This window comes from Ruegeria sp. CDSA221, from assembly GCF_059611825.1.
Window position 1 is genome coordinate 114788 of record NZ_JBXWPK010000003.1, and the last position, 57671, is coordinate 172458.

Below are 57671 nucleotides of genomic sequence, written 5' to 3' on the forward strand. Positions count from 1 at the left end.
AACAGGCTGAGGACATCCTCACCCGACTTCCCCTCGGACAGCATCTGAATCCGGCGGTTGATCGCCTCTTCGCGGTTTTCGCCACGCCGCATAAACTGACGCAGCCCTTCAAAAGCAATCAGCGCACCCAGGAAAACCGCAAGCGCCAGAACAAACCTGACATCGAACCCGGCAACTTCCATTTCCGGGCCGATCAGGTTGTTGATGTTCAGATTGGCCAGATATGACCTGATTTTCTCGAACATCCCGGACCTCCTTAGTTGAACTTGACGGTGGACAGGTCGACCCCGGCAGCCGCCAGTGCATCACTGGATTTTGGCCGAATTCCCGTAGGCATGAACCGGCCCAGAACCTTGCCGTTTTCATCCTTGCCTTCACGCTTGAAGACAAAGATGTCCTGCATGGTGATGATATCGCCTTCCATTCCAGTCACTTCCGAGATCGAAGTAACCCGGCGCGTCCCGTCTGACAGTCGGTTCAACTGAAGCACAAAGTGGATGGCCGAAGCGATGGTGGCCCGGATCGCCGAATGCGGCAGCTCCATCCCGCCCATCTGTACCATCTGCTCGACTCGAGACAGCGCATCGCGTGGACTGTTGGCATGAACGGTCGTCATCGAACCGTCATGGCCGGTATTCATCGCCTGCAGCATGTCGAAGGCCTCTGATCCGCGCACCTCGCCGACCACAATACGGTCAGGGCGCATCCGCAGCGCATTGCGGACAAGATCACGCTGGGCCACAGCGCCGGTCCCGTCCAAACCGGCTGGGCGGGTCTCCATGCGGAGAACATGTTCCTGCTGCAGTTGCAGTTCAGCAGCGTCTTCGATGGTCACGACCCGTTCGTTGCCGCCGATATAGGAAGACAAGGCATTCAGCATCGTCGTTTTACCTGATCCGGTTCCTCCGGAAATCAGGACATTCATCTTTGCCTCGACCAGACCGCGCAACAACGCCGCGGCACTGTCATTCAATGCATCGTTCTTAACCAACCGCTCCATCGTCAGCGGTACGCGCGCGAATTTACGGATCGACAAGGCTGGCCCGTCCAGCGCGCAGGGCCGAATGATCGCGTTTACACGGCTGCCATCCTCAAGCCGCGCATCCACCCAGGGCTGGCGTTCATCGATACGACGGCCAACACGGCTGACAATCTTGTCGATGATCCGCAGCAGATGGCGTTCATCCCGAAAACGCGCCGAGGTTTTTTCCAGAATACCTGAACGTTCGACGAAAATCTGCTTGTGACCGTTCACCAGAATATCGTTGATCGAAGGGTCGGCCAGTAAAGGCTCCAGTGGCCCAAGCCCAAGCACCTCGTGCATCAGTTCTTCGACCAAAAGCTTGATTTCCTCGGACCGCATGGCCCGGCCCTCGGACCGCAACAGATCAGTTGCGTGTTTGCCGATTTCGCCCCGCAATGTGTCTTCTTCGACCTTGTCGATCACAGCCAGATTCAGCTTATCAAGCAGCGAGTTGTGCATCCGGGCCTTGAGGTCAATACGGTCCATCTCGCGCTCTCGCTCCATGGCACGGCGCTCGGCGTTCTTGACCTCGATATCAGCAACATTTCCGTTCGGCTGTTTCGTGTCCAACGGCACAACTTTTGGGGATTGGGATGTTGTGCGACCCGTTCTGTCAAATTCACGAAACATTCTGCTTTACCTTTTACTTAACTAATCTTCACATCTTCGGACTTCGATTTACTGTTTGCCCACGCGTGGCGGCAGAGAAACTGTGGTTTCCTGCGCGATGCGACGGATGGCCCGTGTCAGAGGCGCCCGATTTGAGACCTCTTGCAGAGGTACGCCCCGGTCCACGCATTCACGAACGGTTCGCTCATCCTTGGGAACCCAGTGGGCGAAATCCTGTTCCAACAACTTTGCCGCTGCGCGGTGGTGCGCGGCCGGGATCAGGGGTTTCTTTTCCAGGCTCGCAACCAGCTGAATTTCCAAGGCCGGGTTTTCGGCGTGATAGAAATCCATCAATTTCCGCGCTGACCGGATCGAAGGCACTGCGACATCCGTTACCAAAAGCAGCCGGTCGGCTTGGGACAAAACCGGCGTGATCCACTCGACCAGAGCTCGCGGCAGATCAATAATCACATAATCATGGCTGCGTTTAAGGCTGTCCAAAATGGCCGAGATCTGTTCTTCATTAATGGCACTAAGGGGACCAAAGCGCGACGGTGCAGCCAGAACATCAACCCCACAGGGGGACTTGGTCATGGCCTGTTCCAGAAAGGCGCCATCGGGAATGCTCTCATCCATCGCCATCCGCCACATGGCGTCACTTTCCTCAACATCCATCAGGGCGGCAATAGATCCGAACTGAAAATCCAAATCGACAACCGCGACTTCGTTGGCGGCTTTCTTCTTGAAGAACCCTTCCTTGGCCTGTAGCTCGTTGGCCAGATTGGCAGCGACGATAGACGATCCAACCCCACCACGGGATTTCGCCACGGCGATCACTTTGCCCAGGGTTGCCTGACCGCCCCACACGGCCGGCAACTGCGCCTGACGGCGGGCCCGGATTGCGTCCACCTGCGGCACAATTTCCTCGTCGATCCACTTTCTCGGAAGAACGTCGTCGACACCAAGCTTTTTCAGCTGGCGCGCCTTTTCCAAGGGCAGATCCTCGTGGGCCAACGCAATGATGATCGCATTTGGCATACGGGCATCACAGATTTTCCGTGCGGTTTGCAGTAGGTCCCCGGAATTCTCATCCACATCGAACAGAACAACATCATGCTCTGCAGTCAGCGAGATCGCAGAGCCGTTTACCCCCGCAACGGTGTCCTGACGACCGGTGAACCGGCAGTTCGCCTGCCCCCGCAACGAGCCTTCGATGGCCGAGTAAATCTGCTCGTCCGGTGAAATCAACAATACTGAAATCTGCTTGGCACTCATTATGTTTCTCCTTACTCACTCGCCCCGGCCGCCAGATCTTCGGCGGGAACCGATGTGCTCATCGCGGGAAGAGAAATACTGTTGGGGGTATTTGACGCAGGTGTTGTGCCGTTCGACGCAAGAGCGGCCAGACCGGCGATTGGCATCATGAAGTTAAAGTTTACGTTAACAAGTTCGGCGGTAACGACCGGCGTATATGGCCCCCCTAAAAATCCAAGGCGCGCGTCATGCGAATATCCGATCTGTACGTTGGCGGCAGTCGTTCCCGGTGGCAGCAACATGCGGATATCATTCCAGACACGTGCGCCGTAATCCGTCGCGGTATTCAAAGGGCAAGGCGCAGGCAGGGCAGGCACGGCACAGACATTGCCACTGCGGCAGAGCACCCCAAATTTCGTACTTGTAGGAGCGCCGCTTGCCAGCGTGTGCTCGGTCGGCAACGCGCCGCAAAGCGGAGGCCCAAGAGTTGCCAGCCTGGATGCTTTTTGCATCGCCTTCTGCGCCATGGTAGTCGACCAGAACAACCGGCCATAATCCACAATGCCGAACATCAGCAACAGGAACAGTGGAATGACCATCCCCAATTCGACCAGGGCAGCGCCACGCTCCTGACTCCGGAAGGTCCGCAGGATATGCGACAACCGGGTCATACGCCGAACACCCGGCTCTGATCCGAAATCACCGTGTCAAGCGTGCTAACAGCCCCGCCGAACAGGCCCAGAACATTGCCCAGGATAAAATCAATCTGGATTTTCGCGGTCACTTCGACCACTGAGGTCGGGTCAATACGATAGCTGCCAGACCGCGATATGCAGGTCGGGGTTACATCCACCAGCGTTGTTCCGACCGGCAAATGCGCCCCACCGCCCAGTCGGTTGGCGACAATATCTGTGGCCATTGCATCATAGCTTGCGACGCCGCCCGCGCTGCATAGATCCAGCGGTGCGATGCGAGCGATCATGCGTGACGCATCCCGTACGCCGGCAGATGTCGCCTGATGTATCCAGGTGATCCGGCTGCCCTCGATGATCACAACAAAGAACAGCAAGATAACCGGCAGAACCATGGCGAACTCGACCATCGGCGCGCCAGACTCGCAGCGCTGAAAGCGTGAGAGGAAGCGACCCAGCGGCTTCATCGGTACAGCCTCACGACATCGCGGAAAATGCCATCAACGGCACTGCCACCAACTCCGCCGCCAACCTGTTTGACCACCTCGACGAAGATGTCGAAATCTGAGCCTGTGGATTCTTCAAGTGGCTGAAACAGAAAGACTTTTACGAATTCTTTCACCGGCACATCGGTGGCCCGCCCGGAAACCGGATTCGCGGTGCAGTCAATCGCTGCGGCGATGAACGTACGCCGCTCGGGATCGGTGCTGGGTTGGCCTGAACATTGGGCGCGGCCGGTCTCGTCCCGTCCGGTGACGATATCGCCTGACCCGGCCCGGCTGACCTCATCCAGATATACCTGATACCGGGTGTTTCCTGTCGGTGCACCCTGCGCATGCGGTGTCAGCGTACCGTCCGGTCCAACTCCATAATTCATAAGATTGTAAGCCGCTTGCCCTGACGTCCAGTTACCATCGCCAAAACGGCTGCCATTGCAAAGACCACTCACCGGGTCAAAGCAATCATCCGGCGGCATGGGAATAGTATTGGTCGACGGGTCCGGGTTGTTTTTCACACAGCCCCCGCCAGAATGGTCCCAGCCTGAAATCACATTTGGACCCGGCGCATAGTCTGGATCGTTCTTCAGTTGGTTCATGGTCGCCTGGAACATATCGAACCGCGAATTGTAGATCGCGCTGCCAATCCCGTTACGCTGACCGGGTTCGGTGTCGACACCGCGCTGAGACACGCATTTAGTCAGGTTCCCATTCGCAGCAATGAGGCAGATATACAGCTTTGAGCCGGTTAGACCGGCGCATGGCCCGTTTGGATTGATCCCGATATCCGTTGGATCCAGAAATCCGAAATTCCCCGGCCCCCAGGCCGAGTTGTTGCCGCCAGTACGCAATTTGATGGAAGCGCCGATATTGGCGCTGGAGGTCCAGCCCGACGGGATGCAGAACATCAACGGCGTTACGTCACAGGCGTATGCTGAATACCCAGCGATCGAGACTGAATTCACCTCTCCGGACGGGCCGGCGACACCCAGCAAGCTGGCCAGCGATCGGCCAAAAGGCAGGAAAACAGTCCGTGGTGTCGCGGTCACCTCGACCAAGACGGCACGCGCCGGGTCTGTCGTCACAAAGGGCGTAACCGAGTCGTTATCGTCTGGGTCTGCCGCCGGAGTCGGCAATCCGGTCAGAAAGCGAAGCGAAAAATCCGCCGAAGTTCCAAGGCTTTGGCTGCCATCCGCGAAAAACTGTTCGTCGTCGATCATGCCGGATGCCGCAGCTGTTGCACGTGTAATGGCGTCAGCATTGCCATCCAGCTCTCCTGCGGCGGCAAGCGCCACGTGGTCGGTATAGGCTTGCATGTCAGTTTGGGTAGAGGCGATACGCCCCAGATCAAAAGTCAGTGCAGCCATTCCGATCATGACGACCATGAACATGCCGACGAAAACCAGAATTGTGCCGTCTTCTTTGTCCCTGATTTTGCGTAGCGAAGTCATATCAACCTCCCTCGAAAGACCAACCTGACCTCAGTTCACCGGCTCAGTTGTTGCACTGGTGTTCCCAAAGACCTGAATTTCCTGAACGTCGGTTGCCCCACGGCGAACTTTCACAATCGGCCTGGGCGTGCCCTCTTCTAGCGGTGATTTTTCAAGGAGGATGTCGCTGAGGCGAACCGCTTCCAGCGGCTTATCCTCTTCTGTTTGCAGAGACCGCAGAGACAGGCTGAGCTGCCCGGCCTTCTGCGCCAGAGCCAACTTCTGACCTTCATCCGGGGTGACCTCGATCGTAACCGTGCGGGCAATGCCGGGTTGGTCAAGCTCTTCATCCGCGGTTTGGTCCACGCCGATGACCCGGATATTCTGCAGGATCGTCACTGCACGCAGTGTATCATTGGTGCCGCGGGTCAGAACAATGTCGACAAAGTCGCCAGGCGTAACAAATCCGCCTACCCCTGTCTGCGCGTCGACATTGATCGCCATCGCGCGGTTATTCTCGCCAATCGTCTGAACGATTGTCACTTTCTCACCAAAATCGGAAACTTTCGAGGTCAAAAGAATTTCGCCCTGCGCCAAAGCGCGCTTGGCCCGGCGAGGTTCTATGCCTGCGGCGGGCAGGACATCATCAAAGCTTGTAAAAACACCTGCAGGCACAGATGCAGTAGGCCAATCAATGGTCGTCAGCTTGTGCCCTTCGATCGGCGTTCCGAACGCGATATCTTCGGCCACGGCCACAACACGAACTATGGTTGGTTCACCCGCTGACTGATTCCGTCGGATCTGATCCTGTGCCAGAATGACTGCGCCACCCGCCAAACCTATTCCCAGGAAAGTCATCAAAAATGATTTAATACGCATGGTATCCTCCAATTCCCGGGAAAACTCAGGATAATTACTTAATTGGGCCTGACTGGCCAAACAGACCGCTTATGCAAATCAAAGGTGGTCTGGTAGGAAACTGACGCCCCACGCTTGCGAGTGGGAAGTCAGATTTTTAATGCTAGAAAAATCGGCCCGCCGTTTAAGGGGTTGTTGTCCGCTTGGCTGACGAGTTTGCATCACTAAAGTTGCTACTGGTCGTGGCAGCCAAATTGGTTAGAATTGTCCCGCCGACGACAATCGCAACAAACAGCGCGATGCCATATTCAACAAGGGTCGCGCCGCGCTCGTCTTTGCGTAGCTTCAGAAATACTTTGCGAATTCCATTCAACATTACTTGAACTCCAGACTGTTTTACCAAAGTGCGAAATCCCGCACTGACACGAGGAACACACCCCCGTTAACTAAATCGTTACTGATGAGGCGGTGCCGAAACCTCCCCACAAACGAAAAGAAATTCCCGCTTAGGGCGAATTTTCGATCATTTTGGGCGGAAATGTGTCAAATCGCGGACCGATTTACGGTGCGCGGCAGCAGATTTACCTGATCTCCCGTCAGAAAGAATCGATTGGTGAGAAGCTGCTCGGGGTCAATAAACCGGGCCCCGCGTCAAACGAGCAATCATTTGCAACCGATTGCAGCCACCAGACTAACTGGCTTAGTATCACGACATGAAAATGTCTGTCATCCCACCTTTCTTCTGCAGGTACGAAACATGAGCGTCACCCTAAAAGACGTCGCAGCTCTGGCCGGGGTGTCGCGCTCTGCCGTGTCGCGCACCTTTACCGAGGGTGCCTCGGTTTCGGCAAAAACCCGAAGCAAGGTGGAAAAGGCGGCTGCTGAACTGGGCTACAGCCCGAACGCCCTGGCCTCGTCCCTGACCACGGGACGGACAAAGCTGATCGGGCTGATCTCGAACAACTTTCACAACCCGATTTTCCTTGAAGTCTTCGATCAGTTCACGCGCGCTTTGCAGGAACGCGGTCTGCGCCCCCTGATCGTGAACCTGACCGATGAGACCGAGCCTGCCAATTCCGTTCGGATGCTGCGCCAGTATTCTGTTGACGCTGCCATCGTGGCCTCTTCGACCCTGCCGCCAAGTTTCGCCAAGGCGTTTCACGATGCCGGTGTTCCGGTTGTGCATACGTTCGGGCGCTCGGCGACCTCACCAGAGGTACATGTCGTCGGGATCGACAATGTCGAATGTGGTCGCATGGCAGCCCGCGAGCTAAAGGCGCGGGGTTATCGGCGCGTTGGATATCTCGGCGGGCCAAAAGATGCGACCTCGGCCATGGATCGATATCAGGGCTTTATGGAAGAGGCCGAAAAGCACCCTGATCTTGAGGTCACATACTCTTTCGCCGGGGCCTATTCATTTGAGGCGGGGCGCGCGGAAATGCTGGATTTGCTAAAGGGTCAACCAGCCGAAAGCTATTTCTGCGGCGATGACATTCTGTCCGTCGGTGCGCTGTCCGCCCTGTCGGATCACGGGCTGAAACCGGGCAAGGATATCGGGATCATCGGCTTGAATGACATGGAGATGTCGCGTTGGGAAAGCGTAAATCTGACAACCATCCACCAACCGATCAAGCAAATCATCACCTCGTCTGTGGATCTGGTGGAAGAGATGCTGAAAGACCCCGAGCGTTATCCCGAGGCCCGCATTTTCCCCTGCCGCGTAGTCGAAAGGGGCACGCTGCGCCCCCGCACCTAGTCAGCGGAACATAGGGGGGCGCGCATCCTTCCAGGCTCCGTCTTCATTGCCCGACGCAACGGCAGCATGGACCGCTGCGATAGACCGCACCCCATCCGCTGCGCCTGGCAACCCGTCGCGGGTTTCGCCACGAATGGCATCGGCCAGATCGCAATAGATGTTGGCCACAGCCAAGGGAAACCCTTCAGGATGTGCGATGGCCACCCGCGACAGGCGCTGGGCGTCCTCGTACAAGCCACCTTCGCCCTTTTCAATGATCTGTGTGCGGCCGCCGACCGGTGTATAGAGCAACTGGTTGGGCTGTTCCGAGGTCCAGCGCAGACCGCCGGTTTCACCGAAGACCTGAATGTCGAACCCATGTTGGCGCCCGATCGCAACGGACGAAGTCCACAAGCGCCCGACGGTGCCACGCTCTGTCCGGAAGTTGACCATGGCATCATCCTCCAGCACGCGGCTTGAGATGGTCGAGGCCATGTCGGCGGACAGCGACGTGACCTCATCATCGCAAATGAAGCTGGCCATATGCAGCGCGTGTATACCGCAATCCGCGAACTGCCCCGAGACACCGGCCATCGCCGGATCATACCGCCAGCGCACGCGTGGATTGTCGGCGTCAGTGGCATCCCCGTGGTGGCCGTGGCTGAAATTCGTCACGACCAGACGCACCTTGCCGATATCCCCGACCCTCACCATTGCACGTGCCTGGCGCACCATCGGATAAGCCGAATAGCAATAATTCACGGCGCATAGCTTGCCCGATGCTTCGGCGATGCGCACGATCTCTTCGCCTTCGTCCACGGTCATCGTCATCGGCTTTTCGCACAGAACGTTAAAACCCGCCTCGAGATAGGCCTTGGCAATTTCAAAATGGGTCGAGTTCGGTGTCGCGATGGTAACCAGATCGATGCGGTCGCTACGGTCTTTTTCACCGGCTAGCATCTCTTGCCAGTTGCCATAGGCGCGATCAGTTGCAACGCCCAAACGCTGTGCATATTCACGTCCCACGTCGGGGCGGTGGTCCAACGCTCCGGCAGCGAACTCAAACAGCCCATCGGCCTGTGCGCCAAGGCGGTGCGCAGGGCCAATCTGGCTGCCTTCACCGCCACCGATCATGCCCCATTTCAGCTTAGTCATGGTCTTAGTCTCTCTTTGGAAATTGGGTGGTGAGCTTTCAGAAATCGCTGATATCTGTCCATTGCCGCCCGTCTGACGATGCCAATGCAGCCGCCAGAACGCGGTTCACCTCGTGCCCATCGCGGAAGGTGGGCCAGATATTCTGCCCAGAATGGATGGCCTGCAGGAAATCCTTGGCCTCGATAATGATCTGATCCTGATATCCTGTGCCGTGCCCCGGACCCTGGCAAAAAGGTTCGTAATCCGGGTGCGCAGGGCCTGTCAGGATCTTGGTAAAACCGCGTGCAGCTTCGGGACCTTCGCGGCGATACAGCCACAAGGCATTCTGGTCCTCCTGATCGAACCGGATCGCACCTTTGGTACCCGAGACTTCATAGGCGTAGCCCATCTTGCGACCCGTTGCGACACGGCTGAAATAGAGGTTGCCCATGACCCCGCTTTCAAAACGGCACATCATCTGCGCGTGATCATCATTGGTAACTTCGCCGCCGGGGCGATGCCGGTGCACCGTCTCCACATCGGCCATAACCTGAGTGATCGGCCCGATCAGCGCCAACGCACCATTCACCATATGCGGAGCAAGATCGCCGATGGTTCCATTGGCCATTCCCGTTGTGCGCCAGGTTGCTGGGGCCTCGGGGTCGGCATAGAAATCCTCGGTATGTTCGCCACGGAACCATGTGACCTGACCGATTTCCCCTTCAGCAATAAGCTGACGCGCATATTGGCTAGCGGGCGTACGGATATAGTTGAACCCGACCATGTTGATTGCACCTGTGGCCTCGGCTGCCGACACCATCGCGCGGCTGTCGTCCAAGGACGCCCCCAAGGGTTTTTCGCACAGCACCGGTTTACCAAGGGCAAACGCCGCCTCAGCGATTTGACGGTGTGTCGATTGAGGTGAGGCGATCACAATGGCCTCGACCTTTGGATCCTCGACCAGCATGCGCCAGTCATCGGTGGCGCGCTGGAACCCGTAGGCGGCGCGATAGACTTCCGCGCTTGCAGATGTCGAGGCACAGATCACCTCAAGCCGCGGGCGCAGCGCGGTGTCGAACACCGCACCTACCGCTGACATCGCGACGGAGTGGGCCTTGCCCATATAGCCGCCGCCAACAATTCCAATTCCAATTTCAGGCATCTGCCGCGGCCTCGCACATATCATTTGCAACCGGTTGCAAAATCAGTATCGTGTGAATCGATTCAACGCAAGGATCAACACACCTTGCCGACCCTTTTCGCCGGAGGAAATGACGTGACCGCTTTGATGGACGGTATCAAAGGAAACCGCTTTGGCGTCTTGGGTCGTGCGGGCATGGACCTGTTTGCCGATCCCATCGGCGAGAAAAGTGAGGATGCCGACGCGTTCCGGGCCGATCTGGGCGGTTCATCGGCAAATATATGTGTGGGTCTGGTCAAGCTTGGCAGTCAAGCGTCGCTGATCACCTCGGTATCTGACGACGCGGTCGCGCGGTTCTGCCTGAACCGGCTGGCGCATTACGGCGTCGATACGTCCAACATACGGGTTGTAAGGGGCGAATACCGCATGTCGCTGGCAATCTACGAAAGCCGGACAGAAGATTTCCAGAATGTCATATACCGCAATGGCGCAGTCGATTTCCAAGTCACCGAAGAGGATATGGACCAGGTCGATTTCAGCTCCTTCTCTGCTGTGATCTCGGCCGGAACCGTCTTTGCGGCCGAGCCTTCGCGCAGCGCCACATTCCGGGCCATCGATACGGCCCGCAAGGCCGGTGTGCCCGTAATATTTGACATAGACTATCGCCCTTACAGTTGGCCCTCACCCGAAGTCGCGTCCGAGGTCCTGTCCCGCGCCGGTGACGCCAGTGATCTGATCGTAGGCAATGACGAAGAATTCGGTTTCATGGCGGGCGGGATAAACAAAGGGTTTGCCAAGGCGCAGGAACTGGCGGCCAAACCAGGCCGCGTGGTGATCTATAAAATGGGTGAAAAAGGCGCCATCACGCTGATGGACGGGCAGGAATTTCAGACAGGCATCTATCCGGTGACTGCCGTCAAGCCGAATGGCGCAGGTGACAGTTTCATGGCCGGGTTACTGGCCTCGGTTGCAGCGGGGTACTCGCTGAAGGACGCGGTGATGCGCGGTTCGGCCTGCGCCTCGATCGTCGTGTCTCAACCCGGCTGTGCGCCCGCTATGCCGACTACCGAACAGCTAGACACGTTTCTGGCCACCCATCCCGGCCCCACGGCATAGGAGATCCCAATGCATATCGCCCCCTATGAGAACCAGAACAAACCCATCGTGGATGCCGATGACCCAATGGTGCCCCTGAACTATTTCAACATCGTCAAACTGAAACAGGGCGAGGCGTTCGAATATCAAGTGCCGGGGTATGAGACCTGCATCGTCCCGGCCACAGGTACGGTCGATGTGGATGTCGAAGGCGTGCAATTTGCCAAGCTGGGCAACCGAGGAGAGGATGTCTGGGATGGAGAGCCAGAGGGCGTTTATGCACCCGTTGGCGCCAAGGTGCAGATCGTCTGCGCCTCGGACCACACCGAAGTCTTCATCGCGGGCGCCAGATACGACAAGGTGCTGGACCCGTTCGATGTCCGCCAGCACGATCTGGTGCAGTACGGCAGCGACGACACCAAAACCCACCGCAAGATCAAGCACATCCTGGGCCAGAAACAGCATGACAAGGTGGGCCGTCTGCTGGTGAGTGAGTTGTTCACCGTGGGTCAGGGGGGATGGTCGGGATTTCCCAGCCACAAACACGATACCAACCGCCTGCCGGATGAGACCCGCCATGACGAGACCTATAATTTCCGTTTCAAACCCAACTGGGGCTCTGGCCTACAGATGCTGCAGCGCGAGGATAACGAACCGGGCGACGCCTATCATATCATGGACGGATCGACCGTCTGTATCGACAAGGGTTATCACCCCTGCTGCGTCCTGCCGGGGTATGAGATGTATTATTTCACGATCCTCGGCGGCCTGACCCAACGCTCGCTAGTCCAGTATTTCCAACCCACCCATGCCTATCAGATCGAAACCATACCGGGCATCAAAGACATGATTGCAAAATTCAAATGACCCTCGCCACACTGAAAGACGTTCTGCAACCGGCTTATGAACAAGGCTATGCCGTGGGCGGCCTGGTCACGTTAGGATGGGAGGATATGCGCGCCTATGTGGCCGCAGCCGAAGCCGAAAACGCGCCTCTGATTCTGCAGGCCGGACCCAGTTGCCGCGAGCACACCCCCCTGCCCGTTCTGGGCAAGATGTTCCGCTATCTGGCCGAAAACGCCTCTGTCCCCGTCGTCGCCCACCTGGACCATGGGTACACCTTCGAGGACTGCAAAATCGCGTTGGACAGCGGCTTTACCTCGCTGATGTTCGACGGGTCGCGTAAGCCATTGCAGCAAAACATCGATGAGACCGCGGCCATTGCCGAAATGGCCCATGCGGCAGGGATTTCATGCGAGGGAGAGATCGGCTTTGTGGGGTATTCCGGCGGCGAAGGCTCAAATGGTACCGACCCCGAGGAAGCCGCGAAGTTTGCACGCGAAAGCGGCGTCGACGCGATGGCGATTTCGGTTGGCAATGTTCACTTGCAGCAAAACAAAGAAGGTGGCCTGGATGAGGCGCGTATCGCCGAAATCGATGCCGTGACCGAAGTGCCTTTGGTCATTCATGGCGGGTCCGGTGTGCCGGTAGAGCAGCGTATGAAGCTGGCGCGCGAGACCTCGATCTGCAAGTTCAACATAGGAACCGAGCTGCGTATGGCATTCGGAAATGCCATGCGTGAAGCCGTCAATCGTGATCCTGAACGGTTTGACCGCGTCACGATCCTGAAGGAAACGCACGACCCGGTTGAGGCAGCTGCCCGCACCGTGATCCGTGCCTTTGGCGCCCCGCCGCAGCATTAGGGCGTCAAGTTACCAGTCGACCGGAAGCGCATCGCCAAGCGGCATCACCTCAGATCGAGCCGCCTTCGACCATGAAGTTCCCCGCGCTGCACATGGCCGCGTCGTCCGAGGCCAGAAACAGGACCATGCGCGCCACATAGACCGGCTCAATCGGGTCCGGCAGACATTGACGATCCACCTGCTTGGCCAGCGCCTCGGGTGTCACCCATAACTCTTTTTGCCTCTCCGTCATGATCCAGCCCGGAACTACCGTGTTCACCCTGATGCGATGGTCGCCCAACTCGCGCGCCATGGTACGGGTCAGGCCATGAACGGCAGATTTGGCGGTGGCATAGGCCGGGAATCCTGCCCCGCATTCCCACCAGGAATTCGATCCCAGATTGATGATGGCCCCCTTGCCCTTGGCAATCATGCCTGGGGCAACCGATTGGATGGCAAAGAACATATGGCGGATATTGGTGGCCATTCGGTCATCCCAATATCCCGGCGTCACTTCGCGCCAGTCGTGGCGTTCGTCATGTGCGGCGTTGTTAACCAGAATATCCGCTTCGCCCAGCGCGGCGACCAGCCGCCCGAATGCCTCTTGCAGCGCATCTATGTCGCGCAAATCGCATTGGGCAAAGGCATGCTGCCCGTCCAGCTCCGCCAGCAGCGCTTGGCCCGCATCTGCGTTCAGATCCACAAACCCGACCCTGGCCCCCTGGGCGGCAAAGGCGCGAACCGTTTCGGCGCCGATCCCACCGGCCCCGCCGGTGATAAAAACTGTTCTTCCCGCAAGACCGGGGTAATTCGCAAAATTCGCGCTCATGCGTCACGCTCCATGATCCATTCTACTTCGGGGGCGGCTACAAAGCGCCATTTCCGCAATGGGCCGGCCATGACGTTCAGGTAGTACATCTCAAACCCATAGGGCGCACCGCAGGGATGATGCCCGCGCGGGACGATCACGACATCGCCATCAGATACAGCCATAGCCTCGTCCAGATCGCCATCATCGGTATAGACCCGCTGAATGCCGAACCCGTTCGAGGGGTTCAGACGGTGGTAATAGGTCTCTTCCAGATAGGTTATGCGAGGAAAGTCATCTTCATCATGGCGATGGCTGGGGTAGGAGGACCAGTGGCCGTTGGGCGTGAAGACCTCGGTCACCAGCAGGCTGTCAGCGACGTCTTCGGCCTCCATCGCGATATTGTTGATATAGCGGGTATTCACACCCTTCCCGCGTTCGGTCAGTGTGATGCCACCCGGCCCGATCCGTCGCGCCGGATGGCCACCTTTGCCGGGGGCCGAACACACGGCCACAACACAATCGGTTTCCGCCACAGCCTGCCAATCGGTTCCGTTGGGCAGGTACAGACAATGCGGCGGCGTCTTTTCAAAGACATCCATGCGGTCACCCAGCACACCCCAATCCTGCCCGGCCCCGGTGATATGCGCCTTGCCCTCGACCATGACCAAGATGACCTCATTGTCACCGGTTTCTTCGGTCGCCTTGTCACCTGCGCGTAGTTGGTAAAGACCGAACCCGACATAGCGCCATCCCGCAGAGGCAGGGGTGATGTCATGCACCTTGCCATCGGGGCCGCGTGGTTTCCTGAGCAGGTTGGCCATTGGGGCCTCCTTTCTGGGCACGACGGCCCGGTTCGTAAGGTCAGGCGGATTGTCGGGTCTTCAACGCCGAAAGTGCCGAGGTCAGTTGCTCTGGCGTCCATTCTTCGGCGACCGCACGCAGCAAGATATCCGCCTGGCTTTCCGGAGCATTACCACCAATCGGGGGATCTGTATCCAGATTTGTCGGAAACGGATAGCCTTCGGCCGTCGCCGCGATGGCCGCGTCCAGCTCGGAGCCAGTCAGCTCGCCGCTTTGCTTCAGGGCCACCAGTGACGGCAGCACGGCCTGCGCCATGGACCGGCGGTCGATGGCCTCCATCGCACGACCAAAAGCGGATGAGATCTGCAACAAGTTCGCCATACGGTCGATATCCGTGCTGCGGTTCTCGCCGGCCGAGTGGAACAGCGCGGGGTTGAAGAATACCGCGTCGCCTTTGTTCAACGGCACCTGAAGATAGCTCTTCTCAAAGTGGTCCCTGTGCGCGGGGTCGTGAAAGCCAATATATCCGGCTGGATATAGCTGTGAAAACGGCAACAGTTTGGTGGGCCCGCTTTCCACCGGCATGTCACAATGTGCCACTGCCCCCTGCAAGGTCAGCGCCGCCGTCAGCAGATGTGCATGCACAGGGTACCGGGCAGCGCTTTCAGCGGTCTGAAAGCCCAGATGGTAGTCCCTATGCGCCTGCTGTGCCTTGCCGCTGGGGCGGACCTGATTGACCTGAGCCGTGACCTGATAGTTCGGCCCCAGCCATGCCTCGCAGGCGGTGGCAACAGCAGCGTTGCCGAAGTATTTTGAGAAACCTTCCGGATCGCGCAGGCAGTGCTTTTGCAGCGCATTCCAGATCCGGTCATTCGCACCCGAGGCGGCAAAATGATCACCCTCGCCTTCGCCGCTTTGGCGTTCCTCGTCGATGATCTGCCGAAAAACCTCGGTCGCCCGGTCGATCACCGACAGATCCTGATAGGCCCCTTTCAGCGCGATCACCCCGGCGGATTGGTTCAGCACATGGCCCCATTCCGCCATCAAAGCGCGCCGTTGCCCTGTATCTTCCAGCGCGGGACGCAGGGCATTCATGTCATAGACGGGGACGTTCTTTTCGATCATCGCGGCCTGCGGAACCATGTCCGAGGTCAGTTTCCGAGAGGTCAACACCTTGAATTCGTCCAGATCACAGGATTCCCGGTCAAAATACCCGACATATCCAATTCTTTGACTTACCATGATTTTCTCCTTCTTCATGGCCTTGGTGTTGCCCCTTGGGACGGTTTGTTAGTTGGTGATCTCCAATCTTGCCTGAGCGCAGACATCGACAATGTGGTCGTAGCCCATCTTGGAATACTCTTGGGGTGGGGCCTTGGCGGGGTCCTGTTCGGCCTCGACCACGATCCAGCCGCTATAACCCATAGATTTCAACGCATTCGCCACGGCTTGAAAATCAATGCAACCATCGCCAGGCACAGTGAACGCTCCCGCGACGACAGCATCCAGGAAGCTGCGGTTGTTTTCGCGCACATCCTGTACGACCGCCGGACGGATATCCTTGAAATGGACGTGATGCACCCGGTCACCCCACCGATTGAGGGTCGCCATCACGTTGCCGCCACCAAACAGCAAGTGGCCGGTATCAAAGCACAAGCCGACCTCGGGGCCCGACCCTTCCATCAACCAGTTCACATCCTCTTCGCTTTCGATAATCGTGCCCATGTGGTGGTGATAGGCCATCGGCATGCCCTGATCAGCCATCCATTTGGCCAGCTCGGTGATTTTGGCGGCATAGGCCAACACCTCATCCCGGGACAGTTTCACCCGGTCATTAACCGCGACCCCGATCTGCCCCTGCACGGTGTTCGAACATTCGGCATAGACGATGCACGGGCTGTTGAGCGCTACGAATTGTTCGACCTGCGCGCGCACGGCCTCGCGCTCGGTGGCAAAATCGTTAACCAGAGAAGCCCCAGAACACCAACCGCCACACAGGACGATATCATTGGTGTCGAGATAGGCGCGCAGACCTTCGGTATCGCCGGGCATCCGCTGACCGCGTTCAACGCCGGTATAGCCGATCTCGCGCGCCTCTTTCAGGGCCTGTTCCATCGTGTAAGCCGCGGTCAGGTCCGGCAGATCATCATTCTGCCATGCAATCGGAGAGATGCCGATCTTCACGCTCATTTCGTGTTTCTTTCCTTGATGGCAACCTCATAGGCTGCGCGCTTTTCATTCACTTCCGGGCGGATGCTGACTTCGGGCACGGCCACTTCCCACCAGGTGCCGCCATATTCGGTCGACGGGTACGGATCGGTGTCTATGACGACCACATAGGGGCCGGTGACCTCGCCACGTTTGGCCAATGCCTGCTCCAGCTCAACGATCGAGCCCACCTTGACCGAAGTCGCCCCCATCGCCGCCGCGTGCGCAGCGAAGTCTATGGCCGAGGGCGTTTCGTGCACCGCGTGATCCAGCAAATTGTTAAACTCGGCCCCGCCAGTGCCCATTTGCAGACGGTTGATGCAGCCAAAGCCCCGATTGTCGGTGATCACCACTGCGAAAGAGACCCCCATCATCGCCGCCGTCGCCATTTCGGAATTCGCCATCATATAGGTGCCGTCACCGGTAAAGCAGATGACGTCGCGATCAGGCTGGGCCATCTTGATGCCCATTGCACCGGCGATTTCATAGCCCATGCAACTGAACCCGTATTCCATGTGATAGGCACCGGGGCGGGGCGCTTTCCACAGCTTGTGCAGCTCACCCGGCATCGTGCCCGCGGCGCACATGACTACCGTGTTATTGTCCGAGGCGCGTTGCACCGCACCCACCACCTGCATATCCGTAGGCAACGCGTTTCCGTCACCGGGCGCGTCGGTCAGTGCATCCACCTTGCCAAACCAATCTGCCTTCAGCGTGTCCGCCACCGGGTCGGCCCGGTAGCCGTGCAAGGCTTCGCCAAGTTCCTCTAACCCGACACGCGCATCGCTTTGCAGCGGCATTGCGCCGTGTTTTTCGGCGTCATAGGCGGCTGTGTTCAGGCAGATCATCTCGCGGTTCGGATTGGAAAACAGCCCCCAGGACCCGGTGGTAAAGTCCTGCAACCGCGTCCCAACAGCAAGCACCAGATCGGCCTCGGCGCAGGTGGCGTTGGCCGGTTCACCACCGGTTACACCAACCGGGCCAAGGTTCAACGGATGATCCCAGGCCAGCGCCGATTTCCCGGCCTGCGTCTCGGTGATCGGGATATTGTGGGATTCCACAAAGCTCTGCAGCACATCCGTCGCTCCGGAGTAATGCACGCCACCTCCGGAAACGATAACGGGACGTTTGGCTGATCTGATCGCAGCCACCGCACGGGCCAACTCCGCCTCATCCGGGCGAATGCGGCGCTGATACCAGACCCTCGGCTCGAAGAAACTCTCGGGATAGTCATAGGCTTCGGCCTGAACATCCTGGCAAAAGGCCAACGTCACAGGCCCGCAATCGGCCGGGTCGGTCATGGTGCGAAAGGCGCGGGGCAAGGCTGTCAACAGATGTTCAGGCCGCGAGATGCGATCATAGTACCGGCTGACCGGGCGAAAACAGTCATTGGCACTAACCGTACCATCACCAAAGCTTTCGATCTGTTGCAACACAGGGTCAGGCCCGCGGGTGGCAAACACATCGCCGGGGATAATCAGAACCGGCAACCTATTCACATGCGCCAACGCCGCCGCAGTGACCATATTGGTGGCCCCCGGTCCAATGGATGAGGTCACCGCCATCGCCCGCGTCCGCCGCATCTGCTTGGCATAGGCAATCGCGCAATGTGCCATTGTCTGTTCATTTTGCCCGCGATAGGTTGGCAGGCTGTCTTTCGCGCCGTGCAGCGCTTCGCCCAGCCCGGCCACATTGCCATGGCCAAAGATGGCCCAGACACCGGCGATAAAGGGTTCACCCGCTTCGTTCATCTGCGCGCCCAGATAGCGCACCAAAGCTTGCGCTGCGGTCAGTCGGACTGTGTTGCCCATAGTGATACCTTTCAACACAAGGCCATCTCGGCCATTCCTGCAATTTCGAAATTAGCGGGCCTGTGGCCCAGACGGGGGAACGGTTAAACCGTTCCGCCCAAAGAGCCTTCCAGCTGGGCCATTTCCTGACCGCCCGCCATCAGGTCCTGCAATTCCTCGGGTGTGATCTCTCCACGTGTGGCCGTGCCCAGAGTCTTGCCGCGATTGAGCACGGTAAAGCGATCACCTACGGCCAGCGCATGGCGCACGTTATGGCTGATGAACACCACACCCACGCCCTGATTGCGCACCTTGTCGATGGTTGCCAAAACATTCGATGTCTGACGTACCCCAAGTGCCGAGGTCGGCTCATCAAGGATCAAAACCTTGGCCCCGAAGTAAACCGCCCGGGCAATGGCAACCGTCTGACGCTCGCCCCCTGACAGGGTTCCAACGGCCTGATCCGGCCCGCGCAGATTGATACCCATCTTGCGCATCTCGGCCATACAGACCTCATTGGCCTGGTCGATATCGAACCGTTTCAGCAATCCCTTGCCCTTGGTCGGTTCGCGACCCATGAAGAAATTCCGCGTCACACTCATCAGCGGGATCATCGCCAGATCCTGAAACACGGTCGCAATGCCCGCCTCCATCGCATCGCGTGGCGTGTCAAATTGCAGCGGTTTGCCTTCGAAAAAGATCTCGCCCTTGGTGGGTTTGTGAACTCCGGACATGGTCTTGATGAAGGTCGACTTTCCGGCACCGTTGTCGCCCAGCAGGCAGTGGCATTCGCCAGGCCTGACGTCAAAGCTGACGCCTGCCAGGGCAATAATGTTACCAAAGTGCTTTTCGATATTCTTCATTTGCACGATCGGCGCAACATCCTTTACCGCATCCCCGTGATGGAACTTGCTGTCTTCAGTCATATCAGCGCTCCCCGGTTACGCGTTTGCGGATGGCGTTGTTGAACAATACCGCGATCAGAAGCATTGCGCCCAGGAACACCTGGAACCAGTCCTGATCGAAATCCGTGTAAGTCAGCCCGATGACCACCATGCCAAAGATGATCGCGCCAAAGAACGCCCCGATGGCCGATCCATAGCCACCGGTCAGCAGACAACCTCCGATCACCGCCGCAATGATGGCCTCAAACTCTTTCTGGAAGCCACGGCGCGCATCGGTCGATCCCGCGTCGATCACGGTGATGATTGCGACCAGCGCCGCACAGCAGGCGGTTAGCATGAACAAAGACACTTTGATACGGCTCACCGGCACACCAGAATTCGACGCCGCATTACTGTCGCCACCGGCGGCAAAAATCCAGTTTCCAGCTGGGGTCCGCAGCAAAACATAGGTCGCCGCTAGGGCCAGAACGATAAACCACAAAATCTCGACCGGAATGCCCGGTACTTTCGGCGCCCCGTTTTTGAATGTGTCGATCAATCCGTTTGCAGCCAGCCAGGCAAACAAACCGGCAAAAGCTTCGCCCGAGAAGAACGGGGCCAGCCAGTCGTTTTCGACTACGTCGCGCACGCCACGCAGCTGGGTTGACCCCCCAGTGGCTGCTTTGAGACCCACCAGTGAGAGACCGCGCAGAATGAAAAGGAAAGCCAGAGTTACAATAAAAGAAGGTAGGCCCGACCGTATGACGATATTGCCGTTCACCGCCCCAACAAAGGCCGCAAAAACAAATGTCATCGGGATCGCAATGATCAGAGGTAACTGCCAAGTCACCACGCAGACACCAAAGAACAAGCCTGCAAAGGCAACCATCGAACCGATCGACAGGTCAAACTCACCCCCGATCATCAGCAGCGCCGCTCCGATAGCCAGGATACCCAGCTGTGCCGCAGGCGTCATGAAGTTCATAACTCCAGCCAGCGTGAACATGGAATCGTCTGCCGTGAGCGCGAAGAAAATGACCACCAGGACCACACCGGCCATGGCACCAAGCTCTGGACGTTTCATCAGCTTGGTCAGAAACGGTTCTTTCTTTACGCGTTCGTCCGTAGTGACGGGCGCTGACTCACTCATGTTTCCCTCCCAATTCGGTTGAAACGGCGCACCTGGCGCCGTTTCTGTTTTTCACTGTCCCAAACGGATCAGCGGATACCCTGTGCCGATAGGTCGATAACCTGGGCTGCCTTGTCCTGTGTGATCAGGTTCGGACCCGATGGCACGTTGCCACCTGGCATCAGACCGTATTTGGCATGCAGGCCCATGAAGTTCACAGACAGATAGCCCTGCAGATACTGCTGCTGGTCAATGGCAAATGCCGCATCTCCATCGGCGATGGACTGCAGGAAGTTCGCAGACAGGTCGAACGAGGCCACGTTCACATCACGGCCCGATGCTTTCACAGCCGCTACCGTGGGTTCACCAGCCGAACTTGCACCCAGCGCCATGACTGTGTCGACAGCGTCATTCGCGGCCAGAGCGGCCGAGACCTTCGCTTCGATTTCTGAAGGATCGTTCGAGGTCGGCAGAACTTCTACGCTGCCACCAAAGCCTTCGGCAAAACCGGCGCAACGCAGGTCAAGCGCCACGTTTCCGACTTCGTGGTTCACACAGATCGCATTCGCGCCACCCATCGAAGCCAGCTTTTCGCCTGCGGCCTTGCCCGCATCAAACTCGTCCTGACCGACATGCAGCAATGCGCCCAGCTGTTTGGACACGTCCGAACCCGAGTTGATCGAGATCACTGGAATTCCGGCAGCAACAGCACGTTCGATTGACGGGCCAAGCGCATCGGCATCCGGGATCGAGACAATCAACCCGTCCGGTTCCTGGTTCACGGCGGCGTCGATCAGCTGTGACATCGCAACCATGTCAAAGGTCTCGGGTGCGCGGTATTCCACGTTCACGCCGACATCCTTGCCCGCTTGCTCAACGCCGTTTTTCACGACGTTCCAGAAGGCGTCATTGGCCTGACCATGAGACACAACGACGATCTCCTGCGCGAATGCAGGCGTGGCCATCGCCAGTGCACCAGCTGCCAGTGCGCCTTTAAAGAAATTATTCATATGGTTTCTCCTCCCGTTTGAACAGTGTGTTGGGGTCTTGGCCCCAATCTTCCGATTAAACCGAATCTTCTTCGCCCCGATCCGGGGCGAAGCTGCCCCAAGTTTCCGCATATCCGATCATTTTGCAACCGGTTTCAAAACTTTGGCCAAAACCATCGACTGTCCGGACTGCGCAGAACGGGTTGCGGCCTCGGCCATAGCAAGCGCGGCGACACCGTCGTCCAGAGTTACAGGCACCCCTGATCCAGAATTTACTGACCTAACGAATGCATCCCATTCGGCGCGATAGGCAGACATGTAGCGTTCAAGGAAAAAGTAAGTCGGCTTGGCACCGGTCACGCCATTCGAAGTTGACTTAACCACTGAGTTTTCAAGGATATTTTGCGCCTGAAGCATCCCTTCTGATCCCAACAGTTCAACCCTCTGATCATACCCATAAGCCGCACGCCGAGAGTTTTTGATCACAGCGATCCGGCCATCTGCATAAGTCATTGTCACGACCGCCGTGTCCACATCACCTACGGCACCGATTTCGGGGTCAACAACCGATGTGCCCACTGCCGAGATTACTTCCGGCAGGTCACCCATCAGGAAGTTCGCCATGTCGAAATCATGAATCATCATGTCCCGAAACAGCCCTCCTGATACTTTGACATAGCTCACCGGTGGCGGCGCGGGGTCGAAAGATGTAATGGACAACAACTCGGCCTTGCCGACCTCACCAGCCTCAAACGCGGCCTTCAAAGCAGCGAAATTCGGGTCGAATCGACGATTGAAACCGACCATGACGGGCTGGCCGGTGGCTTTTGCAACGGATTGACAGGCGACAGCCCTATCAAGGCTCAAATCAACCGGCTTCTCGCACAATACCGCTTTCCCGGCTTGGGTGGCCGCTTCGATCAGGTCGGAATGCGTATCCGTCGGCGTGGCGATCAGCACTGCATTTATCGAAGGATCGGAAATAATCTCTTGTGACTGTCGCGCACTGGCCCCGAATTCCTCAGCCAAACGCGCCGACGCTTCGGGCAGTGCATCAGACACCACGCTCAGTTCACTGTAAGGATGCGCCGCAATAGCCTGCGCGTGAACACGCCCAATGCGCCCAGCCCCCAGCAATCCTACTTTTAGCATCCCGCGCCCCCGAATCCCCTTTTTCGACACCACAATGATTCTCTTTGCAACCGGTTGCAAGAACTATTTCACAGTTACACGAATTCACCCTTGTTTTCGGGTACTCGGCAAGTGTGCCCACTGCAGCTGCGGCCGTCCAATTCACAAATAAACAGTAACTGGCGCCTCTGACTTAGAACGCAAGCGAAAGGCCGCGCGTCACCCTGAAATCACCTTGTCTGGGAAACGCGCATTGGCATTGTCAACACCTGCCCAAGCCTACCCTGCTATGGCTTGGATTCATTTTGGTTAACATAAAACCACGCAAGTGTTACACTCGGCGCATTATTAGATTCCAAGATTTATTTGCAGTTTGAGGTATTGTTATGGCCACAAGAATCCGCAAAAACGTTTGGACCCTGCCAGCCAACGACGAAACTCTGATCTGGTATGAGCGTGCTGTCGAAGCTCTCTGGGACCGAGATCTGGAAGACCCGACATCGTGGTTTTTCATGGGCGCAGTTCATGGGCAGCCGCAGAATTTTCCGAACATTCCCGGTTCCGGACAATTCTGGAACCAATGCCAGCACCAAAGCTGGTTCTTCCTGCCCTGGCACCGCGGATATATCACCGCATTTGAGGCCGTCGTCGGCAAAGCCGTCGCCGATCTGGGCGGGCCGCAGGATTGGGCGCTGCCTTATTGGGACTATTCCCAACCCCTGTCAGAAAACCCGAATGCGCGCCGCCTTCCTGTGGCGTTCCGTGAGCCGACCAAGTCAGACGGCACGCGCAACTTCCTGTTTTCCCGCCGACGTGTAGTGGTGAATGGAGATTTCGGATTTCCGGACGACGTAGTGTCGTTGGATGCGTTGGATCATGAAGATTTCACCAATGATACGCCCGGATTCTCATCAGGGTTTGGTGGCCCGCAAACCGGGTTTCACCCCGGCGGTGGGGACAATGGCGCATTGGAAAGCACGCCCCATAACGATATACACGTTTGGATTGGGGGCTCTGGCGGTTTTATGGCAAATCCGGCCACTGCGGCCTTTGATCCGATTTTCTGGCTGCACCATTGCAACATTGATCGGCTATGGGAAGTCTGGCGCAACGCCGACCCGAGCCATGTCGCCCCACCCTCGCCACTGTGGCGCACTGGCCAGACATTCTCGATGCATGATGGCGATGGCGCGGCATTCACCTTCAACAGCGAAGAAATGCTGGACAGCACAAGCGTCCTGCACGGGTTTCAATATGACGGCGTTCCACCAGCAGTAGAACCCGCCATTCCAGCAGAGGAGTTCGTCATGGCAGGCAAGGAACCCGAGCTTGCCGGCGCAAGCGAAGCTCCGGTCAAGTTGCGTGGTGCAATGACCACTGCCGACGTAAAGCTCGACACTTCGGTCGCGCTGATTTCCGGCGCCGAGGCCCCCGGCACTACCCGGCGCGTTCACCTGCATCTTGAGGGGATCAAGGGCCGTGGCATGCCCGGATCTTACCGCGTCATGCTGGATCTTCCGGATGACGCTTTACCGCCAGCGATTATCGGCACCTTGTCGCCGTTCGGCCTTGAACAAGCAAGCAACCCGGACGGCCCACATGGCGGCAACGGCCTTGCGGTGACTTACGAGATCACAAAGCTGGCCTTTGCACTGGGGCTGAGCCAAGGCGACGCCAACAGGTTGCAAATACGGTTTCAACGGATGTTTGATGACAGCGAGGCCTTTGGCCAAGTACCAGGGTTGGAACAGATCGCCCCAACAGAACAGCAGCCAGACATTGAGATCGGCCGCATAAACCTTTATTTCGACTGATCGCCCATGGCGTCGGCTACCGGAATAGATCGCCCTCGCCTGTTTGGACGGGCCGATATCGAAATACGCACGACACTTGGCGTGGCCGCGCTTGCATGGCTTTGGCTTGCTTTGGTGCCCGCGCCATCATTGCATTGGCCGGCGATGGTTCTGGCGATGATGCTTCCAACGCTTGTTCCGCAGATCGCACATGTTCGCGCGCGCAGCTTCGCAGATCGACGATCACGCGCGGCACTTCTGTTTGTTCTGCCATATCTGTTGGCCTGGCTGGTCGCAGGCGCGCTTGCTGCGTTTCTTCTGGCGCCGGTTCTGCACCAAAACGTGTTTGCGCCGTTGGCTTGCCTGTGCGCCGTAGCATGGCAGTTCAGCCCGCAAAAACGCAGCGCATTGAGGAAATGCCACAGCCGTCCGGTCCTGGCCGCCTTTGGTCCTAGTGCCGACCGCGATGTGCTGATCTTTGGGCTGACCTATGCGCGCGATTGCATCACCTCTTGCTTGCCGATGATGCTTGTCATGCTAGGGACTCATGACTTTGCCGTCATGATCTTTTTGACAGTGATCATCCTGTCGGAGCGCGCCGTTCTTCGCCCCGACCCCCGCGCCAGCGCATTCACCCTGTTGCTGACCGCGCTTGCGCTTACGGCGTTGGCCCATGCGCCCCACCATCTTTTGCTTTTGTATAAGGATATTTGCCATGCAGGAATATGACGCCCTAACAAGGTCCGATGTCTCGCTCGACGGCGATCCGCTAGTCATTGAAGTGGTCTCGGATACACCGCAATCCTTGTCGGCTATTCAAGAACGTGTGGGTAGTGCACTTCCTGATGTTGCCACCAGTACCCAAGCGGTCTTCGACGCAGATGCGGATCGGTTTTTCTTTGTTGAATTCCCTGAGATCGATCCAAAAGGCCAAGAGCGTGAGGTTTTTGCATTTGGCCGTGCCCTCCGTATGGCGCTGGACGTAGCCGAGGCCAACCCGGTCTTGCCAGACAGCCTGTACGGGGCTGCACATGTGGGTACGGAAAGCTTTCTCAGTTTCTGCGAAACCAAGCGCGACAACTCTCGGCCCTATGGCTGGCACCACAAACGGATCAAGACACCGCTGGCCTGGCAGCACACCCGGGGTCAGGGTAGCAAAGTCGCGGTGATCGACACGGGCTATTCCGACCATAGCGAACTGGCCGGCGTGATCGAAACCAACGGCATGTGGAATTTTGTCGAAGGGAACGGGGATGCGCGTGACCGGTTTTCAGGCGGCGTCCTTAAACATCCCGGTCATGGCACGCTTGTCACCTCGGTCGTCGGATCGCGGGGCGGGGCCGATATGAATGGCGACACCACGTCGCCGGGGGCGATAACCGGTACGGCCCCTGCGGCCAAGGTTCTGCCGATCCGGGCGATCAAATCGGTGATCGACATGACCCAGCTGCGTATTCCTGCGGCAATCTCTCATGCGGTCAGCCAAAACGCCGATGTCATCGTGATGGCGCTTGGCGGGCCGGTGCGGGTCTCTTCAACCGAACAGGCGTTGCGCAATGCGGTACAGGCCGGATTGGTCATCGTCTGCGCCGCGGGCAACTGCTATCCGAACGTGGTCTTTCCCGCCGCCTATGCATCACTGGAAATCTGCACAGCGGTCGCTGCTCTGCAGCCCGACAGACGCCCCTGGCGCAAAACTGGGCGTGGCCCCGAGGTCAGCTTTTCGGCCTATGGCGAAAACGTGTGGGGCGCGGCCAAGAACAAGGCGACCGACCCAAACTCGGGTATCCGCGCCAGCCAGGGTACCACGCTTGCCACCTCAATGACTGGAGGCGTTGCAGCGCTGTGGGTCGCACATCACGGCGGTCGGGCGGCGCTGTTGCAAAAGGCCCAGAATGCTGGGACCACCGTTCAGGCGATGTGGTTGCACTGTGCCAAACACGGGATGAGCAAGCCAGCCGTCTGGAACGGCGCCACCGATCTTGGCGCGGGCATCATCAATGCCCAGGCGGTCCTGAATGCGCCACTGCCAACAGGCGCTGAAAGTCCGGCAGCACCCGACCCGAATGCAACCCCGACATTGAACATTCTGGTCTCGCATCTTGCGGGAACAGACAGCACCGCCGCCGGAGAAATTACCCCAGACATGGCCGATTACGCCAATGAGATCATCTGGCTCAGCTATCGTCGCGGGGCCCGGAAGCGTATCGTCGAAAGCGATGGTGGGGCCGAGGCCATGGTTGGCGAAGACGCCCCGACCCCGGGCTTGGACACCGCATTGTCGGACAAACCGGCCCTCAGCGCCTATTTGGGCATGGGATAAGCCACGGATGGTGAATGCAGCGCATATCCGGATTGCAATCCGAAAGCATGAACCGATTGTGCGTCATGCTTTGACTGCGCTGTTTCCCGACCCTGATGACCCGGTGAATTATGAAGCCGTCGAGGAAAGTGTAGACGAAGATATCGGCGAAACGCTTGCCGATGTCTTGCTGGAAATTCTGGTCGACGCTGCGAAGGTCAAGCAGTTCCTCAATTTTCTTCGCGCGCGCGGCGCGGACCCTGTGCCGCGCGACCGTAACCTGATTTTTGCCGAAAACATCGCTCGGTTTGACGGCACCCTGATCGGCACACCGGCGAATAATTCGTTCGACTTTGCTGCATTGGGCGATTTTGCCCCGCGCGCTGAAAGCTTTCGCTGTCAGATCTGGATCAACAACACATTCGAAGGTTCTGGAGCGTTTGTGGCCCCGAACCTTGTGCTGACCGCAGCCCATGTCCTGGATGCTCTTAGCACCGTACCCGCCGGGGTTGATCCACGCCTTGAGATTCTTGCCTCGGACGAAAAGCGGTATGCTGCAAAATGCGTAAAGCTTTGGCCCTATCACAACAGTGAAAAGGCCGGAAACCTGCCGCCGGGCGATGAGGTGGACATCGCGCTGCTGCGGATATTCCTGCCGCTGGGGCATACCTATGGCAGTGTCGATGTGACCGGCGATCCCCCCGATTTTGAGGGTGCAGACCTGTTCACATTGGTCCACTACCCCGAAGGTGTCACCAAGGGGTTCATGCCCGGCAAAGTGCACCGAGAACCTGGCGCCAAGCGGTTCCCTCATGACATCGACACATCCGGCGGGTCATCCGGTGGCCCCGGTTTTGACAGCCAATTCAGGTTTTTGGGCATCCACCAGGGCAAATGGGAGACAACCAAACGGCTTGTCCCTTTCGAGCAGTTCCACGATGACCCCGACTTCCAAGATCTGATCAGCAAGAACTCGAAACAGCGGGACATGTGGTCGCTGAGCCGCGACATTGACGGGACCATCATCATCGGCCGCAACCAATTCGTATCCGGGCTTGCCCATATGCTGGATCATCCCAAATCCAAACTGCGTGGGATCTGGATCAGGCGCGAGGATACGACGTCTATTCGTGGTCTCGGATTCAGCTATGACATGCTGGAATCCTATCTGCTGATGCAAGAAGCACCTAACGCCGCGCCGCAACATCGTTGCATCCGATTGGGGCCGACCCTGAATACGGACGATTTGCTTGCTGATCTTGCCGAGAAGGTCAACGGGACCGTCGCCTCGCCAGACGCTGCTGCTGGAACAACCGCCGCCCAGACTACCGATGTTGCATTCGAAGGCAGCCGCGTGGAGACCCTGATTGCTGACATGGATCAGGCCGCCAAAACCGCAGGGCAAACATGGTGGATCTATTTCGACAACCCGCCCGAAGGGCTCTCACCACGTGCCCAGGTACAGTTCGAGCATATCGCCAAATGCTTGCCCACATCCGAGAATCTGCGCCTGATCCTCGCAGGCTATGAGACCTATCGCCTGTCGCCCCTGCGTTTTGCCAATGTCGGCGCTGTCGACGGCGCGCAGCGCAGCGGCCTATTGGTGGAAGAGCTGGGACCATTCACACGTAGCGATGTTGAGGCTACAATTAACAGCATGATCACTTCGCTTGACCCGGCAAAAGAGCTGACACCGGCTGCTCGACGGGCAATGGTGGACTCTGCTCTGGCCGGGTTGAGCCCTGACAACACAGGTGAATTCGATGGCGAACATCTGGAAACCGTTGTCACCCGTGTTCGCCAAGAGGCCAAACGCTTTCTGGAGATAGAAGAATGAACCAGGCGCAGGAAGAACTCCGTTCGCGTCTGCTGCGCGCCGCAGCCCTTCGCGGGGCATTTGAACCACGGCAGCTTATGCGCGAGGTGCTTAGCGAAGATGAGTACGGCAACCGGGTGCTACGGGCCCGGCTGATGTCATCCCTGCGCGAGTTGAGCCATGTTGATAAGTCGGGCAGCTCTACGAAATGGATACTGCGCCTGACTGCACGACATCGCGAATTGTCCGGGATCGAAGAGTTCGACTCGGCGGCAACGCAGACCGATATCGTGCAGGCTCTGTCGGGACGAGAAGGTTTCGCACCGGGCGCTCTGGATCACCTTATCGAGGCGGAAACAGATGAACAAAACCTGTCGCAGCACCTTGTCACGTTAGAGCGTGCAGGCCAAAAAGCGCCGGGATATGACCGCCTGTTCAGGCTGCGCAGCCGATTGAACCTGCTCAGACGCGAGCGCCGGTCAAAAGAGCGCCTGGGTGAAAAATTCGTGGGGCGTGTCAGCGAAATCGACAAGATTCAACGCTGGATCGACCACCCTATGCGCTCGGCCCCTTTGAAAACCCTGCATATCGAAGGTCAGTACGGGATCGGAAAATCCTACCTGCTGGAACGCATCATCCAGATTACAAGCGAACGCGAAGACGTCATCCTGATCCGGCTGGATTTCGATCAGCCTTCATTGCAGACCGGTCCAATCTTTGAAGAGATCTCGCGTCAGATCGGTACCGCAATACCCCAAGCGGCCCCCGAACTCCGCAAATTGCGGTTGCGCTATTCCGAACAGGTCACACGGGAGATATACGAAAGCTCGGACCTTACACCGCGTCAGTTGATCCGGGCGATGATCAATGCGGTGGCTGATGCCGGTCTGCGCCTGGTTATCCTGCTGGATACGCTCGAAGTATTGCATGGTCAGGGCGCGACCTTCGTGAATAACCTCATGAACGATCTGGATCGCTTTGTCGAAAAGGAACAGATCGAAGTATCGATCATCTCAGCCGGTCGCGGGCCGATTTTCGGCGAAGATCACCCAAGACGGGGCGAATACATCAAGCTCGACCAGATCGAAGACGAGTTGGTCAATCAAACGCTGGATGAGGCCGGAATCCCCGAGGAATTCCGCGATCAGATCATTTTGCGCTGTCAGGGCAATCCGTTGAAATTGCGGCTGCTGATTGACGAGGTGCAGACCGAGGGCCGATTGGCCGAAGTCACCGAAGACGAGAATGACCCGATTGCCGCGGGCATCGTGAACCGGGCCATCACATCGCGCCTGCCAGTACACCTACGTGGCATTGCCAATTACGGCTTGGTTCTAAGCGAGATAAACGCCGACAACCTGAACGGCATCGTTGCACCGGCGCTTGGGCTGGGTGACCTCAGCAGCGAAGCAGGCACAATCGTCGCGGATCTTGGCCTGCAATCCTGGCTGATGGACGCCGCCACCGAAGGTCAACTGACCCATAAGGCCGATATGCGGCGGGACCTGTTGGAACCGACCTACAGCCAAAGCCCCATCGAAACCGCGCAGGTCAACCGCGCGGCCTGTGCGTATTACGCCGACCGCGATCCGCTGCTGTTCCTGTACCATTCGCTTCAGCTTATGCGCGTCGGAGAAGCCCCTCCAAGCATCAATCCCTCACTGGCTGAACGCTTCCCCGAACAGCTGTTGAAAGAGCTGCCAATCGACGCGCAGGACCTGATCCGTCAAGCTCGCGGCCAGCGCTCGGCCCCGGTGCAAGAAACCAAACAACGGGAATACGGCGCCACTGGGCTGGACAGCGGTTCTGAACTTCCCCCCGAAGACCTTGTACAGGTTGAGTCCAAGGCCGCGACGGCACGAGCACGGATCGTCAAAGGTCGCGGTTATGTGGCCGCACCAGATAGTCGCGCAGTCAAAGACCTGCGAGCGATGTTGGAGCAGGGCCAGCGCCGCGAGGCAACACATATCATACGCGAAGGATTGAAAGGCGCCTATGATCCGGCAAGCGAAGTTGGCATCCTGATCCTGTGCCACAACTGGCAGAGCGGTCATTGGTCCATGGCGCGAAGCCTATTCAATTTGTTGCCAGCAGATACCTTGCTGAGAGAGGCACAACAAAGGCCCGAACTGGAAGGCCGGATGCTCCTAGAGATTTATGCCGAGTTTGAATTCGAAGAGCTCGTTAACCGACTCCGCGATAAGGACTTTCGCGACATAGCTCTTCGCGTCGTGAACAGCTCGTCTCGAATTGGAATGCAGTCAGCAGCGCTTGAATTCGCTCTTCTGGCAACGGGTATGAGTTTTGAGGGTGATCATGAGGTTCTGGGCCTGATCGCCCCCTATCTGGATCACGGCCCACGCGAGCTGACCTATGAAAGGCTCCGCTATGCGGCGGGTATCCGTCAGGAGTTCGGGCTGGAATATTCAGAGCCGGACATGCCCGACCCCGCTTTACCGACGGATGATTACGGGCTCGCGTTGGCCCCATTGAATCCCTATTTCGACCGGATGCTGGCGCTTGTGGAAGAGTTTCAAGCAAGTGGCCGGGGTCGTGTTCTGCGCGATTTGTCCAACCTTGCCACCGGCCTTTATGAAGCGGCTGACATTTTTGCCCCGGGTTTACAGGGAATCAACAATGCGATGTCCCAGCTGTCAGAGCGTCCAACGGATGTGATTTCGCTATTGCGCGCGATGGGCCTTACCGCTGATTGGGCCGAGGGGTACAGTTTTTACCACCCGATCCCTGACTTGCCAACGCTCGCACGCGCGGCAAGACGTTGGCAACAAGTCATCGGCGGCTATTGGGCCTTCCCCTCACCACCGCCACCAGAATGGAATTCCACACGGAAATGGAGCGACCTGACATCAAGTCGAACCGTCGACCTTTTGGAACGCGGCAGTCATGGTCTGGCAGACCGAGTTCTAAACTTCTGGGCGGATCCTTTGAACGAAGGGCGCGGTAAGTCCACTCAAACCCTGCAACGCCGCCTTGCACCAGTTGCTCGGGGGCTCACCCATGGTTCAGGAACAGAGGAAATCCTTGGTTGGCTTACCAAAAGCCGGGCGCCCGTGGTGTTTCATCCGGCACTGACCATGTTTGCCGAAACAGGGCGGGGGCCAAAATACCTCGATCCCTAGAGGCAGATCGACTGAGTTTGAAAACTTCATATTAGCTGAGGAACCAATGCCATGAGCGATTTCGAAAAGGAAACATTCAGCCGGCTGGAAGGCCTTGGAAATGCCGGAACAATCGACAAGGCGCGTGAGGTTCTGGATACCAGTCCGGGCATTCTTGGCGAAATGGGCCTGACACCGGATCGTGCCCGTGAATTGATGGGCGCGCAGATGAATAAGCTGGAAAGCTTTGGCTCTACGCCCTCGCAACTTGAAGCCATCGTGCGCGCGGTCGGACGTCCGCCCCTGATCGTGCGCGGCGGCAAGGTTGAAGGCAAACAATCGCTGTCATCCGACTTTCCGCCGGATATCGACATTCGTATCGGCAAGGCCGAAGACAATATCGCCTCGGTCGGGCGGATCGAGTTTATCAATCATGACTTTAGCTGGGGTGGCACTGGCTGGGTGATCGAAAAGAAGGACGACCATCTGCTGATCATCACCAATCGCCATGTTGCCAAGCTGGTCGCGCGGCGCAGTTTCCTGGGCGATGGTGTCTTCATGTTTGCCCCTGGCAATGCCCGCTATGGCGCCCGGATAGATTTCCTCGAAGAGGTCGGCGCGGCACAAGACCCCGAACGGCTTTTCGACATTCGCAAGTTCACCTATATCGCCGAAGATGCGGCCGCAGATATCGCGCTTGGAAAGATCGACCTGCCCGCAGATACGGCCAATTTCACGCCTGCGCCGATCCCGCGCGCCGATACGGATGCCCAGCACGGCGAATGCGTCGCGGTGATCGGGTATCCCGCCAAGGATTCCCTGCGCAATGACCCCACGCAGATGTCCAACTATTTCAACGACCTGTATGACGTGAAACGCTTTTCGCCCGGATTTCTCATCGAAGATGGCGGCGTGACGATCCTGCGCCATGACTGCACGACTTTGGGCGGCAACTCGGGCTCGCCTGTGATCTCGTTGGACAGCGGCAAAGCAGTTGGTCTGCATTATGCAGGTACCTTCGGCGTCGGAAACTCGGCGGTCAGGATCAGCACGGTCAACGCATTGTTGGACGGGGCGGTGCCGACCTCGATCCCCGGAACTGAAATCGTCCGGCCAGAACGACCTGACGGAAACCATGACGCAGACCATTTTGAACCGCGCGACGGGTACAACCCGGACTTCCTTCAGGTGGCAGAGGTCCCTCTGCCGGTGGTACCGAATGCGTTTGGGCTTGCCACTCCGTCGGATGCGACCCCGGAACGCCCCAACGAATTGCGCTATCAGAATTTCGGCATTCTCTATTCTGCGACTTTCAAAACACCGATCATTGCCGCGCTGAATATCGATGGTGCCAAGACCCGACCGCAAAAACGAGGTAGCGACAAGTGGTTCGCTGACCTGCGCATCCCAGCAAATGTCCAACTCGGCAAAGAGGATTATGATCACGCGGATATTGACCGGGGCCACCTGGTTCGCCGTGCGGCGACAAATTGGGGTGACGATGATGCACAGGCCAAACAGGCCAATGATGACAGCTTTCACTATACCGCTGCTGCCCCGCAGCACCGGGCCTTTAATCGGAGCCACGCGCAATGGTTGGGTCTTGAGAACTTTATCATGACAAATGTGCGCACACATGGATTCAAAGCCTGCGTGTTCACCGGACCAATCCTGACCGGTGACGAGCCGATGTTGAAAGATACCGGATCGCCGGTACCCCTGAAGTTCTTCAAGCTTGTGACCATGCTGGCCGAAGAGGATGGCAGCGAAGGCATTCTTCGCCTTCATTCCACCGCCTATGTGCTCAGCCAGGTTGAGGTCATCCAGCAGATGCTCTCGAACGAGGGGAGCGTGGAATCTGTCGGTGGATTTGAGTTTGGTGCCTATAAGACATTCCAGATCCGCGTCCGGGATTTGGAAAAATTAACCGGGCTGAACTTTGGACCCCTTAGCGATGCCGACCCATTGGCGCAGCGTCTGACCGATGCAGAAAGCCTGGCGGGCCAACCACGTCCGATCGTCACAGTCGAGAGCTTTGCCAACGTCGTAATCTGAGAGTGGCGGATGCATACTCAATTAGGAATTGTGCATTTGGCGAGCCGTGGAGGACTCGAACCCCCGACCTGAGAATTAGAAGTTCCCTGCTCTAATCCAGCTGAGCTAACGGCCCGCTCATATTCTGGCTGTATCAGCCAAATCCCTCGCCTTGTCAACTTGATGGAGAGATGAGGTTTTGGGGCAAAAAACCTCTCTGATTTCAGCATTATCTCTAACCGGAGCAAGCTTATACAGGTACCTTGATTGCTGGGTGAACTGCACCTCGAAGCCATGCCTCAAAAGGCCTTTACCGAGTCGAACTTACCAGACTAATTCAGGCCGCATATGCAGCCTGTCACGATGACGGAATACATCGGCAAACTGGGATGCCGCCACCTGCATCACTGCAATTTGATATTGCGCCGCGCAGTGGCAGACCTGTTTGATCAGATCTTCCGCAGATCCCAGCTGATTGCGGTGGCCGGAATTGTTAATAGCACCGCACACATGCCCAGACCCGTCATTGGGGGGTACGGTGATCCAGTTCCGTTTCGCTCAGATCCGCCAGCATCACGCGCGCAATTGATGTGACAAGGTACGGAAGGCGCGAACCAACTGGAATGTTCGAATCCAATGGGCTGGGTGACAGAAAATTCCTTGGCGATCTCGGACAATGTTTTCAGCCTGACCAGCACCAAGTGCCCCAAGGTTCTTAAGCTCGCGCAGTAATGAGTTCCGTTGGTTCTATTCACCCTTCATCATAGTTTTTGCGCCAACCGACGCATGGTGGAAATATATCCGGCGTCGATGGACTCGTGATCGGGGTGCTGACCATCTTCAATGACCTTTTGACCAGCAACATAGACGGCAATGATTTCTGCCTGCTGACCCGAGAACATGTGGAAATCCAGCACGGCTTCGGGCGACACCGCCGCCATCAGACCATTCCTATCGTAAGACAATTCTACAAAATCAGCACGGCACCCTTCTGCGATACGGCCGATATTGCGCCCGGCTGCACGTGCTCCACCTTGGGCGGCGGCTTGCCAGAGATAACCGCCGACATTGGGCATGTCCTTGGAGCACATAACATTGCGCTGCCGGTGCAGCAGGCGCTGACTATATTCCAGTGTGCGCAGCTCCTGAACTGCCTGGGTACAGATGTTGCTGTCCGAGCCGATACCAAAATGGCCATTTGCTGCCACGAAATCGACCGCCCGGAAAATCCCGTCTCCAAGATTTGATTCCGTCAGCGGGCACAGACCCACGGTCGCACCCGAAGCGGCAATGGCCGCAACCTCGGCGTCATCCAGATGGGTGGCATGGATCAGGCACCACGCGGCGTCAATCTGGACCTGGTCCATCAGCGCCGAAACAGAGCGTTTGCCACTATGGGCGATACTGTCTTCCACCTCTTTGGTCTGTTCGGCCACATGGATGTGAACTGGACACCCCGGCAACTGGTCTTGCCGAAGCTCCATAAGCCATGACATTTCATCCTCGGTTACGGCGCGCAAGGAATGCGGGGCGATTCCGAGGTTAAGCTTTTCATGCTGCTGCTTCAGGGTTTCGATCAGCAAAGCGTATTGATCACGTGCATTGGTGAAACGCCTCTGAGCATCTTGCGGAGACACGCCGCCGAAATTTGCGTGTGCATAAAACACCGGAAGATGCGTCAGGCTGAGGCTCGTTCGATCTGCAGCAGAGACAATAGCAGAAGACAGCTCCTCAGGTTGGGCGTAGCGCGCTCCATCCTCTTCATTGTGCAGATAATGAAACTCGACAATCTCGGTATAACCGCCTTTGAGCAATTCCATATACAGCTTGGCAGTGATTGCCTGCAGGTCCTCGGGCGATACGTTATGAGCGAAATAATACATCATTTCGCGCCAGGACCAGAAGCTGTCGACCGGATTCCGGCGCACTTCTGATAACCCCGCCATCGCGTATTGAAAGGAATGACTGTGCAGGTTGGGCATGCCCGGCACAACCGGGCTTTCAATCACCGGATAGGCGTTGGGATTGTCGTCCGCGACCAGTGCTCCGAACTCACCAGATTCCGTAACGGTTACGGAGATATTGCTAAGCCAGCCCTGGTCCGTCAGTGCCTGTTTGAAATGAAATCCAGTTGTCATCCACTTTCCTTTACTTGGATGCCGTATCGGCGAGTCTGTTTGGGTCATCCATGGGTGGTGTTAACTTCTTCCAGCAACGCGGTAACAAGGTTCTTGATCGCGGCGCCAAGCACCTCTGCCTTAGGGGGCACAAGGTCCCAAGGGGCGTGCTCGATCATATAGGTGGACTGTGCAATTTCGAGTTGCAGCGCATGAATGTTCTGGTCGGGTTGGCCATAGTGCCGGGTAATATAGCCTCCCTTAAAGCGGCCGTTTTTGACAAAGCTGTATTGGCCGGACCCCAGCGATCTTTCGGCGCAGGCCTCAAAGCGCGCGGCTGTGCTGGCCCCGCTATTTGTGCCCAGATTCAAATCCGGCAGCACCCCATCAAACAGCCTTGGCACTTCGGAACGGATGGAATGCAGATCCAACAGAATGCAGGTGCCAAACTGCGCCCTGATCCGCAGAATCTCAGCCTTGAGAGCCTGATGATACGGTCCCCAATAGGATTGGATGCGCGCCTGTGTCTCCTGCCCATCTGGCTCTTGCCCTTCCAGATAAAGCGGCTGACCGTCAAAATCGATTTGCGATATCAGGCCGGTTGTCGGACCGGAATAAAGCGGCGCGTCATCAGCTGAACGGTTCAGGTCCACCACATAGCGCGAATACTGCGCCGCCATGACACCCACACCCAATTCGGCACAAGGCAGCGCCAGCTTGTCCATGTGCCAATCCGTATCCTTCAGCTCCAGCGCGGCGGGTCGCAAACGGCGTTCTACCTCCGGATGCAGCAAGGTTCCGGCATGTGGGACATTCAGCAAAATCGGCGTTGAACCCGCCTTAAACGTCATCAGATTCTGAACAGCCATCGCGTTCCCTTTGTTTGATGTTCTGTCAGCCCATAATTCGGCGGACCGACGAAAACCGACATTTTTTACCGCCCCAAAAGCTGGACTCCGGTCAGATCAGAGATGCGTCGTCATCCGGTATCCCGGCGCAAAGTAAAGCTTGGCATATGTCACCGGCGCGCGACGCAGCCAGGTAATGCGTTCGGCAGTAAAGATCGGGTCGCCAGGTGGCGTGTCCAGGAACTTGGAGATTTCACCATCAGCCTTGGTCGCCATGAAACTAAGCTCCAGATTGCTGAATGGTACCCTGTTAACCAACCAGTCATTCGGCCCCGATTGTTCGAAACTTTCCTCCAACACTTCAGGTACAACGTCGGCAACAATCCATCGCACCTCAAGCTGAAACGCTACGTTGTCGGCATAATGCATACATCGCAGGTGCAAGACGTCCTGCTCTTTTTTCAGGTCGAGGCGTGATGCCAGCCAGGACGGTGCGGGTTGCACCTCTCGGTCCACCAAAGAGTACCGATAGGCCGCACCGGTGGCTGTTATCTCGTCACGCACCAAAGGGATCGCAAATTGCGCCTTTCTGATGGGAGAATTCAGAACCCGCGTGCCGGCCTTGCGTTTTCTTTCCAGGTATCCTTCTTCGGCAAGCTCTCTCAACGCCCGGTTGACCGTTGTTCGTGTACTTGAGAATTCAGCGGCCAAATCCATCTCGCTTGGCAAAATGGAATCCGGGCTCCAGATACCGGTTTGGATTCGATCCAAAACCACCTGCTTGATGTCCCGAAAGCTCATGTTCCCCTGAGGTCTTGCCATAAAACTCCCCAACTCAAAAACCGGCCTTAATTGGCTTATACATACACATAAGACATCTGCAATGAAGCATGTAACTCTGCCCCGCACCTAAGACCTCTACCTAATTTGACTCCAAGAAGGCGGCTTCGGCGCGATGCCTTTCATTATTTTGTGTACACATTATGCAGTAATCAGTATACCTATTTCAGAAGCATTGCAACTTGGGATCAGATTCTCATGACTGGTAAAACAACCCTTCGTGGCGCAAAAATTGCAACACAAGCCAGCCAGCAGGGCCCTTATGGGCTAATCGAGGATGGCATCATCGTAATATCAGGTGAGTTTATCGAATGGGTCGGACCCAGACGCGATCTGCCCGATGAATATACCGAGCTTGAGGCCGAGGATCTGAACGGACGCCTTGTGACGCCCGGTTTGATCGACTGCCACACCCATGTTGTATTTGGTGGCGACCGCGCCCAAGAGTTTGAAATGCGCCTGAATGGTGCAAGCTATGAACAGGTTGCGCGCGCCGGAGGCGGTATTAACGCAACCGTTCAAGCGACACGGGCCGCCAGCCTGGAAGAGCTGATAGAAAGTGCGTTGCCCCGCGTCGACGCGATGATCCAAGAGGGCATGACCACTATCGAAATCAAGTCCGGCTATGGGCTAGAACAACAGACAGAGCTGAACATGCTGCGCGCCGCGCGCGAAATTGGAAAACGTCGCCCAGTTTCTGTTCAAACCACATATCTGGGCGCCCACGCGACTCCGCCAGAGTACAAGGGGCGCGATGACGCCTATATCGACGAGGTCGTCATTCCGACCTTGCGGGCCGCCCATGTAGAAGGGCTGGTCGATGCGGTTGACGGATTCTGCGAAGGGATCGCCTTTCAGCCCAAACAGATCGCCCGTGTCTTTGACGCCGCCGCTGCGCTTGGCCTTCCGCTTAAACTGCATGCCGAGCAGCTTTCTAATCTGGGCGGGGCGCAGCTTGCCGCCTCCTATGGCGCATTGTCTGCGGATCATATCGAGTATCTTGACGAAGACGGCGTGATCACCATGGCCCAGGCGGGAACAGCAGGCGTAATCCTGCCCGGTGCGTTCTATACTCTGCGCGAAACGCGTCAGCCTCCGATTGAGCTTCTGCGCAAACACGATGTCCCAATGGCACTGGCAACCGATTGCAATCCGGGATCATCCCCCCTGACATCTCTTCTTCTGACCATGAATATGGGCTGCACGCTGTTCCGCATGACGCCAGAGGAAACACTTGCGGGCGTGACCTGTAACGCCGCGCGTGCCCTTGGTTTGAGTGATCGCGGTATGATCGCCGCGGGTCAGCGGGCCGATCTGGCGGTCTGGAATGTGGGCCATCCGGCCGAGCTTTCTTATCGTATCGGGTTCAACCCGCTTCACAAACGCATCTTTGGAGGTCAAGCGTGACAACTCTCACTCTGGCGCCCGGGCAGGCTACTCTGCCTCAGCTTGAAACCATCTATTGGGATGAAGCCTCGGTCATACTTGATCCGACGTGTCGTCCTGCGGTCGAGGCGGCCGCAAAACGGATCGCTATCGCCGCTGCGGGTGATGTACCGGTTTATGGCGTCAACACGGGTTTTGGCAAATTGGCCAGTCTCAAGATCAAATCTGAAGACACCGCCACTTTGCAGCGAAATCTGATCCTCAGCCATTGCTGCGGCGTAGGAAACGCGATGCCCCGCCGGATGGTTCGGCTTATGATGTCTCTTAAGCTATTGAGTTTTGGCCGTGGCGCATCTGGCGTCCGCTGGCAACTGATCAAGCTTATGCAAGACATGCTGGAAAAAGGCGTCACCCCTGTTGTTCCAAATCAGGGATCGGTTGGCGCGTCAGGCGATCTGGCACCTCTTTCACATATGACCGCAGTAGTGATCGGTGAGGGAGAGGCGGAATATAAAGGCGAAATTCTTTCGGGCGCCGAGGCGCTTGCAAAGGCTGGCCTGTCCCCGATCGAGCTTGGCCCCAAGGAAGGTTTGGCCTTTATCAATGGCACACAGTTTTCAACGGCCTATGCGCTTGCCGGTCTGTTCGAAGTCTGGCGTGCTGTGCGCAATGCGCTGGTCATCTCGGCCATGTCCACCGATGCCATCATGGGATCAACCGCTCCGCTGCAGCCCGAAATCCATGCGCTGCGAGGACATCGTGGCCAGATCGAAGCGGCAGGTTCGATGCGTGAGATACTGGCGCAATCCGAAATTCGAGAAAGCCACCGGGATGATGATACACGTGTTCAGGATCCCTATTGCATCCGCTGTCAGCCGCAGGTGACTGGTGCGGCGATGGATGTCCTGCGACAGGCCGCACAGACCCTTTTGATCGAAGCGAATGCTGCAACAGACAACCCACTTGTGCTGACCGAAGCGGATATGATCGTGTCCGGTGGTAATTTTCACGCGGAACCCGTTGGGTTCGCTGCTGACATGATTGCGCTGGCATTGTCCGAGATTGGCGCGATCAGTCAACGGCGTATTGCTCTGATGGTCGATCCAACGCTCAGCTTCGATCTTCCGCCCTTCCTGACACCTGAACCCGGATTGAATTCCGGCCTGATGATTGCCGAGGTGACGACAGCCGCTTTGATGAGCGAGAACAAGCATCTGGCCAACCCATGTGTCACCGATTCAACACCCACCTCCGCCAATCAGGAAGATCACGTCTCGATGGCAGCGCATGGTGCGCGGCGGCTGTCCCGCATGGTCGAAAACCTCAACCATATCCTTGGGGTCGAGCTGCTCTGCGCCGCGCGTGGCATCGAATTCCGCGCCCCCCTCCAGACGAGCCCGTTGCTGCAACAGGCCATCGCACGGCTGCGCGAGGATGTTTCGAGCCTGCAAGAGGATCGCTATATGGCGCCCGATCTGAAAGCTGCAAAGGAATTGGTCGCGTCGGGCGCGTTGCTGAACGCGCTGAACGCCTCTTTGCCGGGCCTTAACTGATGACGGTCTTTGCCATGATGGCGCGCGACCGCAGCCGAGACACATGATTGAAAACTTCAATGCCCTTGCCCTGTCGGGCTCCATCCAATCTGAAGGGAATGACCGATGAGCGATCCTCGTAAGAACAGCCGGGACATCTATCCGCCAACCGGGACCGAACTGAATGCCAAAAGCTGGTTGACCGAAGCACCACTGCGGATGCTGATGAACAACCTGCATCCCGACGTGGCAGAAAACCCGCACGAGCTGGTAGTATATGGCGGCATAGGCCGGGCCGCGCGAACCTGGAAGGATTTCGACCTGATCGTCGACAGCCTGAAAGATCTGGAAGCGGACGAAACCCTGGTCGTGCAGTCGGGAAAGCCCGTCGCCATCGTGAAAACCCACAAGGACGCACCGCGCGTGCTGATTGCCAACTCGAACCTGGTGCCGCATTGGGCGAATTGGGATCACTTCAACGAGTTGGATAAGAAAGGTCTGGCGATGTATGGCCAGATGACCGCGGGTTCCTGGATTTACATCGGGTCGCAGGGCATCGTCCAAGGCACCTATGAGACCTTCATGGAAGCAGGACGCCAGCACTATGGTGGCAGTCTGAAAGGCCGTTGGATCCTGACCGGGGGTCTGGGTGGTATGGGCGGTGCTCAGCCACTGGCTGCTGTGATGGCGGGTGCCTGCTGTCTGGCCGTGGAGTGCGACGAGAAATCCGCCGATTTCCGACTGCGCACGCGCTATGTCGACGAGAAAACCCACAGCCTGGACGAGGCGCTGGATATGATCGAGCGTTGGACCAAAGCGGGCGAAGCCAAATCCGTGGCGCTGATCGGCAATGCCGCCGATATCTTCCCCGAGATCCACAAGCGCGGCGTCAAGCCCGACATCGTCACCGATCAGACCAGCGCGCATGACCCGATCAATGGGTACCTGCCTCAAGGTTGGACCGTAGCCGAGTGGCGATCCAAGGCTGAAACCGCTCCGAAGGAAGTGGAAAAGGCAGCCCGCGCCTCGATGAAGGTGCAGGTCGCGGCGATGGTTGCCTTTCACAATGATGGTGTTCCAACCGTAGATTACGGCAACAACATCCGGCAAATGGCGCTTGAGGAAGGTCTGGAAGACGCCTTCGCCTTCCCGGGCTTTGTGCCTGCCTATATCCGTCCGCTATTCTGCCGTGGCATTGGCCCGTTCCGCTGGGCGGCCCTGTCGGGGGACCCCGAGGACATCTACAAGACCGATCAAAAGGTCAAAGAACTGCTGCCCGATAACACGCATCTGCACAACTGGCTGGATATGGCGCGCGAACGGATCGCATTCCAAGGCCTTCCTGCGCGTATCTGCTGGGTTGGTCTGGGTGACCGACATCGCCTGGGTCTGGCGTTTAACGAGATGGTCAGAACGGGCGAGCTAAGCGCGCCGGTAGTCATTGGTCGTGACCATCTGGATTCCGGTTCAGTCGCCTCGCCCAACCGCGAGACCGAAGCGATGAAGGACGGGTCTGACGCGGTCTCGGACTGGCCTCTGCTAAATGCACTAGTCAACACTGCCTCAGGCGCGACATGGGTATCTCTGCACCATGGCGGTGGCGTTGGCATGGGCTTTTCCCAGCATGCGGGTGTGGTGATCTGCGCCGACGGCACCGATGATGCTGCCAAACGCCTGGAGCGCGTTTTGTGGAACGACCCTGCCTCGGGCGTGTGGCGTCACGCCGATGCGGGTTATGACCTGGCCAAGGATTGCGCTCGTGAACACGGGCTGCGCCTGCCTGGAATTCTGGGAAACTAAGCTTGGATCAAGCGGAACAGATCCCGGCCCTTCATTTGTGAAGGCCGGGATTGAACGATCACAAAACACCGTGCGCGCCGGTTGCTTTCGGAAACGGTGATCTAATGGACAAAGCAGAGCGTGTTGAACGCGCGTCTCCAGGCTGAAACCTCGGAGGCAATCGGCGCGCCTTGCAGACCTTGTTTGATCAACCCCGCCAGACGGTCCGCATCGCCTGCGGTCATCCCCCAACGGACAAGCTCGGGCGTGCCAATCCGCAGACCGTTCATATCACCCTCAACCGCCGCCACGGGCAGACCGATGCCGCAGGCAAGGAACCCAGCTTGGCGTAAGGTTTTTGAGGCCGCTTGCCCGCCCCCGAATCGCTCGGCCAGCACAGCGAACTGGTGAGAGTTGGTAAAGCCCTCGGCCCCAGCGAACACAGGCACATTTTGTGCATCCAAAGCCGCAGCCAATGCCTGCGCCATAGCGATCATCTCTTTCGCATAGGCCGCGCCAAAGTCTTTCCAGTCCAGCATCGTGACCGCAAGCGCGGCAGTTTTCGCCGCATCAAAATTGGCCGTCATGCCGGGAAAGGCGATAGCGTCCAGCGTTTTGGCGATTTCTGCATCATTCGAAACGATCAGCCCACCTGCAGGGCCACCAAGGCTTTTATAGGTGCTCATCGTCATGAAATGCGCGCCCTCGGCCAGCGGGTTGGACCAGGCGCGCCCGGCAATAATGCCGCATTGATGGGCCGCATCGAACATGACCTTGGCCCCGACCTCATCGGCGATGGACCGCACTTCGGACACGGGATGCTCGAACAGGTTCAGGCTGCCACCAATCGTAATCAACTTGGGCCGCTCGGCCCGTGCCAGCGCCCGCAGTTGGTCCAGATCAACGGTATAGCCATCGGCATTCACCGGGGCCTCTATGGTGCGCAAGCCGTATAAGCCGGCGCAGCCATCGACATGATGCGTCACATGCCCGCCTAGGGATGCGGGCGGCGCAATGATTGTGTCGCCCGGTTTGCAGGTGGCCATAAAGCCATAGAGGTTGGCAATCGCACCAGAAGGCACACGAACCTCGGTGAATTTGGCATCGAACACATCCGCGCAAAGCTGGGCCGCGATCACTTCGATTTCCTCGATCGCTTCCAGTCCCATTTCGTATTTGTCGCCGGGATACCCCAAAGAGGGGCGCGACCCGATGCCAGAGGATAATAGCGCTTCGGCTTTCGGGTTCATCACATTGGTCGCAGGGTTGAGGTTAAAGCACTCTTCCTCATGGATCACTCGGTTCTGCTCGGCCAGCTGCTCGATACGGGCCAGCAGATCGGCAGACGTTGCGGACGCCGTCGTGGCCGCTATGTCTTGAATCAGGGTTTCACTGGTGCTCGGCACCCAATCTCGTTGTGCAAGCGTCATTGGACGTCCTCCGTTTTGCAGCATGGTGGCAGCCATTCCGTGACAGCGCAAAGCAGATTTGCTATTTCTTGGCGTAGAAAAACTAAGGCTTGAAATGAGTGTCATGCCCAAACGCCCGAAAGGGCCCCCGCTGAATGCAATGCGCGCCTTTGAAGCTGCCGCACGTCATGTCAGCTTTGTTGCCGCCGCTGAGGAATTGAGCGTCACGCCCGGAGCGATTTCGCAGCACATCAAGACACTGGAGGGCTGGGCAGGTACCGCGCTGTTTCGGCGCAATGCGCAGGGGGTGGAACTGACCAAGGCCGGGGCTTCTCTGGTGGCTGAATTTTCTGCGGCCTTCGACGGGCTGGCCGAGGCGACGCGTGCCCTCCGCAACCTCAAACCTAACGCCGATTTTCATATCGCCGCCTTGCCATCTGTTGCGCAGCTTTGGCTACCGAAACGGCTAAGCCGGGTCAGGGCGCAGTTTCCGCATATCAATTTTTCGGTGACCGCGATGGAAAACCCACCCAGTCTTGATCGGGAATTGTTCGATCTGGCCATATTCATTGGCGAACCCAATGCTGGGCCCGAGCAGATTTGCATTTGCCCCGATCTCATCTCTCCGGTCGGCGCGCCTAGCCTGCTTGAACGTATGAACCACTTTGGCGACGCCGTCCTTCTGCATGACCAGACCTGGAACGACGATTGGACAATCTGGTCACAGAACACGGGAATTGAACTGCAGGATGCTCAGACCGGGCCGCAGTTTTCTCTGTACAGCCTGGCCGTGGAGGAAGCGAAGGCAGGTGCGGGTATTCTAATGGGGCATCTATGTTTGCTTGAGGATGCCCTGGCAAGCGGCGCTCTTAAGTCTGCAAGCGAATCCACCTGCCCAACGGGCCGCTTTCTGTTCGTCCAGATACCTGGCGCAACGCGGCAAAGACTCGAAACGCAACAGGTCGTGGCATTGCTGAACGAAGATAGTGCCTAACAACCGGCCTATTCTGCGGGCTTTAGATCCAATCGCATGAAGGCACTGTTGGGGTCGGCCTCATAGCCGTAGATCGGGCCGCAATAGGAATAGCCCAGCGCTTCATACAGCCTGCGCGCGGCGTCGTAGTAGGACAGATGATCGGCGCCCGTCTCAAGAACCAGCGCCGAGGTCCCTTCGACCCGTGCGTGATCAGCAAGATGGGTCATCATCACTCGCGCCAGACCGCGGCCACGTGCGGTGGCAAGGATATGCACGGATTTGACTTCGGCGGTCCCATCCGGCAGCGCCTTTAGCGCGCCGCAGCCCAGCACCTTGTTACCCTCATACAAAGCCCAGAACCGCATTCCGGGCCCGGCCAAGGCACTGGCATCCATCGTGTGATTGCTCTCGGCTGGCCCGGCGGTTTCGCTATGGGCAAAATGCGCCTCGACCACGGGGCGCAATGCGTCGGAGGTTGGGTCAGCCTCGCGAATGTCGATCATTTAATGCGTCCAGGGTGCGCGCCGATCGGTGGCAAAATTCTCGCCATAACCGCGCGCGCGCAGGTTCGGCTTGCGTTTATGCGGTTCACTGACCTGTGCGTCGATACCGTTGTCCTTGGCGTAATCCAGCGCCTCTTCCTTGGTGTCGAAATTCAGACGCACCTGAGTCTGGGTGTCACTGGAAGACGTCCAGCCCATCAACGGATCAACCTCGCGCGTGGATGCTGGGGCATATTCCAACACCCAATGCCGGGTCTTGGCCGTACCCGATGTCATCGCATTCCGCGAAGGCTGGTAGATCCGTGCGCGCATGTCGCCTCTCCGTTCTCACTTGGCTGAGGTTGTTTATGCGTCAGAGCGAGGCCTGGGACAAGGTGGCAAATGTCGCGGAGGACAAGGATGTTCTGATGACGAAAACTGTCATTAGGGGAATGGTATAATCATTCAAACGCCACAACAAGGACAGCAAGATGATCCACCACGAACGCAGCCTCGACATTGATACCCGACCCGAAGATATCTGGGCCATTCTGAGCCGGTTCATGCATATCGACGATTTCGACCCGCAGGTGACTTCAGTAGATGCGCTAACACAAGGTGCGGATGGGGTGGGATCGAAACGACGATGCCATTTTGAAAATGGGACGTCTCTGGTCGAAGAAGTCACGGATTGGCAAATCAACCGGGGCTACCGTGTCCGCTTGTCTGAGATGTCTGCAATGCCTCTGACCCAAGCACATGCAGCAATCGCCGTTGAATCCCTTGCCAACAACCAATCCAGAGTAGTCTGGAGCATGGATTATCAAATGAAGTTTGGTCCATTGGGATGGCTGATCGGGCAGACTGTGCTGAAAGCGATGATGGGGCGTGTCCTGGGTGAAAACCTGAAAGCGCTTGAAGAAAAGGTGCGTTCGGATCAAATTCCGGATCATCGGTTTGCGTATTACTGAAACTGCCGTTTCTATCTCGGATCAGGTCTTGCAGTTGGACAAAATAAGAACAAATGTAGGGGCCTGACCCGGAGCCTGCCCATGCCTTACGCCCATTCCGACAAGACTCAGCTGACTGCAGATGACGTCCGCGCCCGCCTGAAACTGGAAGGCGGTAAAGAATTCGTCATGCATACAGAGTTCTCACCGGCAGGCGACCAGCCCACCGCGATCAAAGAGCTGACCAACGGTATCTTCGACGGCGAAAGAGAACAGGTACTGCTGGGCGCGACCGGGACGGGCAAGACCTTCACAATGGCCAAAGTGATCGAGGAAACCCAGCGACCCGCCATTATCCTTGCGCCCAACAAAACGCTCGCGGCGCAGCTCTATGGCGAATTCAAAGGCTTCTTCCCGGAAAACTCGGTCGAATATTTCGTGTCCTACTACGACTATTACCAGCCCGAGGCTTATGTCGCACGGTCGGATACCTATATCGAGAAAGAATCCCAGATCAACGAACAGATCGACCGGATGCGCCACTCGGCCACGCGGGCGCTGTTGGAACGCGATGACGTAATCATCGTCGCCTCAGTGTCGTGCATCTACGGTATCGGCTCGGTCGAAACCTATGGGGCGATGACGCAAGACCTGAAGGTTGGCGGTGAATACAACCAGCGCCAGATCATGGCCGATCTGGTCGCCCAGCAATACCGCCGAAATGATCAGGCATTCCAACGGGGCTCGTTCCGAGTACGGGGTGACAGCCTGGAAATCTGGCCCGCCCACCTTGAAGATCGCGCTTGGAAATTCTCGTTCTTCGGTGAGGAATTGGAAACCATCACCGAGTTCGACCCGCTGACCGGTGAACGCGCCGCGAATATGGAACAGGTGCGGGTTTACGCCAACTCGCACTACGTGACCCCGAAGCCAACGATGAACCAGGCGATCATCGGCATCAAGAATGAACTCCGCATCCGACTGGATCAACTGGTCGGAGAGGGCAAACTGCTGGAAGCGCAACGTCTGGAACAACGCACGAACTTCGATCTGGAGATGTTGGAGGCCACCGGCGTCTGTAACGGAATCGAAAACTACTCGCGCTATCTGACAGGCCGCGCACCGGGCGAGCCGCCCCCGACCCTATTCGAGTTCATCCCCGACAATGCCATCGTGTTTGCTGACGAATCCCATGTCAGCGTACCGCAGATCGGCGGCATGTACCGGGGCGACTATCGGCGCAAATTCACCCTGGCCGAACACGGGTTCCGCCTGCCATCCTGCATGGACAACCGACCCCTCAAGTTCGAGGAATGGGACGCCATGCGCCCGCAATCCGTCTTCGTCTCGGCCACACCTGCCAAGTGGGAGATCGAACAGACCGGCGGCGTTTTCACCGAACAGGTGATCCGCCCCACAGGCCTGCTGGACCCCGAGGTCGAAATCCGCCCTGTCGGCATGCAGGTCGACGATCTGCTGGACGAGGTGCGCAAGGTCGCCGCCGACGGTTATCGCACGCTGGTCACAACGTTGACCAAACGCATGGCCGAGGATTTGACCGAATACATGCACGAACAGGGCATCAGGGTCCGTTACATGCACTCGGATATCGACACACTGGAACGCATCGAGATTCTGCGCGACCTGCGTCTGGGCGCGTTCGACGTGCTGATCGGTATCAACCTGCTGCGCGAGGGGCTCGACATCCCTGAATGTGGGCTGGTCGCCATTCTGGACGCCGACAAAGAAGGTTTCTTGCGATCCGAGACCTCACTGGTACAGACCATTGGCCGCGCCGCGCGCAACGCCGAGGGGCGAGTGATCATGTATGCCGACAAGATCACCGGTTCCATGGAGCGCGCGCTGAACGAAACCGATCGCCGCCGCGCCAAGCAGATCGCCTATAACGAAGAACACGGCATCACCCCAGCAACGGTGAAGAAAAACGTCGAGGATGTTCTGGCCGGTCTCTACAAAGGCGACGTCGACATGAACCGCGTCACCGCCACCATCGACAAACCGATGCACGGCGCGAATCTTGAGGCGCATCTGGACGGGCTGCGCGACAAGATGCGCAAAGCTGCCGAGAATCTGGAATTCGAAGAGGCCGCCAATATTAGGGACGAGATCAAACGCCTGGAAGCAGTCGATCTGGCCATCGCCGACGACCCCATGGCGCGCCAATGGGCGGTCGAGAAAGCCTCGGAAGACGCGGTGAAATCGCGTGGACGGTCAACGGCTGGCAAGCCGGGGCAAAGGGGTGGGAATGTGAAGCGGAGGAAGCGGTAGGCATGCCCGCAACTGAAAGTTGCAATACGACAAAAACCGATAGATGATCGTCGCCAATTGAACTTCTGGAGATCATTGATTTGCCGATTGTTATTCTCATCCTGACCGCTATTGGCGGCGCAATATGGTGGTGGATTCGCAACAACCCGAGAGAAGCGCTCAACACGGCGCAAGACGTTGCGACAACCATCAGGAATGCGCCCAGAAGACTGGCTTTTCGAAGTGTCGCCAACGCCCATCCTGTCGAGGGGATCGACGATGATCGCATTGCAATCTGTGCAATATCTCAGGCTTTTATTGAGCTGGATGACCTGCCCACTTCTGAGCAACGTCAACAGCTCCACGTTCTTTTGCGCACGAAACTGCGCTGTTCTGAGGAAGAAGCAAAGGAAATGGAAGTTCTTGGCCGCTGGTTGATGACACAGTGCAACGGCCCCAGCGATGCGGTACCAAGACTGGGGCGTCGTCTGAGAAAAATTGGCTCTGGGCAATCTTGGGACCGTTTGCAGGAAGTGTTGACGCCGTTGGCCGGAGACCAGCTTTCCCGATCTCAGATAGGGGCAATCGAGGACCTCAAACTTGCTCTTAAAGTAAGCTGATCGTTGAGTCCGCCTTCGATCATATGTCGTCTCCGGGGCAGAGTTGGCCCCTGTTTGCGCGACTATGAAGGGGTCCGCTTCGGTAGCGTCTTCACCAACGGCACCAAAGGGAAGCTTCTCTTTCTGCTTTTTTCATTGCTACTCACATTCTTTGAACCCGGTTATTGGGCCCATCCGCGCGCTCCATATGTTTTGGTAGGTTTTCTCCTACTGCTTTTTGCACGCGAGCTGTTGAGCCTGATCGCTATTGCTTTCGCCCGGGTCATTTACCGCTCGCAAAGCTAGTTTTGAGCGAGCGCGTGATGGAATTTACAGACACTTCAGACTTGCAGCCCAGCGCGCACTCCTCCACGTTTGAAATCACAAATTGTGAGGCCAAACGGTTGCCATGACGAACTCGTGTACCCTGCCCGGCACGCATTAGGTCCAATGCGCCTTTCACCGGGTGAAGGGCACGCGCTTTGCGCTGGCCGAAGGTCGGGCACGTGCCCTCGGACAAAAGGGGCGGGGATGTCCCCGCCCAAACCGTTACCCCTTATCCCAGTGCGCGACCACGTCATAGCCGACAGGGGTCGGCGGGCTTTCCATGAACTCGGCGAAATGGCCCCACAGCTCGGCCACTTTGGGTGCGTTTGCGTTCGAGGTCGCCTCGCTTTCAACAACCGAGATCACATAGCCCGACCCGTCCTCGTTCATCACATTGGTAAAGCTGTGCATGCCGGGCATGCCCATGATTTCTGATTTCAATGCGTTCATTTTCGCCGTCGCCATCTCACGCGTGCCGGGCTTCATCTTGAATTGAGTAATACGTGCGAACATGATCTTCCTCCCTCGTCCGGCGATATCGCCATGTGGCGCGGTCGGAACGACCCCGCCGCACGCAACCTAGCACGGCAGCCCGAAATCTCACATTGATACGCGTGATTTGTGGCCATTTTCAACCATACGCCTCACTGTATTTGGGCCACTGACACGCCAGAGTTGCTGCCCAGCGCGGAAGGCTCGACATCTGAATTCACATATTGTGATTCCACAGCCGCAGCCAGATCGAACCCGAACTACCAAAGCGCCGTTCACCGTGTTTGCGGCCTGTGCTAATTGCCGGCCTGTGACAAGCCAGCTTTCAGCTTCTCCAGCGTATTCAAAAGGCGGTCTAGGTCAGGTTCGTCCAGCCCGGTATCGGCGATCATGCAGGCGGTGATCTCATGCGCCACAGACCGCAAGGCCGATCCCGCCCCGGTCAGAGAAACAACAACCTGGCGTTCGTCCTCTTTGCTACGGGTTCGGTCGACAAGCCCGTCGGCCTCAAGGCGTTTCAGCAGCGGGGTCAGCGTGCTGGTTTCCATCGACAACGCGTTGGCCAACTCACTGACATTTCGCCGGTCTCTCTGCCACAGCAGGGTCAGGGTGATGTATTGCGGATAGGTCAGCCCTAGCGGGCCGAGGTGTCTCTTATAAGCGCGGTTGATCACATGCCATGACGTATAGACCGCATGGCAAAACATCTCGTCGGTCTTCGGTTGGGTCGGAGAATCTGTCACGGCAGCACCTTCGCTCGCTTATATCGTGCACGATATAATTCATTGACCCACACCCACAAGGTCGTTTATACCGTGCTCGATATTATCGTGCACGATATAGGAGGCAACACATGTCCTGGCTACCAACGCTCATCACCGAGACACCCGAGGAGGGATTTAACCTGGCAATCAAACTATCACGGATGGCGGTTAAGAAGACTCAGCCCAATGACGAGATTCGTCAGCGCCTGAGGCCGATCTACGAAAACGATGCGGACAGCCTAACTATGGTCTCGCATGTCGTGGCGACAAATTACCAGACCGTGGCGGCGGCGAACAACTATTGGCGCAAGTGAGTAAAGGTGAAATGGGCTGGGTGGCGGATGGAATGACCCATTCCTATACGCCCAGTTCCGCCCGCATCTTCTTGGTCAGCTTGGCCACGACCAGATCATAGGACGTCACGATATGCTCGCGCAGCGACGTGTCGCTCATCCCGCGGTCCTCATAGACCTGCAGCCATTTCATCCCGCGCGAGGCCAGATATGGCGCAGGGCGAATTCCGGGTTCGTCGCTCAGCACCTCAAAGGCCAGTTCAGTGGCTTTGAAGGTGAAGGCGTCCTGACCGTCGTTCCAGCCGCAGATCGCAAACACCTTGCCCCCCACTTTCCACACGTCTGCGTTGCCCCATTGAACCACATGAGAGCTGGCCTTCAGGCCCGCGCAGAAACTGTTGAACTCTGCTCGCGTCATCGGCTCAGCCTCTTTGTTCCGAAGTCCTTACCCACCTGTCAGGGCCTCACGAATTTGGCATTGCCAACGCGTTTTTGAGGGGCAGCGCTTTGTTCTGCATTCGGGGCAATCACTCCACAGGCCACACCATCCTGATCGGGATCGTTTTGCAGGTGATAGCCCGGCTCGCCCTCCAGAAACGGACCAGGAAGAACTGAGAGCGCAGCACCACATCCGGCAAGAGCAACAAGATGTAAAACCGCCTCATCACGCTCGAATTCGGAAGTGCGCAACCAGACGCTCAGGGCAATGATGCCTGTCGTCAGCGGCAACATGAGGACCATCAGCAGAATCCGCACCGGTGACAATGCGCGCCGGCGCAGAGCTTCGGCGCGTTGAACACGTTTGGCCGATTTCGGATCCGTGAACAGCGCCTTTGGAGTGGTCTTTTCTGGCTGCATTCCCGATCAATACACCAGTATCCGTGGGATGCCGATACCTAAGGGACAAACATATCTGTGAAACTCTGTCACGATGCAGGACGCTCTACGAGCCTGGGCCAAGCAAACAAGACAGACCGCCAAATTCTTGGCTGCTCGCTTGTGATCTGGCAGAGACCTAACGCACCACGTGCACTGAGCATGCAGCGTGGCGGACAACATGGGTAGCGGTGGAGCCCAAAAGCAGGTCCTGCATACCTGGTCGATGAGACGCGATGATGATCAGATCCGGCTTATTCACGTCGGCCCAGTCAAGGATCGTCCGACCGGAATGCCCCTCGACAACGACTCCGCGGGCGCCCGAAATATTTTCCGCCAGCGCATCCAACTCGGCCTGAACGGCCTTGCGCGCATCGTCCAGATACCCGACCGGCATATAAGCGCTGGCATAGGCCGGTATATGTTCGACCACGTGCAGCAACGTGACCTGCGAATCGGGTGCCGCCAACAGTTGCGCCAGTTTCAATGCGGACGGCATATCACGCGCGTCGTCGAATGAAATTGGTACAAGAATATTGTGATACATGGCACGCGCCTCCTTGGTTGCTCAAGTATACTGGTCGATTACCAGACGCGTGACCTTGATCCAGGTCAGGATCAGTTGAAGGTTTCCGCAACATCGTACATGACGGGCTCAAAACTCTTGCACAGCTCGTTGATTTTACGGTTTCTATCACGCATTTCTGACGTACGCAGCATGGCCAGAAAATCCTCGCGACGCTCCCATTGCGAATAATTGGCAATCCGGGTCTGGGCGTCATTCACGTGCAATCCCGCTGCAACAAATCCAGGTTGCTTTGAGATGAAGCTGGCATAGGCATCCGTCAACGCCTCAAGCAGATCCTGGCAGGTGCCAGGCGTCATTTCAAATGTTGTGATTACGGTCTGCACAGTAGCGTTTTTGGAAATCTTTGGCATCTTGAAACTCCCTTGTTTGTCTCAAACCTAACACAGGATTCTGAAAGGTCTTGTGTTTCCTTTTGGCCTAGGCGCGCTCTTTTCAGTTCAAAATGAACAAAACACTAACACTCCGTTAACCATGCTGACGGAAGCTGCAAGCATGTATCGCTTTGCCCTGATATTGCACCTGTTGCTGATGGCCTCTCCTGCCTGGTCAGGTGCATGGCTGCGAGAAAAGGATGCAGCATTCACAGCTGCCTCACTGACAGCTTTTCGGCTCCCTGAGGATGGGTACGACTATAAAACCTCTCTCTATGCGGAATGGGGATACAGCCAGAACCTGACGGTCGGCTTTGATTTCGAACAAAACCAAGACCTCTATGGCCATGCACTCATCTTTGCCCGTGTCCCAGTAGCGGATTTGGGCCAATGGGGTCGGTTCGCTGCTGAATTTGGTGCCGGTGCATATCACAAACAAGAACGGGCCTGGGCACAGTACAAAGTGACGCTGTCTTACGGCAAAGGATTCCAGAGCGCCTTGGGAAGCGGTTGGATCGCGATTGATGCCGCCATCGAAAACCGAACACATGATGACATCTATCGAAAGCTCGACCTGACAACAGGGCTTTCATCGGACAGGTTGATCAATCCCCTTATCCAAATCGAAACGGCCTACAGATCTGGGCACTCGATATATTGGAAGGCACGCCCCTCGGTCATGATCCGAACCGAAGACAGTTCTACTACCTGGGTTCTGGGGGTGGAAAGAAATGATGCCCGCAAAAACACGGGCATCAGACTAGCTTTGTGGAACGAATTCTAAGTCCAATCCGTTCCTACATTAATTCAGGCAGACGCCCGCACCGTCAGCGCTCCATCCTCAGGATTGCTGAAACCTCGCCCTTCAGACCCTCAGGCCAGCGTAACTGGATATCAGATCCATCCACCCCGTGCTCCAGCAGGACATAGGGGTGCGAATATTTGGTTGACCCAAGCGCTGTCTTCAAAGGTCCCAGCACGGTAACCGAGTCACAACTGCGCGCCTTGCCACCAAAGGGCAACCGATCCTCAGAAGACACCGTCCACGCCGTTGCAGCGGTGTTCTGCGTGTGCCGTACCCTCAGTGGATTTGCGGTTTTAGCAGAGACACCATGGAACGTATTGTTTTCAAACGTCACGTTCAAATGGGCTGTGTTGTTCAGATCAGCGAATGTCGTGTCCACGCGTTCGGCCCGGTCGATCCCACCGTTGATGGACCGGAATTTGTTCCCCGTCACGACAACGCCGTTCAGGAAATGCCCGGCGCCATAGGGACGAATGACAATGCTGCTGAACCAGGGTGCGACCTCGTTCGAGTAGAAGATATTGTCGGTAATGCTCATGGCGCTGAATGAGAAGCCAGCGGTGTAAACAGGGTCTGAATCCCGCTCATTTGTCCATTCGACAAAACAGTTATCGACATAGTTCTCGGCGATGGTCGAGCTGTTGTAAGTTCCGATCATGACCAAACCGGCCGAGCGCACCCCCTGAGCGATGCTGTCCCCCTGGAAAAAATGGTTACCCAGGACCATGTTGTTGGTCCCTGCCAGCACCGCAAAATGCAGGAAACGAACCGCGCGATTGTGGCGCAACTTGATGTCATTAGCCGTTGAGTTCAACGCAATCGACTTGCGATCCGAGACGTCAAAGGACTCTTCAGAAGACAGGAACTGACAATTATCGACCAACATGCCCTGACACCCTGTACCGATCGAGGTGATACCGCGATCCAAAGGTCGGCTGATAAAACAGTTCGTTATGGCAAATGTGCTGCCTGACGGCGCAAGGCGGATAGCGCTACAGCGGCCATTGCATTGAAACTCGATCTCTTCCATTCCGAACTTGCGCAACGTGCTGAAACCACTGAAATCGAGCAGATATTTGAAAGACAAAAAGGTGAACGTTTGCGTCCCGGATGCGTTATAGATCGGGGCGTTCAAAGTGATCTCTCCCGCCCCCTCATCCTTGGACCGGACATAGATCTCGCGGCCTACGCCGCTACCCTGCACCAGCGCGCCGACAGGAATGTTGGCCACATTCGCAACATTGGTCAAACGCGTTGGGTCCGACGGGCTGTAGCTTGCCAGAGATGTGAATGTCTCGGTGCCCCATGCCGAACTGCTTTGAACATCGAACTGGCCATTGCGGATGATCCGCCGTGTAGAAAACCCTGTCTGTTTGTTGGGAACCGCCGCCGCCATATCAATCGGCTCGCTCACCGAAATCTTGCGTCCGCCCAAATCCAGCGATTCATGATCCGAGTTGTTCAGCAAAGCCTGAAAGGCCTTTTTGAACGCCAGATCCTCGGCGCCGAAGGCGGTGATATAGGCTGGCAGGTTAAAATCCTTGGTCAGCAAGAGCATCTTGTCATCGGGCATCGTGACCGTGCCCTCAAATTCAATCTCAGACGAGATCGTCGTGTTCTCCATCAAAAGGTAAGTGCCATTCGAGACAAAAACACGCCGCCCATTCGCCGCCTGATCAGCCGCGACAAACGCATCCGTGTCATCTGCCACGCCATCGCCCACGGCCCCAAAATCGCGCACATCGACCAGAGAGATCATGTCGCGCAGGAACACATTGGTGATATCCGTTATCTCGATATCGTCGATCCGGACCACAGCGCCGTTGGTGCCTTCAATATCCAGCCCGAAATGCCCGTACAGGGCGGAAACACCCCAGGGCATGTCCACGCCCGTCCGTTGCCCCGCGCCCACAATCGCTGTGATTTCGTGCACTGTTCCATAGCCAGATAGCTGTGTTGCCGGGCCTTGCTCGACCACGCCCGTCACCTGAACATCACCTGAACCGCCCGCCCAAGCGGCGATACGAACCTCGGGCAAGGGGCCGCTAATCGCTTTTATCCGGGCTTTGATCTGTAAGTAGCACCCGGGCAGCAGCGGTGTCTGACCCATATAGCGCAGCTGTTGTGTTGCGTTCACCTTCAGAATTTCCAGACATCCGCCAAAATCCGCGTCCGCCGGAACAAATACACCATTCCCCGATCCATGATAGGTTGGCGAACCCGGTGTTCCGTCACCACTTGACCATACGTTCAGACCGTTTGCGAAAGCAGGCGGCATGAACACGATGCCGTCGGTGATTGCCTTGTTCATAGAAATCCCTTTCCCATTCGCGCAGCGGCCAATCACCACGCGCATAAACCCAGTGTTCGGGGTCGGCCCCGAACGCAAAAGCCTGAGTATCGAAAAGGAATTAACCGCCGCTCATATCACCGTGACGGTGGTGTTGCGCTACGCCGCCGGATCCGAATTTCCCAAAAGCTGCACGCCGTTGATTTTCCAGCCCTGTCCCTGAGGGATCATCTCGTAGTCCAGAATGTGAACCTGCCCGTCGCCATCCGTGATCATCACCTTCTGCCACAACGCCCCTGAAATTTCGCGAAGTTCCAGAAACCGCACGTCCGCAGGCCGCCAGACCATCGGATAGCCACGCCGGACCATCACCCCGAAATTCTCAGGCGTTCCGAACAGGCGCTGGATAGTGGGGCTGGCAAATGTAAAGGCGGTTGCGAAATCATCCGCCTTGAACGCCTGTATCTGCCCCGCGATATTCGCCTCGATCTCGGCGTTTTGGGCAATGGCTCCGGATGCCAGTCCGGCACTCAAAGATACAGCAAGCAATAAACGACGCATGGGGCCACCTCCTGATCGAAGGATAGCCCCACACGCGATCAGGTCAAATCAGACCAGCTCTCCAGCCAACGCCTTGTCGATCAGCGCAATGGTTTCCGGCACGCCGTAAAGCGCGATAAACCCGCCAAATCGCGGCCCCTGGGATGCGCCCAACAACACCTCGTAGAGCGCGGTGAACCAGCCCCGCATAGGGTCAAACCGCTCGCGCCCGACAGAGTAGACCACCGATTGCAGCGCCTCATCCTCGATCGGCCCGTCATATGCCGCCAGCTCTGCTTTCAACGCCTCCAGCGCTTCGCGCTCTTGATCCGTCGGCGCCCGGTGCTGGCGGGTGGGCTTGACGAAATCGTTAAAGTAGCGGACCGCAAAGCCCGCCGCCTGATCCAGATCAGGATGCGTCTCAGCCGTGGCCTCAGGCGCATAGCGGCGGATGAACCCCCACAGCGCCTCTTTGTCTTCAGCCCCCGAAACCGACGCCAGATTCAACAGCATCGCAAACGGCACCATCAGGGTCGATTCAGGAACGTCCCCGCCGTGGATATGCCACACCGGATTGTTTAACTGCGCCTTCAACTCTTGCCCCGGATAGGCCCGCAGCTGTTGATGGTATTCATCATAGGCTTTGGGGATCACATCAAAATGCATCCGCTTGGCGGTCTTGGGCTTTTGATACATAAAATACGCAAGACTCTCAGTCGGTGCATAGGTCAGCCATTCGTCGATCGAGACACCATTGCCCGAAGATTTCGAAATCTTCTGACCGTTCTCATCCAAAAACAGCTCATAACTGAAATGCTCTGGCGCACGGCCACCCAACGCCCGGCAGATCGCGTCATAGATCTTTTCGTTGGTGGCATGTTCCTTGCCATACATTTCAAAATCAACGCCCAGCGCGGCCCAGCGCGCACCGAAATCCGGCTTCCATTGCAGCTTTACGTTGCCCCCCGTGACCGGCAGCGTCCATTCCTTGCCGTCGTCGTCATCAAAGGTGACGGTATAGGTCTCGGCGCAGACCTTTTTCATCGGCACGTACAGAACCCGACCCGTTTCGGGGTGGATCGGCAGGAAGATCGAATAGGTCTGCTGCCGCTCTTCTCGCAGGCTTTTCAACATGATGGCCATTACGGCATCATAGTTGTCGACCGCCCGCTTCAGAATC

54 protein-coding genes and 1 tRNA gene (2 of these 55 running past the window's edge) are annotated in these 57671 nt (G+C 57.2%); 20 read left to right on the top strand and 35 right to left on the bottom strand.

What is annotated here, in order from left to right; genetic code table 11:
- The 8 genes from AC2FJ5_RS05470 to AC2FJ5_RS05505 all read right to left on the bottom strand — a co-directional run.
- Positions 1-245 carry the 5' portion of a type II secretion system F family protein gene (locus AC2FJ5_RS05470; RefSeq protein ID WP_142635743.1) on the bottom strand. Its footprint begins 784 nt before the window's first position, so 245 of the gene's 1029 nt are visible here — the first part of the coding sequence; it begins with the start codon at positions 243-245; the stop codon falls past the left edge of the window.
- Positions 246-256: 11 nt separating this feature from the next.
- Complete coding sequence (locus AC2FJ5_RS05475) at positions 257-1654, bottom strand: TadA family conjugal transfer-associated ATPase (RefSeq protein WP_496691717.1); 1398 nt, start codon at positions 1652-1654, stop codon at positions 257-259.
- A gap of 48 nt (positions 1655-1702) precedes the next feature.
- Complete coding sequence (locus AC2FJ5_RS05480) at positions 1703-2908, bottom strand: CpaE/TadZ family protein (RefSeq protein WP_496691718.1); 1206 nt, start codon at positions 2906-2908, stop codon at positions 1703-1705.
- An 11-nt stretch (positions 2909-2919) separates the two neighbouring features.
- Entirely contained in the window at positions 2920-3558 is a 639-nt protein-coding gene (locus tag AC2FJ5_RS05485; protein WP_496706319.1) for a TadE/TadG family type IV pilus assembly protein, read from the bottom strand.
- The gene (locus AC2FJ5_RS05490; RefSeq protein ID WP_271948250.1) at positions 3555-4046 is read right to left on the bottom strand and encodes a TadE/TadG family type IV pilus assembly protein; all 492 of its coding nucleotides are present in this window, start codon (positions 4044-4046) and stop codon (positions 3555-3557) included. The genes AC2FJ5_RS05485 and AC2FJ5_RS05490 overlap by 4 nt, the downstream gene beginning before the upstream one ends.
- Positions 4043-5527, bottom strand: coding sequence for a pilus assembly protein TadG-related protein (locus tag AC2FJ5_RS05495; RefSeq protein WP_496792724.1), 1485 nt, complete (start codon positions 5525-5527; stop codon positions 4043-4045). Before AC2FJ5_RS05495 ends, AC2FJ5_RS05490 begins: the two co-directional genes overlap by 4 nt.
- A 30-nt stretch (positions 5528-5557) precedes the next feature.
- Positions 5558-6385 (bottom strand): Flp pilus assembly protein CpaB, encoded by an 828-nt coding sequence (gene cpaB, locus AC2FJ5_RS05500; RefSeq protein ID WP_142635731.1) that lies wholly within the window; start codon positions 6383-6385, stop codon positions 5558-5560.
- A 163-nt stretch (positions 6386-6548) separates the two neighbouring features.
- Complete coding sequence (locus AC2FJ5_RS05505; protein WP_496792725.1) at positions 6549-6740, bottom strand: Flp family type IVb pilin; 192 nt, start codon at positions 6738-6740, stop codon at positions 6549-6551.
- Positions 6741-7121: 381 nt separating this feature from the next.
- Between AC2FJ5_RS05505 and AC2FJ5_RS05510 the strand changes: the two genes are divergently transcribed.
- Entirely contained in the window at positions 7122-8120 is a 999-nt protein-coding gene (locus AC2FJ5_RS05510) for a LacI family DNA-binding transcriptional regulator (RefSeq protein ID WP_496792726.1), read from the top strand.
- Here the strand turns inward: AC2FJ5_RS05510 and AC2FJ5_RS05515 are convergent, their stop codons facing one another.
- Both AC2FJ5_RS05515 and AC2FJ5_RS05520 read right to left on the bottom strand, forming a co-directional pair.
- Positions 8121-9254 (bottom strand): Gfo/Idh/MocA family protein, encoded by a 1134-nt coding sequence (locus AC2FJ5_RS05515; RefSeq protein ID WP_271948257.1) that lies wholly within the window; start codon positions 9252-9254, stop codon positions 8121-8123.
- 37 nt (positions 9255-9291) lie between these two features.
- Complete coding sequence (locus tag AC2FJ5_RS05520) at positions 9292-10395, bottom strand: Gfo/Idh/MocA family protein (protein ID WP_271948259.1); 1104 nt, start codon at positions 10393-10395, stop codon at positions 9292-9294.
- Between the two features lie 126 nt (positions 10396-10521).
- On the opposite strand from AC2FJ5_RS05520, the gene iolC reads away from it, so the two are divergent.
- The 3 genes from iolC to AC2FJ5_RS05535 are packed head-to-tail and all read left to right on the top strand — an operon-like array spanning position 10522 to position 13172.
- A complete protein-coding gene (gene iolC / locus AC2FJ5_RS05525) occupies positions 10522-11490 on the top strand; it encodes a 5-dehydro-2-deoxygluconokinase (protein WP_271948662.1) in 969 nt (322 codons plus the stop codon).
- A gap of 9 nt (positions 11491-11499) precedes the next feature.
- Positions 11500-12336, top strand: coding sequence for a 5-deoxy-glucuronate isomerase (locus AC2FJ5_RS05530; protein WP_496701653.1), 837 nt, complete (start codon positions 11500-11502; stop codon positions 12334-12336).
- A complete protein-coding gene (locus AC2FJ5_RS05535) occupies positions 12333-13172 on the top strand; it encodes a class II fructose-bisphosphate aldolase (RefSeq protein ID WP_496696273.1) in 840 nt (279 codons plus the stop codon). The genes AC2FJ5_RS05530 and AC2FJ5_RS05535 overlap by 4 nt, the downstream gene beginning before the upstream one ends.
- A gap of 49 nt (positions 13173-13221) precedes the next feature.
- Here the strand turns inward: AC2FJ5_RS05535 and AC2FJ5_RS05540 are convergent, their stop codons facing one another.
- The 9 genes from AC2FJ5_RS05540 to iolG all read right to left on the bottom strand — a co-directional run bounded on the left by AC2FJ5_RS05540 (position 13222) and on the right by iolG (position 22915).
- On the bottom strand, positions 13222-13980 hold the full coding sequence (locus tag AC2FJ5_RS05540) for an SDR family NAD(P)-dependent oxidoreductase (protein ID WP_496792728.1): 759 nt from the start codon (positions 13978-13980) through the stop codon (positions 13222-13224).
- Entirely contained in the window at positions 13977-14783 is an 807-nt protein-coding gene (iolB, locus tag AC2FJ5_RS05545; RefSeq protein ID WP_496792729.1) for a 5-deoxy-glucuronate isomerase, read from the bottom strand. Before iolB ends, AC2FJ5_RS05540 begins: the two co-directional genes overlap by 4 nt.
- Positions 14784-14823: 40 nt before the next feature.
- Positions 14824-16005 carry a phytanoyl-CoA dioxygenase family protein gene (locus AC2FJ5_RS05550; RefSeq protein ID WP_496792730.1) on the bottom strand — a complete coding sequence of 394 codons (1182 nt, stop codon included), beginning with the start codon at positions 16003-16005 and terminating at the stop codon, positions 14824-14826.
- 48 nt (positions 16006-16053) lie between these two features.
- Positions 16054-16953, bottom strand: a complete 900-nt coding sequence (gene iolE / locus AC2FJ5_RS05555; protein ID WP_496709151.1) for a myo-inosose-2 dehydratase — start codon at positions 16951-16953, stop codon at positions 16054-16056.
- Positions 16950-18782, bottom strand: a complete 1833-nt coding sequence (iolD, locus tag AC2FJ5_RS05560) for a 3D-(3,5/4)-trihydroxycyclohexane-1,2-dione acylhydrolase (decyclizing) (protein WP_496792731.1) — start codon at positions 18780-18782, stop codon at positions 16950-16952. The genes iolE and iolD overlap by 4 nt, the downstream gene beginning before the upstream one ends.
- Before the next feature lie 83 nt (positions 18783-18865).
- The gene (locus AC2FJ5_RS05565) at positions 18866-19687 is read right to left on the bottom strand and encodes an ATP-binding cassette domain-containing protein (RefSeq protein ID WP_142635708.1); all 822 of its coding nucleotides are present in this window, start codon (positions 19685-19687) and stop codon (positions 18866-18868) included.
- A gap of 1 nt (position 19688) precedes the next feature.
- Positions 19689-20795 (bottom strand): ABC transporter permease, encoded by a 1107-nt coding sequence (locus AC2FJ5_RS05570; protein ID WP_142635706.1) that lies wholly within the window; start codon positions 20793-20795, stop codon positions 19689-19691.
- Between the two features lie 68 nt (positions 20796-20863).
- Positions 20864-21784 carry a sugar ABC transporter substrate-binding protein gene (locus tag AC2FJ5_RS05575; protein ID WP_142635704.1) on the bottom strand — a complete coding sequence of 307 codons (921 nt, stop codon included), beginning with the start codon at positions 21782-21784 and terminating at the stop codon, positions 20864-20866.
- A gap of 117 nt (positions 21785-21901) precedes the next feature.
- The gene (gene iolG / locus AC2FJ5_RS05580) at positions 21902-22915 is read right to left on the bottom strand and encodes an inositol 2-dehydrogenase (RefSeq protein ID WP_496792732.1); all 1014 of its coding nucleotides are present in this window, start codon (positions 22913-22915) and stop codon (positions 21902-21904) included.
- Between the two features lie 365 nt (positions 22916-23280).
- Between iolG and AC2FJ5_RS05585 the strand changes: the two genes are divergently transcribed.
- The 6 genes from AC2FJ5_RS05585 to AC2FJ5_RS05610 are packed head-to-tail and all read left to right on the top strand — an operon-like array spanning position 23281 to position 33979.
- Complete coding sequence (locus tag AC2FJ5_RS05585) at positions 23281-24708, top strand: tyrosinase family protein (protein WP_496792734.1); 1428 nt, start codon at positions 23281-23283, stop codon at positions 24706-24708.
- Positions 24709-24714: 6 nt separating this feature from the next.
- Positions 24715-25416 (top strand): copper chaperone, encoded by a 702-nt coding sequence (locus AC2FJ5_RS05590; RefSeq protein ID WP_496792736.1) that lies wholly within the window; start codon positions 24715-24717, stop codon positions 25414-25416.
- The gene (locus AC2FJ5_RS05595) at positions 25403-27010 is read left to right on the top strand and encodes a S8 family peptidase (protein ID WP_496792737.1); all 1608 of its coding nucleotides are present in this window, start codon (positions 25403-25405) and stop codon (positions 27008-27010) included. Before AC2FJ5_RS05590 ends, AC2FJ5_RS05595 begins: the two co-directional genes overlap by 14 nt.
- Positions 27011-27017: 7 nt before the next feature.
- Positions 27018-28826 (top strand): S1 family peptidase, encoded by a 1809-nt coding sequence (locus AC2FJ5_RS05600; RefSeq protein WP_496792739.1) that lies wholly within the window; start codon positions 27018-27020, stop codon positions 28824-28826.
- On the top strand, positions 28823-31945 hold the full coding sequence (locus AC2FJ5_RS05605) for an ATP-binding protein (protein ID WP_496700793.1): 3123 nt from the start codon (positions 28823-28825) through the stop codon (positions 31943-31945). The genes AC2FJ5_RS05600 and AC2FJ5_RS05605 overlap by 4 nt, the downstream gene beginning before the upstream one ends.
- A gap of 51 nt (positions 31946-31996) precedes the next feature.
- Positions 31997-33979 carry a DNA/RNA non-specific endonuclease gene (locus AC2FJ5_RS05610; protein ID WP_496792740.1) on the top strand — a complete coding sequence of 661 codons (1983 nt, stop codon included), beginning with the start codon at positions 31997-31999 and terminating at the stop codon, positions 33977-33979.
- Positions 33980-34016: 37 nt separating this feature from the next.
- On the opposite strand, the gene AC2FJ5_RS05615 is transcribed toward AC2FJ5_RS05610, so the two are convergent.
- The 4 genes from AC2FJ5_RS05615 to hutC form a co-directional block, all read right to left on the bottom strand.
- Positions 34017-34094, bottom strand: a tRNA-Arg gene (locus AC2FJ5_RS05615).
- Between the two features lie 625 nt (positions 34095-34719).
- Positions 34720-36096 (bottom strand): formimidoylglutamate deiminase, encoded by a 1377-nt coding sequence (locus AC2FJ5_RS05620; RefSeq protein ID WP_496706291.1) that lies wholly within the window; start codon positions 36094-36096, stop codon positions 34720-34722.
- Between the two features lie 44 nt (positions 36097-36140).
- Positions 36141-36944 (bottom strand): N-formylglutamate deformylase, encoded by an 804-nt coding sequence (gene hutG / locus AC2FJ5_RS05625; RefSeq protein WP_496792741.1) that lies wholly within the window; start codon positions 36942-36944, stop codon positions 36141-36143.
- A 96-nt stretch (positions 36945-37040) separates the two neighbouring features.
- Positions 37041-37745 (bottom strand): histidine utilization transcriptional repressor HutC, encoded by a 705-nt coding sequence (gene hutC / locus AC2FJ5_RS05630; protein WP_246097191.1) that lies wholly within the window; start codon positions 37743-37745, stop codon positions 37041-37043.
- Positions 37746-37961: 216 nt separating this feature from the next.
- On the opposite strand from hutC, the gene hutI reads away from it, so the two are divergent.
- The 3 genes from hutI to hutU all read left to right on the top strand — a co-directional run bounded on the left by hutI (position 37962) and on the right by hutU (position 42481).
- Positions 37962-39170, top strand: coding sequence for an imidazolonepropionase (hutI, locus tag AC2FJ5_RS05635; RefSeq protein WP_496792743.1), 1209 nt, complete (start codon positions 37962-37964; stop codon positions 39168-39170).
- A complete protein-coding gene (gene hutH / locus AC2FJ5_RS05640; RefSeq protein WP_496792744.1) occupies positions 39167-40702 on the top strand; it encodes a histidine ammonia-lyase in 1536 nt (511 codons plus the stop codon). The genes hutI and hutH overlap by 4 nt, the downstream gene beginning before the upstream one ends.
- 105 nt (positions 40703-40807) lie before the next feature.
- Complete coding sequence (gene hutU, locus AC2FJ5_RS05645; RefSeq protein ID WP_496786004.1) at positions 40808-42481, top strand: urocanate hydratase; 1674 nt, start codon at positions 40808-40810, stop codon at positions 42479-42481.
- Between the two features lie 101 nt (positions 42482-42582).
- Here hutU and glyA read toward each other — a convergent pair whose 3' ends face one another.
- Complete coding sequence (gene glyA, locus AC2FJ5_RS05650) at positions 42583-43890, bottom strand: serine hydroxymethyltransferase (RefSeq protein WP_496792745.1); 1308 nt, start codon at positions 43888-43890, stop codon at positions 42583-42585.
- A 103-nt stretch (positions 43891-43993) separates the two neighbouring features.
- Here glyA and AC2FJ5_RS05655 point away from each other — a divergent pair, with 103 nt between their 5' ends.
- Positions 43994-44863 (top strand): LysR family transcriptional regulator, encoded by an 870-nt coding sequence (locus AC2FJ5_RS05655; protein WP_496792747.1) that lies wholly within the window; start codon positions 43994-43996, stop codon positions 44861-44863.
- 8 nt (positions 44864-44871) lie between these two features.
- Here AC2FJ5_RS05655 and AC2FJ5_RS05660 read toward each other — a convergent pair whose 3' ends face one another.
- Positions 44872-45348 carry a GNAT family N-acetyltransferase gene (locus AC2FJ5_RS05660; protein WP_142635670.1) on the bottom strand — a complete coding sequence of 159 codons (477 nt, stop codon included), beginning with the start codon at positions 45346-45348 and terminating at the stop codon, positions 44872-44874.
- Complete coding sequence (locus AC2FJ5_RS05665) at positions 45349-45660, bottom strand: ETC complex I subunit (protein WP_142635668.1); 312 nt, start codon at positions 45658-45660, stop codon at positions 45349-45351.
- Positions 45661-45818: 158 nt separating this feature from the next.
- On the opposite strand from AC2FJ5_RS05665, the gene AC2FJ5_RS05670 reads away from it, so the two are divergent.
- From AC2FJ5_RS05670 to AC2FJ5_RS05685, 4 genes are all read left to right on the top strand, one after another.
- Positions 45819-46298 (top strand): SRPBCC family protein, encoded by a 480-nt coding sequence (locus tag AC2FJ5_RS05670; RefSeq protein WP_496792748.1) that lies wholly within the window; start codon positions 45819-45821, stop codon positions 46296-46298.
- 81 nt (positions 46299-46379) lie between these two features.
- The gene (gene uvrB / locus AC2FJ5_RS05675; protein ID WP_496792749.1) at positions 46380-48566 is read left to right on the top strand and encodes an excinuclease ABC subunit UvrB; all 2187 of its coding nucleotides are present in this window, start codon (positions 46380-46382) and stop codon (positions 48564-48566) included.
- 80 nt (positions 48567-48646) lie between these two features.
- A complete protein-coding gene (locus tag AC2FJ5_RS05680) occupies positions 48647-49165 on the top strand; it encodes a hypothetical protein (RefSeq protein ID WP_271948309.1) in 519 nt (172 codons plus the stop codon).
- A gap of 54 nt (positions 49166-49219) precedes the next feature.
- The gene (locus tag AC2FJ5_RS05685) at positions 49220-49450 is read left to right on the top strand and encodes a hypothetical protein (RefSeq protein ID WP_271948311.1); all 231 of its coding nucleotides are present in this window, start codon (positions 49220-49222) and stop codon (positions 49448-49450) included.
- Positions 49451-49693: 243 nt separating this feature from the next.
- Here the strand turns inward: AC2FJ5_RS05685 and AC2FJ5_RS05690 are convergent, their stop codons facing one another.
- On the bottom strand, positions 49694-49984 hold the full coding sequence (locus AC2FJ5_RS05690; protein ID WP_282021601.1) for a hypothetical protein: 291 nt from the start codon (positions 49982-49984) through the stop codon (positions 49694-49696).
- Positions 49985-50259: 275 nt separating this feature from the next.
- On the bottom strand, positions 50260-50706 hold the full coding sequence (locus tag AC2FJ5_RS05695; protein WP_271948315.1) for a MarR family winged helix-turn-helix transcriptional regulator: 447 nt from the start codon (positions 50704-50706) through the stop codon (positions 50260-50262).
- Between the two features lie 110 nt (positions 50707-50816).
- On the opposite strand from AC2FJ5_RS05695, the gene AC2FJ5_RS05700 reads away from it, so the two are divergent.
- Complete coding sequence (locus AC2FJ5_RS05700) at positions 50817-51041, top strand: hexameric tyrosine-coordinated heme protein (protein WP_496706280.1); 225 nt, start codon at positions 50817-50819, stop codon at positions 51039-51041.
- Between the two features lie 43 nt (positions 51042-51084).
- Here the strand turns inward: AC2FJ5_RS05700 and AC2FJ5_RS05705 are convergent, their stop codons facing one another.
- From AC2FJ5_RS05705 to AC2FJ5_RS05720, 4 genes are all read right to left on the bottom strand, one after another.
- Entirely contained in the window at positions 51085-51438 is a 354-nt protein-coding gene (locus AC2FJ5_RS05705) for an MmcQ/YjbR family DNA-binding protein (RefSeq protein WP_142635658.1), read from the bottom strand.
- Between the two features lie 38 nt (positions 51439-51476).
- Positions 51477-51878 (bottom strand): excalibur calcium-binding domain-containing protein, encoded by a 402-nt coding sequence (locus AC2FJ5_RS05710; RefSeq protein ID WP_246097187.1) that lies wholly within the window; start codon positions 51876-51878, stop codon positions 51477-51479.
- Positions 51879-52035: 157 nt separating this feature from the next.
- The gene (locus tag AC2FJ5_RS05715; RefSeq protein WP_496792751.1) at positions 52036-52443 is read right to left on the bottom strand and encodes a universal stress protein; all 408 of its coding nucleotides are present in this window, start codon (positions 52441-52443) and stop codon (positions 52036-52038) included.
- A 71-nt stretch (positions 52444-52514) separates the two neighbouring features.
- Positions 52515-52835 (bottom strand): antibiotic biosynthesis monooxygenase family protein, encoded by a 321-nt coding sequence (locus tag AC2FJ5_RS05720; RefSeq protein WP_142635654.1) that lies wholly within the window; start codon positions 52833-52835, stop codon positions 52515-52517.
- 121 nt (positions 52836-52956) lie between these two features.
- On the opposite strand from AC2FJ5_RS05720, the gene AC2FJ5_RS05725 reads away from it, so the two are divergent.
- Positions 52957-53640, top strand: coding sequence for a hypothetical protein (locus tag AC2FJ5_RS05725; RefSeq protein ID WP_496792753.1), 684 nt, complete (start codon positions 52957-52959; stop codon positions 53638-53640).
- Positions 53641-53683: 43 nt separating this feature from the next.
- Here the strand turns inward: AC2FJ5_RS05725 and AC2FJ5_RS05730 are convergent, their stop codons facing one another.
- The 3 genes from AC2FJ5_RS05730 to AC2FJ5_RS05740 all read right to left on the bottom strand — a co-directional run.
- Positions 53684-55972, bottom strand: a complete 2289-nt coding sequence (locus AC2FJ5_RS05730; protein ID WP_496792754.1) for a glycosyl hydrolase family 28-related protein — start codon at positions 55970-55972, stop codon at positions 53684-53686.
- Between the two features lie 138 nt (positions 55973-56110).
- The gene (locus AC2FJ5_RS05735) at positions 56111-56512 is read right to left on the bottom strand and encodes a DUF4864 domain-containing protein (protein ID WP_496792756.1); all 402 of its coding nucleotides are present in this window, start codon (positions 56510-56512) and stop codon (positions 56111-56113) included.
- Positions 56513-56560: 48 nt separating this feature from the next.
- A protein-coding gene (locus AC2FJ5_RS05740) for a lysine--tRNA ligase (protein WP_496691746.1) crosses the window boundary here: on the bottom strand, positions 56561-57671 show its 3' portion. Its footprint extends 464 nt past the window's final position; 1111 of the gene's 1575 nt are visible here — the last part of the coding sequence; the start codon falls outside the window, past its right edge — the gene reads right to left on this strand; its stop codon occupies positions 56561-56563.

Coding starts and splice junctions, on each gene's coding strand:
- iolG (WP_496792732.1), bottom strand. CDS start 22,915: ATGCTAAAAGTAGGATTGCTGGGGGCTGGGCGCATTGGGCGTGTTCAC.
- AC2FJ5_RS05600 (WP_496792739.1), top strand. CDS start 27,018: ATGGTGAATGCAGCGCATATCCGGATTGCAATCCGAAAGCATGAACCG.
- AC2FJ5_RS05575 (WP_142635704.1), bottom strand. CDS start 21,784: ATGAATAATTTCTTTAAAGGCGCACTGGCAGCTGGTGCACTGGCGATG.
- hutG (WP_496792741.1), bottom strand. CDS start 36,944: ATGGCTGTTCAGAATCTGATGACGTTTAAGGCGGGTTCAACGCCGATT.
- hutC (WP_246097191.1), bottom strand. CDS start 37,745: ATGGCAAGACCTCAGGGGAACATGAGCTTTCGGGACATCAAGCAGGTG.
- cpaB (WP_142635731.1), bottom strand. CDS start 6,385: ATGCGTATTAAATCATTTTTGATGACTTTCCTGGGAATAGGTTTGGCG.
- AC2FJ5_RS05730 (WP_496792754.1), bottom strand. CDS start 55,972: ATGAACAAGGCAATCACCGACGGCATCGTGTTCATGCCGCCTGCTTTC.
- AC2FJ5_RS05530 (WP_496701653.1), top strand. CDS start 11,500: ATGCATATCGCCCCCTATGAGAACCAGAACAAACCCATCGTGGATGCC.
- iolC (WP_271948662.1), top strand. CDS start 10,522: ATGGACGGTATCAAAGGAAACCGCTTTGGCGTCTTGGGTCGTGCGGGC.
- iolB (WP_496792729.1), bottom strand. CDS start 14,783: ATGGCCAACCTGCTCAGGAAACCACGCGGCCCCGATGGCAAGGTGCAT.
- AC2FJ5_RS05535 (WP_496696273.1), top strand. CDS start 12,333: ATGACCCTCGCCACACTGAAAGACGTTCTGCAACCGGCTTATGAACAA.
- AC2FJ5_RS05565 (WP_142635708.1), bottom strand. CDS start 19,687: ATGACTGAAGACAGCAAGTTCCATCACGGGGATGCGGTAAAGGATGTT.
- AC2FJ5_RS05660 (WP_142635670.1), bottom strand. CDS start 45,348: ATGATCGACATTCGCGAGGCTGACCCAACCTCCGACGCATTGCGCCCC.
- AC2FJ5_RS05735 (WP_496792756.1), bottom strand. CDS start 56,512: ATGCGTCGTTTATTGCTTGCTGTATCTTTGAGTGCCGGACTGGCATCC.
- AC2FJ5_RS05495 (WP_496792724.1), bottom strand. CDS start 5,527: ATGACTTCGCTACGCAAAATCAGGGACAAAGAAGACGGCACAATTCTG.
- AC2FJ5_RS05510 (WP_496792726.1), top strand. CDS start 7,122: ATGAGCGTCACCCTAAAAGACGTCGCAGCTCTGGCCGGGGTGTCGCGC.
- AC2FJ5_RS05690 (WP_282021601.1), bottom strand. CDS start 49,984: ATGTTCGCACGTATTACTCAATTCAAGATGAAGCCCGGCACGCGTGAG.
- AC2FJ5_RS05550 (WP_496792730.1), bottom strand. CDS start 16,005: ATGGTAAGTCAAAGAATTGGATATGTCGGGTATTTTGACCGGGAATCC.
- AC2FJ5_RS05590 (WP_496792736.1), top strand. CDS start 24,715: ATGGCGTCGGCTACCGGAATAGATCGCCCTCGCCTGTTTGGACGGGCC.
- hutU (WP_496786004.1), top strand. CDS start 40,808: ATGAGCGATCCTCGTAAGAACAGCCGGGACATCTATCCGCCAACCGGG.
- uvrB (WP_496792749.1), top strand. CDS start 46,380: ATGCCTTACGCCCATTCCGACAAGACTCAGCTGACTGCAGATGACGTC.
- AC2FJ5_RS05595 (WP_496792737.1), top strand. CDS start 25,403: ATGCAGGAATATGACGCCCTAACAAGGTCCGATGTCTCGCTCGACGGC.
- AC2FJ5_RS05570 (WP_142635706.1), bottom strand. CDS start 20,795: ATGAGTGAGTCAGCGCCCGTCACTACGGACGAACGCGTAAAGAAAGAA.
- AC2FJ5_RS05710 (WP_246097187.1), bottom strand. CDS start 51,878: ATGCAGCCAGAAAAGACCACTCCAAAGGCGCTGTTCACGGATCCGAAA.
- AC2FJ5_RS05655 (WP_496792747.1), top strand. CDS start 43,994: ATGCCCAAACGCCCGAAAGGGCCCCCGCTGAATGCAATGCGCGCCTTT.
- AC2FJ5_RS05515 (WP_271948257.1), bottom strand. CDS start 9,254: ATGACTAAGCTGAAATGGGGCATGATCGGTGGCGGTGAAGGCAGCCAG.
- iolE (WP_496709151.1), bottom strand. CDS start 16,953: ATGAGCGTGAAGATCGGCATCTCTCCGATTGCATGGCAGAATGATGAT.
- AC2FJ5_RS05725 (WP_496792753.1), top strand. CDS start 52,957: ATGCTGACGGAAGCTGCAAGCATGTATCGCTTTGCCCTGATATTGCAC.
- AC2FJ5_RS05520 (WP_271948259.1), bottom strand. CDS start 10,395: ATGCCTGAAATTGGAATTGGAATTGTTGGCGGCGGCTATATGGGCAAG.
- iolD (WP_496792731.1), bottom strand. CDS start 18,782: ATGGGCAACACAGTCCGACTGACCGCAGCGCAAGCTTTGGTGCGCTAT.
- AC2FJ5_RS05715 (WP_496792751.1), bottom strand. CDS start 52,443: ATGTATCACAATATTCTTGTACCAATTTCATTCGACGACGCGCGTGAT.
- AC2FJ5_RS05610 (WP_496792740.1), top strand. CDS start 31,997: ATGAGCGATTTCGAAAAGGAAACATTCAGCCGGCTGGAAGGCCTTGGA.
- AC2FJ5_RS05485 (WP_496706319.1), bottom strand. CDS start 3,558: ATGACCCGGTTGTCGCATATCCTGCGGACCTTCCGGAGTCAGGAGCGT.
- AC2FJ5_RS05475 (WP_496691717.1), bottom strand. CDS start 1,654: ATGTTTCGTGAATTTGACAGAACGGGTCGCACAACATCCCAATCCCCA.
- AC2FJ5_RS05620 (WP_496706291.1), bottom strand. CDS start 36,096: ATGACAACTGGATTTCATTTCAAACAGGCACTGACGGACCAGGGCTGG.
- AC2FJ5_RS05670 (WP_496792748.1), top strand. CDS start 45,819: ATGATCCACCACGAACGCAGCCTCGACATTGATACCCGACCCGAAGAT.
- AC2FJ5_RS05505 (WP_496792725.1), bottom strand. CDS start 6,740: ATGTTGAATGGAATTCGCAAAGTATTTCTGAAGCTACGCAAAGACGAG.
- glyA (WP_496792745.1), bottom strand. CDS start 43,890: ATGACGCTTGCACAACGAGATTGGGTGCCGAGCACCAGTGAAACCCTG.
- AC2FJ5_RS05665 (WP_142635668.1), bottom strand. CDS start 45,660: ATGCGCGCACGGATCTACCAGCCTTCGCGGAATGCGATGACATCGGGT.
- AC2FJ5_RS05605 (WP_496700793.1), top strand. CDS start 28,823: ATGAACCAGGCGCAGGAAGAACTCCGTTCGCGTCTGCTGCGCGCCGCA.
- AC2FJ5_RS05700 (WP_496706280.1), top strand. CDS start 50,817: ATGTCCTGGCTACCAACGCTCATCACCGAGACACCCGAGGAGGGATTT.
- hutI (WP_496792743.1), top strand. CDS start 37,962: ATGACTGGTAAAACAACCCTTCGTGGCGCAAAAATTGCAACACAAGCC.
- AC2FJ5_RS05585 (WP_496792734.1), top strand. CDS start 23,281: ATGGCCACAAGAATCCGCAAAAACGTTTGGACCCTGCCAGCCAACGAC.
- AC2FJ5_RS05490 (WP_271948250.1), bottom strand. CDS start 4,046: ATGAAGCCGCTGGGTCGCTTCCTCTCACGCTTTCAGCGCTGCGAGTCT.
- AC2FJ5_RS05705 (WP_142635658.1), bottom strand. CDS start 51,438: ATGACGCGAGCAGAGTTCAACAGTTTCTGCGCGGGCCTGAAGGCCAGC.
- AC2FJ5_RS05480 (WP_496691718.1), bottom strand. CDS start 2,908: ATGAGTGCCAAGCAGATTTCAGTATTGTTGATTTCACCGGACGAGCAG.
- AC2FJ5_RS05540 (WP_496792728.1), bottom strand. CDS start 13,980: ATGAGCGCGAATTTTGCGAATTACCCCGGTCTTGCGGGAAGAACAGTT.
- AC2FJ5_RS05720 (WP_142635654.1), bottom strand. CDS start 52,835: ATGCCAAAGATTTCCAAAAACGCTACTGTGCAGACCGTAATCACAACA.